61 protein-coding genes (2 of these 61 only partly in view) are annotated in these 57369 nt (G+C 46.5%); 54 read left to right on the top strand and 7 right to left on the bottom strand.

Annotation, left to right across the window (positions count from 1 at the left end; all coding sequences use genetic code 11):
• The 17 genes from rfbG to I2G61_RS16380 all read left to right on the top strand — a co-directional run.
• Positions 1 to 742, top strand: the 3' portion of a protein-coding gene (gene rfbG / locus I2G61_RS04420) for a CDP-glucose 4,6-dehydratase (protein WP_195547986.1). The gene continues 323 nt to the left of window position 1, outside the view; 742 of the gene's 1065 nt are visible here — the last part of the coding sequence; the start codon falls outside the window, past its left edge; the stop codon is at positions 740 to 742.
• A gap of 1 nt (position 743) precedes the next feature.
• The gene (locus I2G61_RS04415; protein WP_097776590.1) at positions 744 to 1655 is read left to right on the top strand and encodes an NAD(P)-dependent oxidoreductase; all 912 of its coding nucleotides are present in this window, start codon (positions 744 to 746) and stop codon (positions 1653 to 1655) included.
• Complete coding sequence (gene rfbC / locus I2G61_RS04410) at positions 1655 to 2224, top strand: dTDP-4-dehydrorhamnose 3,5-epimerase (protein ID WP_097776591.1); 570 nt, start codon at positions 1655 to 1657, stop codon at positions 2222 to 2224. Before I2G61_RS04415 ends, rfbC begins: the two co-directional genes overlap by 1 nt.
• Positions 2221 to 3312, top strand: a complete 1092-nt coding sequence (locus I2G61_RS04405; RefSeq protein WP_195547985.1) for a glycosyltransferase family 2 protein — start codon at positions 2221 to 2223, stop codon at positions 3310 to 3312. Before rfbC ends, I2G61_RS04405 begins: the two co-directional genes overlap by 4 nt.
• A gap of 9 nt (positions 3313 to 3321) precedes the next feature.
• Positions 3322 to 4422, top strand: a complete 1101-nt coding sequence (locus I2G61_RS04400; RefSeq protein WP_195547984.1) for a glycosyltransferase family 1 protein — start codon at positions 3322 to 3324, stop codon at positions 4420 to 4422.
• Entirely contained in the window at positions 4419 to 5363 is a 945-nt protein-coding gene (locus tag I2G61_RS04395; RefSeq protein ID WP_229100673.1) for an ATP-grasp fold amidoligase family protein, read from the top strand. The genes I2G61_RS04400 and I2G61_RS04395 overlap by 4 nt, the downstream gene beginning before the upstream one ends.
• A 62-nt stretch (positions 5364 to 5425) precedes the next feature.
• Positions 5426 to 6385 carry a capsular polysaccharide synthesis protein gene (locus I2G61_RS04390; protein ID WP_195547983.1) on the top strand — a complete coding sequence of 320 codons (960 nt, stop codon included), beginning with the start codon at positions 5426 to 5428 and terminating at the stop codon, positions 6383 to 6385.
• Positions 6372 to 7457, top strand: coding sequence for a glycosyltransferase family 1 protein (locus I2G61_RS04385; protein WP_195547982.1), 1086 nt, complete (start codon positions 6372 to 6374; stop codon positions 7455 to 7457). Before I2G61_RS04390 ends, I2G61_RS04385 begins: the two co-directional genes overlap by 14 nt.
• Positions 7458 to 7462: 5 nt before the next feature.
• Entirely contained in the window at positions 7463 to 8521 is a 1059-nt protein-coding gene (locus I2G61_RS04380) for a glycosyltransferase (RefSeq protein WP_195547981.1), read from the top strand.
• A gap of 117 nt (positions 8522 to 8638) precedes the next feature.
• A complete protein-coding gene (locus tag I2G61_RS04375) occupies positions 8639 to 9838 on the top strand; it encodes an O-antigen ligase (RefSeq protein ID WP_195547980.1) in 1200 nt (399 codons plus the stop codon).
• Positions 9839 to 9849: 11 nt separating this feature from the next.
• Entirely contained in the window at positions 9850 to 11289 is a 1440-nt protein-coding gene (locus I2G61_RS04370; protein WP_195547979.1) for a flippase, read from the top strand.
• Between the two features lie 15 nt (positions 11290 to 11304).
• Entirely contained in the window at positions 11305 to 12324 is a 1020-nt protein-coding gene (locus I2G61_RS04365; RefSeq protein ID WP_195547978.1) for a DUF6625 family protein, read from the top strand.
• A 13-nt stretch (positions 12325 to 12337) separates the two neighbouring features.
• Entirely contained in the window at positions 12338 to 12817 is a 480-nt protein-coding gene (locus I2G61_RS16740) for a VanZ family protein (protein ID WP_195547977.1), read from the top strand.
• Positions 12818 to 13065: 248 nt separating this feature from the next.
• Entirely contained in the window at positions 13066 to 13968 is a 903-nt protein-coding gene (locus I2G61_RS04355) for a sugar phosphate nucleotidyltransferase (RefSeq protein ID WP_195547976.1), read from the top strand.
• Between the two features lie 137 nt (positions 13969 to 14105).
• Positions 14106 to 14303, top strand: a complete 198-nt coding sequence (locus I2G61_RS04350; RefSeq protein ID WP_195547975.1) for a hypothetical protein — start codon at positions 14106 to 14108, stop codon at positions 14301 to 14303.
• A gap of 18 nt (positions 14304 to 14321) precedes the next feature.
• Positions 14322 to 14579 carry a hypothetical protein gene (locus I2G61_RS04345; RefSeq protein ID WP_195547974.1) on the top strand — a complete coding sequence of 86 codons (258 nt, stop codon included), beginning with the start codon at positions 14322 to 14324 and terminating at the stop codon, positions 14577 to 14579.
• Between the two features lie 232 nt (positions 14580 to 14811).
• The gene (locus I2G61_RS16380) at positions 14812 to 14973 is read left to right on the top strand and encodes a hypothetical protein (RefSeq protein ID WP_229100672.1); all 162 of its coding nucleotides are present in this window, start codon (positions 14812 to 14814) and stop codon (positions 14971 to 14973) included.
• Positions 14974 to 15045: 72 nt separating this feature from the next.
• Here I2G61_RS16380 and I2G61_RS04335 read toward each other — a convergent pair whose 3' ends face one another.
• Together I2G61_RS04335 and I2G61_RS04330 are read right to left on the bottom strand one after the other, a co-directional pair.
• Positions 15046 to 15600: an ImmA/IrrE family metallo-endopeptidase gene (locus I2G61_RS04335; RefSeq protein WP_195547972.1), complete on the bottom strand. Its 555-nt coding sequence runs from the start codon at positions 15598 to 15600 to the stop codon at positions 15046 to 15048.
• A 45-nt stretch (positions 15601 to 15645) separates the two neighbouring features.
• Positions 15646 to 16047 (bottom strand): helix-turn-helix transcriptional regulator, encoded by a 402-nt coding sequence (locus I2G61_RS04330; RefSeq protein ID WP_055185268.1) that lies wholly within the window; start codon positions 16045 to 16047, stop codon positions 15646 to 15648.
• A 282-nt stretch (positions 16048 to 16329) separates the two neighbouring features.
• On the opposite strand from I2G61_RS04330, the gene I2G61_RS04325 reads away from it, so the two are divergent.
• From I2G61_RS04325 to I2G61_RS04305, 5 genes are all read left to right on the top strand, one after another.
• Positions 16330 to 16536, top strand: a complete 207-nt coding sequence (locus tag I2G61_RS04325; RefSeq protein WP_097776605.1) for a hypothetical protein — start codon at positions 16330 to 16332, stop codon at positions 16534 to 16536.
• Between the two features lie 434 nt (positions 16537 to 16970).
• Positions 16971 to 17609, top strand: a complete 639-nt coding sequence (locus I2G61_RS04320) for a sigma-70 family RNA polymerase sigma factor (RefSeq protein ID WP_195547971.1) — start codon at positions 16971 to 16973, stop codon at positions 17607 to 17609.
• Between the two features lie 492 nt (positions 17610 to 18101).
• On the top strand, positions 18102 to 18584 hold the full coding sequence (locus tag I2G61_RS04315; RefSeq protein ID WP_195547970.1) for a replication initiator protein A: 483 nt from the start codon (positions 18102 to 18104) through the stop codon (positions 18582 to 18584).
• A gap of 122 nt (positions 18585 to 18706) precedes the next feature.
• Positions 18707 to 20260: an IS66 family transposase gene (locus I2G61_RS04310; protein WP_195547969.1), complete on the top strand. Its 1554-nt coding sequence runs from the start codon at positions 18707 to 18709 to the stop codon at positions 20258 to 20260.
• Between the two features lie 235 nt (positions 20261 to 20495).
• Positions 20496 to 20648 carry a hypothetical protein gene (locus I2G61_RS04305; protein ID WP_195396610.1) on the top strand — a complete coding sequence of 51 codons (153 nt, stop codon included), beginning with the start codon at positions 20496 to 20498 and terminating at the stop codon, positions 20646 to 20648.
• Between the two features lie 194 nt (positions 20649 to 20842).
• On the opposite strand, the gene I2G61_RS16375 is transcribed toward I2G61_RS04305, so the two are convergent.
• On the bottom strand, positions 20843 to 21427 hold the full coding sequence (locus I2G61_RS16375) for a transposase (protein WP_229056838.1): 585 nt from the start codon (positions 21425 to 21427) through the stop codon (positions 20843 to 20845).
• 38 nt (positions 21428 to 21465) lie between these two features.
• Entirely contained in the window at positions 21466 to 21996 is a 531-nt protein-coding gene (locus tag I2G61_RS16370) for a helix-turn-helix domain-containing protein (protein ID WP_229056839.1), read from the bottom strand.
• A gap of 207 nt (positions 21997 to 22203) precedes the next feature.
• Here I2G61_RS16370 and I2G61_RS04295 point away from each other — a divergent pair, with 207 nt between their 5' ends.
• The 12 genes from I2G61_RS04295 (at position 22204) to I2G61_RS04240 (ending at position 32950) form a co-directional block, all read left to right on the top strand.
• The gene (locus I2G61_RS04295) at positions 22204 to 23025 is read left to right on the top strand and encodes a transketolase (protein ID WP_195396612.1); all 822 of its coding nucleotides are present in this window, start codon (positions 22204 to 22206) and stop codon (positions 23023 to 23025) included.
• Positions 23018 to 23947 (top strand): transketolase family protein, encoded by a 930-nt coding sequence (locus tag I2G61_RS04290; protein ID WP_195396613.1) that lies wholly within the window; start codon positions 23018 to 23020, stop codon positions 23945 to 23947. The genes I2G61_RS04295 and I2G61_RS04290 overlap by 8 nt, the downstream gene beginning before the upstream one ends.
• A gap of 163 nt (positions 23948 to 24110) precedes the next feature.
• The gene (locus I2G61_RS04285) at positions 24111 to 25163 is read left to right on the top strand and encodes an ABC transporter ATP-binding protein (protein WP_195396614.1); all 1053 of its coding nucleotides are present in this window, start codon (positions 24111 to 24113) and stop codon (positions 25161 to 25163) included.
• Complete coding sequence (locus tag I2G61_RS04280) at positions 25156 to 26076, top strand: carbohydrate ABC transporter permease (RefSeq protein WP_072684408.1); 921 nt, start codon at positions 25156 to 25158, stop codon at positions 26074 to 26076. Before I2G61_RS04285 ends, I2G61_RS04280 begins: the two co-directional genes overlap by 8 nt.
• 12 nt (positions 26077 to 26088) lie before the next feature.
• Positions 26089 to 26931, top strand: a complete 843-nt coding sequence (locus tag I2G61_RS04275) for a carbohydrate ABC transporter permease (protein ID WP_229056840.1) — start codon at positions 26089 to 26091, stop codon at positions 26929 to 26931.
• Positions 26932 to 26978: 47 nt separating this feature from the next.
• The gene (locus I2G61_RS04270) at positions 26979 to 28316 is read left to right on the top strand and encodes an extracellular solute-binding protein (RefSeq protein ID WP_006059252.1); all 1338 of its coding nucleotides are present in this window, start codon (positions 26979 to 26981) and stop codon (positions 28314 to 28316) included.
• 71 nt (positions 28317 to 28387) lie between these two features.
• Positions 28388 to 28954, top strand: a complete 567-nt coding sequence (locus I2G61_RS04265; RefSeq protein WP_195547968.1) for a hypothetical protein — start codon at positions 28388 to 28390, stop codon at positions 28952 to 28954.
• Positions 28947 to 30218 (top strand): alkaline phosphatase family protein, encoded by a 1272-nt coding sequence (locus tag I2G61_RS04260; protein WP_195396616.1) that lies wholly within the window; start codon positions 28947 to 28949, stop codon positions 30216 to 30218. The genes I2G61_RS04265 and I2G61_RS04260 overlap by 8 nt, the downstream gene beginning before the upstream one ends.
• A 240-nt stretch (positions 30219 to 30458) precedes the next feature.
• Positions 30459 to 30608 carry a hypothetical protein gene (locus I2G61_RS04255; protein ID WP_156788879.1) on the top strand — a complete coding sequence of 50 codons (150 nt, stop codon included), beginning with the start codon at positions 30459 to 30461 and terminating at the stop codon, positions 30606 to 30608.
• 457 nt (positions 30609 to 31065) lie between these two features.
• Positions 31066 to 31266: a hypothetical protein gene (locus I2G61_RS04250; RefSeq protein WP_006059257.1), complete on the top strand. Its 201-nt coding sequence runs from the start codon at positions 31066 to 31068 to the stop codon at positions 31264 to 31266.
• 113 nt (positions 31267 to 31379) lie between these two features.
• Positions 31380 to 32204 (top strand): PfkB family carbohydrate kinase, encoded by an 825-nt coding sequence (locus tag I2G61_RS04245; protein WP_195396617.1) that lies wholly within the window; start codon positions 31380 to 31382, stop codon positions 32202 to 32204.
• On the top strand, positions 32201 to 32950 hold the full coding sequence (locus I2G61_RS04240) for a TIGR04076 family protein (protein WP_195396618.1): 750 nt from the start codon (positions 32201 to 32203) through the stop codon (positions 32948 to 32950). Before I2G61_RS04245 ends, I2G61_RS04240 begins: the two co-directional genes overlap by 4 nt.
• A 443-nt stretch (positions 32951 to 33393) precedes the next feature.
• On the opposite strand, the gene I2G61_RS04235 is transcribed toward I2G61_RS04240, so the two are convergent.
• Positions 33394 to 35094 (bottom strand): proline--tRNA ligase, encoded by a 1701-nt coding sequence (locus I2G61_RS04235; RefSeq protein WP_195396619.1) that lies wholly within the window; start codon positions 35092 to 35094, stop codon positions 33394 to 33396.
• Between the two features lie 140 nt (positions 35095 to 35234).
• Here I2G61_RS04235 and I2G61_RS04230 point away from each other — a divergent pair, with 140 nt between their 5' ends.
• The 10 genes from I2G61_RS04230 (at position 35235) to guaA (ending at position 47461) form a co-directional block, all read left to right on the top strand.
• Complete coding sequence (locus tag I2G61_RS04230; protein ID WP_072684416.1) at positions 35235 to 35468, top strand: FeoA family protein; 234 nt, start codon at positions 35235 to 35237, stop codon at positions 35466 to 35468.
• Positions 35465 to 37477: a ferrous iron transport protein B gene (feoB, locus tag I2G61_RS04225; protein WP_195547967.1), complete on the top strand. Its 2013-nt coding sequence runs from the start codon at positions 35465 to 35467 to the stop codon at positions 37475 to 37477. The genes I2G61_RS04230 and feoB overlap by 4 nt, the downstream gene beginning before the upstream one ends.
• 119 nt (positions 37478 to 37596) lie before the next feature.
• A complete protein-coding gene (gcvT, locus tag I2G61_RS04220; protein WP_195396623.1) occupies positions 37597 to 38679 on the top strand; it encodes a glycine cleavage system aminomethyltransferase GcvT in 1083 nt (360 codons plus the stop codon).
• 166 nt (positions 38680 to 38845) lie between these two features.
• On the top strand, positions 38846 to 39229 hold the full coding sequence (gene gcvH, locus I2G61_RS04215) for a glycine cleavage system protein GcvH (protein WP_195396625.1): 384 nt from the start codon (positions 38846 to 38848) through the stop codon (positions 39227 to 39229).
• Between the two features lie 3 nt (positions 39230 to 39232).
• Positions 39233 to 40555, top strand: a complete 1323-nt coding sequence (gcvPA, locus tag I2G61_RS04210; RefSeq protein ID WP_195396627.1) for an aminomethyl-transferring glycine dehydrogenase subunit GcvPA — start codon at positions 39233 to 39235, stop codon at positions 40553 to 40555.
• Positions 40552 to 41982: an aminomethyl-transferring glycine dehydrogenase subunit GcvPB gene (gcvPB, locus tag I2G61_RS04205; RefSeq protein WP_195396629.1), complete on the top strand. Its 1431-nt coding sequence runs from the start codon at positions 40552 to 40554 to the stop codon at positions 41980 to 41982. Before gcvPA ends, gcvPB begins: the two co-directional genes overlap by 4 nt.
• Before the next feature lie 4 nt (positions 41983 to 41986).
• The gene (locus I2G61_RS04200) at positions 41987 to 42982 is read left to right on the top strand and encodes a lipoate--protein ligase (RefSeq protein ID WP_195396631.1); all 996 of its coding nucleotides are present in this window, start codon (positions 41987 to 41989) and stop codon (positions 42980 to 42982) included.
• The gene (locus I2G61_RS04195) at positions 42973 to 44322 is read left to right on the top strand and encodes an NAD(P)/FAD-dependent oxidoreductase (protein WP_195396633.1); all 1350 of its coding nucleotides are present in this window, start codon (positions 42973 to 42975) and stop codon (positions 44320 to 44322) included. Before I2G61_RS04200 ends, I2G61_RS04195 begins: the two co-directional genes overlap by 10 nt.
• 147 nt (positions 44323 to 44469) lie before the next feature.
• Positions 44470 to 45972: an IMP dehydrogenase gene (locus tag I2G61_RS04190; protein WP_006060786.1), complete on the top strand. Its 1503-nt coding sequence runs from the start codon at positions 44470 to 44472 to the stop codon at positions 45970 to 45972.
• A gap of 181 nt (positions 45973 to 46153) precedes the next feature.
• A complete protein-coding gene (gene guaA, locus I2G61_RS04185) occupies positions 46154 to 47461 on the top strand; it encodes a glutamine-hydrolyzing GMP synthase (protein ID WP_195547966.1) in 1308 nt (435 codons plus the stop codon).
• A 293-nt stretch (positions 47462 to 47754) separates the two neighbouring features.
• Here the strand turns inward: guaA and I2G61_RS04180 are convergent, their stop codons facing one another.
• Positions 47755 to 48243 (bottom strand): helix-turn-helix domain-containing protein, encoded by a 489-nt coding sequence (locus tag I2G61_RS04180; RefSeq protein ID WP_195547965.1) that lies wholly within the window; start codon positions 48241 to 48243, stop codon positions 47755 to 47757.
• A gap of 303 nt (positions 48244 to 48546) precedes the next feature.
• Between I2G61_RS04180 and I2G61_RS04175 the strand changes: the two genes are divergently transcribed.
• From I2G61_RS04175 to I2G61_RS04155, 5 genes are all read left to right on the top strand, one after another.
• Positions 48547 to 48750: a DNA-binding protein gene (locus tag I2G61_RS04175; protein WP_050624082.1), complete on the top strand. Its 204-nt coding sequence runs from the start codon at positions 48547 to 48549 to the stop codon at positions 48748 to 48750.
• Between the two features lie 2 nt (positions 48751 to 48752).
• Entirely contained in the window at positions 48753 to 49835 is a 1083-nt protein-coding gene (locus I2G61_RS04170; RefSeq protein WP_195547964.1) for a site-specific integrase, read from the top strand.
• Between the two features lie 4 nt (positions 49836 to 49839).
• Positions 49840 to 50175: a hypothetical protein gene (locus I2G61_RS04165; RefSeq protein ID WP_195547963.1), complete on the top strand. Its 336-nt coding sequence runs from the start codon at positions 49840 to 49842 to the stop codon at positions 50173 to 50175.
• Entirely contained in the window at positions 50165 to 51340 is a 1176-nt protein-coding gene (locus tag I2G61_RS04160) for a helicase RepA family protein (RefSeq protein ID WP_195547962.1), read from the top strand. The genes I2G61_RS04165 and I2G61_RS04160 overlap by 11 nt, the downstream gene beginning before the upstream one ends.
• Positions 51341 to 51793: 453 nt before the next feature.
• A complete protein-coding gene (locus I2G61_RS04155; RefSeq protein ID WP_195547961.1) occupies positions 51794 to 52039 on the top strand; it encodes a DUF6061 family protein in 246 nt (81 codons plus the stop codon).
• Positions 52040 to 52096: 57 nt separating this feature from the next.
• Here the strand turns inward: I2G61_RS04155 and I2G61_RS04150 are convergent, their stop codons facing one another.
• The gene (locus tag I2G61_RS04150) at positions 52097 to 52402 is read right to left on the bottom strand and encodes a helix-turn-helix domain-containing protein (RefSeq protein WP_370544666.1); all 306 of its coding nucleotides are present in this window, start codon (positions 52400 to 52402) and stop codon (positions 52097 to 52099) included.
• A gap of 116 nt (positions 52403 to 52518) precedes the next feature.
• Between I2G61_RS04150 and I2G61_RS04145 the strand changes: the two genes are divergently transcribed.
• The 5 genes from I2G61_RS04145 to I2G61_RS04125 form a co-directional block, all read left to right on the top strand.
• The gene (locus tag I2G61_RS04145) at positions 52519 to 52983 is read left to right on the top strand and encodes a hypothetical protein (RefSeq protein WP_195547959.1); all 465 of its coding nucleotides are present in this window, start codon (positions 52519 to 52521) and stop codon (positions 52981 to 52983) included.
• 110 nt (positions 52984 to 53093) lie between these two features.
• On the top strand, positions 53094 to 53306 hold the full coding sequence (locus tag I2G61_RS04140) for a helix-turn-helix transcriptional regulator (RefSeq protein ID WP_087189595.1): 213 nt from the start codon (positions 53094 to 53096) through the stop codon (positions 53304 to 53306).
• Complete coding sequence (locus I2G61_RS04135; protein ID WP_229100671.1) at positions 53293 to 54780, top strand: N-6 DNA methylase; 1488 nt, start codon at positions 53293 to 53295, stop codon at positions 54778 to 54780. Before I2G61_RS04140 ends, I2G61_RS04135 begins: the two co-directional genes overlap by 14 nt.
• Entirely contained in the window at positions 54777 to 55697 is a 921-nt protein-coding gene (locus I2G61_RS04130) for a BsuBI/PstI family type II restriction endonuclease (protein ID WP_195547958.1), read from the top strand. The genes I2G61_RS04135 and I2G61_RS04130 overlap by 4 nt, the downstream gene beginning before the upstream one ends.
• 61 nt (positions 55698 to 55758) lie before the next feature.
• A protein-coding gene (locus I2G61_RS04125; protein ID WP_195547957.1) for a hypothetical protein crosses the window boundary here: on the top strand, positions 55759 to 57369 show its 5' portion. The gene runs 756 nt beyond the window's last position; 1611 of the gene's 2367 nt are visible here — the first part of the coding sequence; the start codon lies at positions 55759 to 55761; its stop codon lies off the right edge, out of view.

Raw genomic sequence — 57369 nt, 5'->3', positions numbered from 1 at the left:
AAATGTAATGGGTACAGTGAATATTCTGGAATGTGTGCGCAATAACAGCTGCGTGAAATCTTTTCTGAATGTGACAACTGACAAGGTTTATCTGAATAAAGAATGGGCTTGGGGTTATCGGGAGAATGAAGAGCTTGATGGTTATGATCCGTACTCCAATTCCAAATCTTGTTCTGAACTTGTCACACACTCTTATAAAAATAGCTTCTTTAACGATAATCATGTTGCTATTTCTACTGCTCGTGCAGGAAATGTGATCGGTGGTGGCGATTTTGCGAATGATCGCATTATTCCAGATTGCATCCGTGCTGCAATCAAGCAGGAAGATATTGTAGTAAGAAATCCGTTCTCGACCCGTCCGTATCAGCACGTTCTGGAGCCGCTGTATGCCTATCTGATGATTGCTGCAATGCAGTATCAGGATGCAAAATATGCAGGCTATTATAATGTGGGTCCTGACGATGTTGATTGCTTCCAGACGGGGGCACTGGTTGACTTGTTTGTGAGCAAATGGGGCGATGGCATGAAATGGGTCAATCGGTATGACGGTGGCCCCCATGAAGCAAACTTCTTGAAACTGGATTGTTCCAAGTTAAAGACCACTTTTGGCTGGAAGCCCCATTGGAACCTCGATACGGCGATTGAGATGGTCGTAGAATGGAGTAAGTGTTGGGTAGAAGGCGGAGACATTCGCGTATGTATGGATAACGAAATTGCTGCTTTTTTGTCGGTGGGAGAATAATATGAAAAATGTGATTGTTACAGGTGCCAACGGTTTTATTGGCAAAACTTTGGTGAATGCATTGCTAGAAAAAGGCTATCATGTGGTAGCTTTAGACATTCGATTTGACGAAGTGCTGGCAAATGATGATCGGGTCACTTGTGTAAGCGTGCTGAATAAGGAAGTTTCGGAACTGGCAAAGGAGATCCCCGCGGAGGATTATATGTGCTTCTTCCATCTGGCATGGGCTGGGACTTCTGGCCCGGCGCGTGCAGACTATGCAGTTCAGTTGAATAATGTAAAGCTGGCTTGTGATTATATCAAACTCTGTGCTGAAGTGGGCTGCAAGCGTGTGGTTTATGCTTCCAGTATCAATGAGATGGAGACCTATGAGTACCTCCAGTCGGATGATATTGAACCTGCCGGTGGTTATATTTATGGCACAGGCAAACTCGCTGCTCATCTAATGGGTGAGACGGTTGCAAAATTGAATGGTGTAGAGTTTATCCCTGTCATTATCACGAATATCTACGGCGTTGGCGAAAAATCTGCCCGGATGATCTACACTTCTATCAACAAGCTGGTGCACAAGGAACACTGCTCTTTCACTGCAGGCTATCAGACTTACGACTTTATCTATATCACTGATGCAATCAATTCCATTGTTGCAGTGGCTGAAAAGGGCAAGGCATTTAACCGGTACTATATTGGCTCCGGTGAACCCAAGCCTTTGCGGGAGTTTTTACTTGAAATGCGGGATATTGTGGACCCGACAGCAGAAATCGGACTGGGAGATATCCCCTTTAAGGGCGTAGACATTTCCTACAGCCAGTTTGATTTGAAAAAAGTGGAAAGAGATACCGGCTATATCAATCAGATTCCTTTTGCAGATGGTATCAAAATGACGGCGGACTATATCAGAGGTGAAGCATAATGGTACAGAAATTTGATTTTCAGGAACTTGATCTGAAGGGTGCCTATTTGATCAAGCCCTTTTATGCAACGGATAACCGGGGCGGTTTGATCAAGGACTACAATGTGGACACGTTCAAGGCAAATGGGATTGACCATGATCTGAAGGAAGTGTTCTATACAATTTCTAAGCGCGGTGTTATCCGGGCAACCCACTTTCAACTGGTAAAGCAGCAGGCTAAGCTGGTGCGCTGCATTTCGGGCCATGTCTATGACGTTATCGTTGATTTGCGCCCGGATTCTCCTACTTTTGGCCAGTGGCGTGGTTTCCACCTGACAGGCGAAAACACCAATATGCTGCTGGTGCCGCAGTTCTTTGGCCATGGATATCTGGTCATAGAGGATTCTGTGGTCAGCTATAAGTGCGCCGAAGTTTTCTACGGCGAAGGCGACTCTGGTATTATGTATAATGATCCGGATATTGGCATCGAGTGGCCTTTTGAGCTGATTGGGGGAAAAGAAAATCTGATCATCAGCGAGAAGGATTTGAACTTGATGAGTTTTATGGACTACTGTGAGAAAATGCGATGAGAAAGGAAAAAAATATGCCCGCAATTTCAGTTGTAATGCCCGTTTATAACACCAAAGAGTATGTGGGAAAAGCTATTCAGAGCATTTTGGATCAGACTTTTAGTGATTTTGAATTTCTGATTATTGACAACGGTTCTACTGACGGTTCCGGGGATGTAATTGCCCGCTATGCTCAGGCAGATTCTCGAATTCGTGTTATTCACAACGAGAAGAATGTGTTCATTGCAGAGGCAAGAAACCGTGCATTGGAACTGGTTCAGGGCGAATATCTCAACCTCATTGATTCGGATGATTGGGTTCTACCAGATATGCTGGAGACCATGTACAGCAGAGCAAAAGAACACGATGCGCAGTATGTGGTTGCGGGCTACTTTATGGATTATTATGTAAACGGTCGCAATGAAAGCTATGCTGTTTGCCCGGATGACAAAGATTACGAGCAGAAGGAGTTCCGGGAGAATGCCATTCGCTATCTGACCCGCACAATTCTGACGGTACCATGGAACAAGTTGTACAGTATTCCCTACCTTAGAGAACATAATATTAAGTTCCGCAACACCAAGCTTGAAGACCACCATTTTAATATGGATATTTTGATGGATGTGGAACGGGTATCCATGGTCAGCAAGCCTTTCTACCACTACTATCGGTCTCGACAGGGAACCGACTCAGAGCTGGTCTACAACCAGTTCCTTAATCAGAAAAAGCGAGATCATATTGCCCACACACTGGAAGTCTATAAACACTGGGGAATTCAGGATGCTAATACTATGGGACAGTTGGCTGACTATCATATGGGACGTTTGGTACAGTGTGTTATGCAAACTGTTGCCAATCAGCAGATCACAAAGAAAGAAAAATATCAGGAATTACAGAAGATTATTGACGATCCATATACGGAATTTGCAAAAAGAAATGCACTGAATGCATCAAAAAAAATAGCCATTTTGAGTATTCCTATTAGAATGAAAAGCAAGAAATTGTGCTACTTAATGGGCTGGGGAGTTGCAAGATTCAAGGCAAACTTCTCAGAAATTTATTATACAATGCGTGCTTCCGTAGCGCAGGGAGCATTACGTGTTAAGTGAGGCAACCAGATGAAGGTTTTGGTAGTGTTGACCGGTGAACTGTGTTTTGACGGGATTACTAATTCGGTTCTGAACTATTACAGAGCTATGGATCGAAGCGGTATGGAGATAGGTATTGTATCTGCCCGGGGCACCAATGAGGAGATGAGAAAAAACTTTGAGGATATCGGATGTACGGTTTATCCGCTGGAAAATCGGGATTCCTGTCCTGCAAAATACTTTGTGCAGCTAATAGGAATCATCAAACGTGGAAAGTATGACATCCTACATGCACACGGAAATAGTGCAACCTTGGCTATCGAAACCACGGCGGCATATCTGGCTGGCTGCAAGGTGCGCATTATCCACAGCAGGAATTCTTTTTGCGAACACACAAAAGCCGATAAGTTACTCCGTCCATTGATGTATGCCACCTATACCGATGGTTTTTCATGCGGCGAAAAGGCAGGTAAATGGCTTTTTGGCAATCGTCCTTTTACGGTGATGAATAATGGAAAGGAGATTGACCGATTCCTATTCAAGCCAGAGGTTCGGAAAAGTTATCGAGAAAAGCTGGGTGTCTCCGTGGACACGATTCTTTTGGGGCATGTTGGATTGTTCCACAGACAGAAGAATCATCCGTTCCTGATTGATGTTTTTGAAGAAGTCTGTCGGCATTCGGGGCAATATAAGCTTGTACTGATTGGTGAGGGAGAAGATCGAGGCAAAATTGAAGAAATGGTGAGGCAGAAAGGCCTGACGGATAAGGTTATTTTCTTGGGGCGTCAGTCTGATGTGGAAAACTGGATTCAGGCATTGGACATTATGGTATTTCCTTCACTGTTTGAGGGAATGCCCAATGTGGTGTTGGAGTGGCAGCTTGCCGGTCTCCCAGCCTTGATTTCGGATGTCATAACCAAAGAATGCGGTATTATGGATACGGTGTCCTATTTGCCCTTGGAAAACGGCCCAGCATACTGGGCAGATCAGATCCTGCATACCCCCCTCAATGACCGCGAGAATACAAAAGAAGACATCCAAAAGCGTTTTATCGAGGCAGGATTTGATATTAAGGAAAATGCAAAAGTTCTAAAGAATAAGTATATTGAGTTGCTGGAGAAATCAAAATGAAATACAGTGATATTATTAAAGAAATCAAAGAACCACGACGATTGTTTCTAAAAATGCTTCATCGCTATCCGGAAACATTTAAGTGGGTGGATGATGAAGCATATCTGAAATTCGTGTACAGGATCGCGCTCGGAAAAAAACTTAATCTAAATAATCCAAAAACTTTTAATGAAAAGTTACAGTGGCTGAAGCTTCACGATCGTAAGGATATTTATACTACTATGGTGGATAAATATGAAGCAAAAAAATATGTAGCAGAACGTATCGGTGAAGAATATATCATTCCCACATTAGGGGTATGGAATCATTTTGATGAGATAGATTTCAATGCACTGCCAGATCAATTTGTGTTGAAATGCACCCATGATTCAGGGGGGCTTGTTATTTGTACAGATAAAAGCAAATTTGATAGGGAAGTTGCACGAAAAAAAATTGAGCATAGCTTGAAGCGTAATTTTTACTGGTTTGGTAGAGAGTGGCCCTATAAAAATGTTCCAGCAAGAATTATTGCGGAAAAGTATATGAGTGAAGATAAAAATGACACAGAAAGTACTTTTAATGAAATAAACGGTGGACTGCGAGACTATAAATTGTATTGTTTTGATGGAAAAGTTAAACTTTACTTAGTTACAACAGATCGCAGTAAAGGAGCAACAACAGGAGATTATTTTGATGAGCAAAATCGTCATCTCGATTTAATTTGGGGATTTCCCAATGCAAAAACGATACCAGACGTTCCCAATAATATTGAGAAGATGAAAGAGTTGGCAGAAATACTTGCTGCTGGAATTCCGCAGTTGAGAGTGGACTTTTACTGCATACATGATAAGGTGTATTTTGGAGAGTTGACTTTTTTCGATGGAAGTGGATTTGACGAGATAGAGCAGGAGTGTTATCGCGATTTGTTGGGTGACTACATTAAACTTCCTACATTAGTATGAGAGAATAATGCTTAGAAAAAGATTTTACCGCACAGACAGTAAAAAATGAAAGATCGTGCAGTATGAACGTTAAAAAAAGAATTGACGAATTTATATCTATAAAAAACACATTCGGCTGTCCGTTTGCTTTGAAATGTTACTTGTTACGAGTGAAATCATTTGCAAGCTATGAGCAGTTTGTGTTTGATTTCCTAGAAGAAGAGTTTTCAAATCTGATTCAAAAGTATAAAGATATCCCTGATGCAACAATGCCGAAGAGCGAAAGTAGTAATATTTGGACATTGTGGTGGCAGGGATTGGAGCAAGCACCGGAAATTGTAAAAGTTTGCCTAAAAAGTCAGCGAGAAAATATGGTTTCCAAGGGCTTCCAATATACTGTTATTACGAAAGATAACTGGAAGCAATTCATTGATCTGCCAAAACATATTATTGAAAAGATGGAGAATGGGAAAATAACACTGACTCATTTTTCGGACATTATTCGCGCTGAACTTCTTAAACAATACGGTGGAATCTGGATCGATGCTACGGTCTTCTGCAATAAGAAAATAGATTTGAAGCCGGTGACCGAATTGTTTACAGCAAAGTTTTCTCCAACACCCAGATCCTTGACATTGGGTAGATGGACGGGCTTTTTAATTGGGGATAAACAAGGATCGAAGTTGTTTTCTTTTATGTCTGAAGCTTTTTCACAGTATTGGGAGAAATATGACTCTCTTGTGGCGTATCTTCTGATTGACTATATTATTGCTATTGCATGTAAACATTTTCCGGAGATACGAAAAGAATATGAACAAATTCCGGTCAACCAGACCGGATTGTGGCTGATGCTTTACGAAATGAACAAGCCATATGATAAAAATAAATGGAATCAGGCCATCCAAACAGCAGACTTCTGGAAACTGTCTTATAAGGACGAATTTAATGGCGGGTTGCTGAAGGAAAAAACAGAGCAGGGAGAACTGACAAATTGGGGATATTTAGCAAAGGTAGCAAGGTGTGAGCGCAATGGAGAAGACTAAAGTTTTGCATATCGTGGGTGCGCTGAATCTTGGCGGTGCAGAAACCATGATAATGAATATATTTCGGAATATCGATCGCTCCAGATTTCAATTTGATTTCTACCTTTCCGGTAATTCTGGCGGTTTCTATGAAGAAGAAGTCCTGCAGTTGGGTGGACGAATTTTCAATGTGGGACGGCGGAAGAAGCACCCAGTTAATTATTGCACAGAATTGTTTAAACTGATTCGAAAAGAAAAGTACGATGCAATTCAGATTCATGCAACAGATGCTATGGATGGATTGCCTGCATTCATATCTTGGCTAGCTGGATCAAAGAAAATATGTTTGTTTAGTCACAATACAAGAGGTCAAAGCATGCAGAGTCAAAAAATCATGAGAGCAATGTTTATGCCTTTTGTGACGCACCCGCAAGCATGTTCAGATATGGCAGCAGAGTGGATGTTTGGGAAACGGGCAAATGAAGCTGAAATCATACCTTTGCCAATTAATTGTGATTTGTGCGTTTATGATCAAGAATTCAGAGAAAAAGAACGATTAAGACTAGGACTAACTGATAAAAAAATAGTTGGTCATATCGGACGATTTCAGACACAGAAAAATCATGACCAACTGATTGATATTTTTGCAGAATTGATGAGAAAAGATCCGGAGTATCGTTTGATTTTAATTGGTGTGGGAGATCTCGAAGAATCTATTCATAAAAAAGTCGAAAATCTTGGCATAGAAGAATATGTGCTTTTTATGGGACAAGTAGATAAGGCATGTAGAATGTTAAGTATATTTGATGTCTTTTTACTCCCGTCATTATATGAGGGCTTTCCTACTGTATTACTGGAAGCGCAGGCAAATGGGCTTGAATCTGTTGTATCAAATACAATAACTCCATCAATTAAGTTGACAAATCTGGTGCATTTCGTTGATTTGGAAGATTCAGCATCGTATTGGGCTGATCAATTGATAGAGCATACCTGTGAAAGGCATGACACAGAAAAATTTAACACAGTGATAGCAAAGGACTATAGCGCACCGAACGTTGCAGCTAAGTTCAGTAGCATATATCTAGGAGAATGATATATATGAGAGAAAATGCGTTAATTAGCGTAATCGTTCCGATTTATAAAGTGGAGCGATACTTGAATAAATGTCTAGACAGTATTGTTAACCAGACTTATAAAGAATTGGAGATTATTCTAGTTGATGATGGTTCTCCGGATGGTTGCCCTAAGATATGCGATGAATGGGGCCTAAAGGATTCCAGAATTAAAGTTATACATAAAGCGAATGCAGGACTTGGATTGGCGCGAAATAGTGGGTTGGAAGTTGCAACAGGTAAATATGTTGCATTTATTGATTCGGACGATTTTATTGATCTGAATATGATGGAACGACTCTATGAAGAAATGGTCAAGCGAAATGCCGATACTGTTTATTGTGGTTTGTGTAGATATGATGAGGATGGAAATGTAATAAAAGTTCCCATGCTGTATTCGGGCGAGTCGTTTTCGGATGATGAGATTGTTGAAAAAATCCTGTTGAGAATGATTGGCAATAAGCCAGAGAATAATAACGCACCAACTTTCTTTATGTCTGTGTGGCACGGCTTATATTCAATGTCCATTATTAAAGAGCATAATATTCGTTTCCCATCCGAACGAATTTTCATGTCAGAGGATTTGAGTTTTCACATTGACTATTTACAGCATTCTCAACTGGTATATGTTCTTCCGGACTGCCTTTATTTTTATCGTGTAACACAGGGATCGCTGTCTCTTGCTTATGATAATAATAGATTCGACAGAATCAAGTCAATGCATTTACAAACGGTGAAAAAGCTGAACCTATTTCTAGAAGAAAAACAATACCAACAGATTGAAATGGGGAGATTTCTAAATCTTGTAGGAGGGCAGATTTATTCAATTGTTAGAAGAAATGAAAAGAATATGTTGACGAACGTTAGAAAAATAGTATCAGATAAAATGGTACAGGACTGCTTGCACATTTACGATTATAATAAAAATCCGTGTGGAAAGAGAATATTTAATTTTTTAATGGAAAAAGAATGGACCGTATTACTGATTTTTGTAGTTAGAATTAAAAATCTCTTGGCAAAAAGTGCTTGGGGGGAAAAATGCTAATTAAGGATATTTGTAGAAAACTGCGTTTTGATCATAAAGCAACTCCCGATAGTTCTTTTGAAGAGATTGCTTTGTATTGCGAAGAAAAGTGAATTGATTAAAATCGGGAGAAAAAGGATGATTGTAAGTAAATTCACGATAATTTCTATTTGCTTGTATGCGATAACATTTCTTAACATACGTTATTTCTCTGGATATTACATACTTAGAGATGCATGTATCGCTGTGGTTGCAATATATTTGTTTTTGAATATAAAACAAATATACAGAAAATGTAGTAAAGGCATTGTTGTTGCTATTTTACTGTTCATTGGATTGTTAAGTGTTTCGTTTTACTTTAATTATGAGAGTGCAAAGCCTCACAGAAACGATTTAATTGTTTTTTCAATTAGTCTACTTGAGATTTTTATGTGTTTGAGTTTTAATTCAGACAAAAAGAGAATGTCTGAATTAATAGATGTTTTTTACAAACTACAGTTATTCTTTGTACTGCTTAACGATATGTTAGTATTTGCCACACCAGACTTGGTTGTGAAATACAATGAGTGTTATTTGTTGGGAGATAAGTTTACAGTAGGATATCAGCATATATTGTTAATTGGTCTCCTTTTGACCAGGGTGGCAATGAGGGGAAAGAAAATTAATACTAATGTGATAATGAAAATTATTGGTTTAACATTATTGACTTTTTCTGTTGCAACTGTAACGAATAGTGCAACATCATTGGTACTAATACCATTATTCGCACTGTTTGTTATATTGAAAGCAAAAGGGTATGGCTTTATTTACAGTAAAGTTGGATATATGACTATTTTAACACTAAGCACCTTGTTTGTAGTATTCTATGGAGTTGTTTTAAATATTGCACCTATTCAGCTACTTATAACGAAAGTTCTGGGTAGATCACCAACGTTAACTACAAGAACCATGATTTATGCACTTGTTCCTACTTTGCTTGAGGGAAAACTTTTATGGGGATATGGTTATGGAACTTCATATGATTTGATGTTTTCACAGTACTATTTTCCAAATACTCAAAATGGTATTTTGGAATGGATTTGGCAAGGAGGGGCGTTCGCGGCTATTGTTTTAATCATTATAATAGGGAACTTGGTAAAATATGTGAAAGAAAACAGTAAACAATCAGGCAAGTATAAATATTTGTATGCGATAGCATGTGTGTTCGCGGTTATTTCATCAATTGAAATCATCATAAATTTGCAGTATTTGACATTGTTAATCATTGTTTACTACCTTTCAAAAAGTTCTTCTAATGGTGCAGTGGAAATTCTGGAGGAAGATATATTGATTGTATAAGGAGAAAACATATGTCAAAGTCGATTGCAAAAAATGCTGTATTTAATATGGGTTATAATGCGGTTTCAGTGATTTTTCCTTTGGTTACATCCGCATATGTGGCAAGAACTTTAGGAGCATCAGGCGTAGGGGAAGTTTCATCAGCGCAAAATTTAGCTACCTATTTTACAATGATAGCAACTCTCGGTATTCCTTCATATGGTGTTAGAGCTATTGCACAAGCTAGGATACATGAAGAGGAGTGTAATAGAACATTTTCGGAATTGTTTGTTATTAATCTCTTTTCAACGGTTTTTTCACTTGCTTGCTATGCAGTGCTGATTTTGAGTTTAGATAAGACGCTGTTTTCCAACCCGTTGCATGCTATTTTCGCGTCCTTGATTGCGATGAGTATTTTTAATATAGAGTGGCTATATCAAGGATTTGAAGAATATAAATACATCACGATTCGCAGCATTTTAATTAAAATTATTTCTTTTATTCTTATATTTCTGTTTGTAAAAACTGAGGACGATGTAAATTATTATGCGATTGTTATTTGCTTTGGATCTGTTGGAAATTATTTACTGAATTTAAGCCAACTGAAGAAATATGTGAGTATCACATTTAAGGGACTTGATCTGAAACGACATTTTAAACCTATTATTACATTTTTCGCAGCAGTAATAGCAGTGGAGGTATACACGCTGTTAGATGTAACAATGCTGACCTATATGTGTCATCCGGAGAATGTTGGGTATTATTCTAATGCTTCCAAAATAGTAAAGATAGTTGCCAACACCATAACGGCAATTGGGGCAGTATTGCTGCCAAGGCTGAGTCTATATTTTGCAAGTCGTGATGAAAAGCAAATTAAAAAGCTGATTTCCAATTTTTTTGACGTTATTACTATGTTCTCTTTGCCTTGCTGTATCGGAATTTATCTAACAGCAGATGAACTCATCTCGGTACTATTTGGCACAAGTTTTTCGCCTGCAGCAACAACCATAAGGTTTTTGTGTCCGTTGGCTGCATTATTGCCTTTGTCTGGAGGTATTTTTGCACAAATACTGCAGACATCCGGAAAAGAAAAGTATTATTTTATGTGTGTATGTACGGGGGCCGTTATAAATATTGTATTAAATGCATTGTTGATTGGCAGATTACAAGAAAATGGCGCAGCTCTTGCATCGGTATTAACGGAGCTTTGTGTTAATATTGTTATGCTTGCATTCGCTCAAAAGGTAATACGTATTGATTATATATCAAGGGACTTTATAACATCGCTAATGTCTTGTGTGTTGCTTGTTGTATTGGTGAAAATGGTAAATCTATTCGTTCCAATTCACTCTGATTTGTTACTCTTGCTTATTGAAGTAATAGTTGGTGTCGTTGGATATTTAACAGGGCTACTTGTTTTAAAAAACAGTAAATGCTATATGATTTTGAAAAAAATCCATATCATTAAGTAGGGCGGTAAACGAATCATGAAAAAATGTGTATTTATAATTCCTTACTTTGGACAATTTAAAAATTATTTTTCGATTTTCCTTGAGAGCTGTGCTTACAATACGGATTTTGATTGGATTATTTTTACTGATAATGAGGATTCATTTGATTGGCCTAGCAATGTAAAGAAAATCCGGATGACATTTGAAGAAATCAAGAGTAAGATCCAGGATAAATTCGACTTTAAAATTAGGCTTGATGCACCATATAAATTATGCGATTATAAACCAGCCTACGGATATGTATTCGAGGAAATGATAAAAGAATATGACTATTGGGGATACTGCGATTGCGATTTAGTGTTTGGCTCAATGGATGATTTCTTGTCTGGTGTTTTGGAAGCGGGCTATGACAAATTGTTTGCAGGTGGTCATTGTACTATATATAAAAATACCTGTGAAAACAACCGTCGATTTATGACTGCAAGCTCTCAGTATGGAAAATTATATAGGCAGGCATTTACGAGTGAAAGAATTTTTGCGTTCGACGAAATGTACTACGGAGTAAATGTGCACACATTGTTCTTGGAAAATGCGGCTCGCGTATGGACAACAGACTTTGCATTCAATATATCCACAGAATCATATATGTTTAGACGTAAATATTTTAATGAAGAAAGCAATACTTGGATAGAAGAACCTACTAATAGCTATATTGTATTTGACAGGGGCCATCTATATGCTAGTTCAATGAATAAAAAATGGAAATCAGGAGAGGAGTATTTATATGCTCATTTTCAAGGAAGAACGTTTAGCATAGATGATAATACCAAGAAAAATCCAGATGCAAAAATTGTATTTATGCCTGGAAAAATTTTCTACTATAATGGGTATCCGTCCTTTTTGACTCTGCTAGTTTGGAATGTTAAATGCGTTTCGTTTTCGAGACTAAAAGAATATTGCAGAAAGGTCAAACGCCATTTATTTAACCCCCAATTTATCCCCGTTGATCATAATCCATATGAAGAAAAAGCTGTTGGAATTAGCGCAATAAAATAAGATAATAGAAAAAATGAAGGATATAACTTGTATAAAGAAAATCATCATATGGCTGCCGGCTGTTATTATTATTATAATGATTTTTATATTGACGTTTCAATCACCTGAGAAAACTGGAACTTTATCTATGGAGGCACAAGAAGCAGTTGTTTCTACAGTTTCAAATGTAGGGGTGGAACGAAAAAAACTAATCCAGTGTTGGTGGTATGATTTTAATAATTTTCGAAGACTGGCTCATATAGTGGAATACTTTCCGTTGGGAATAGCGGTTGTAATTCCGTTTCGCATTGTGTACAAAAAGAAGCCGGTCCGCCTTAGCTTTCTTGTGTGCGCGTTGGTTTCTCTAATTGATCAGAGTCTGAAGGGAATCTTGCCGACCAGAGAATTTGATGTAAAGGACATGGTTCTGGATTTGATAGGGTATGCTATGGGAATCTTGTTGACAGCAATACTCATCAAAATCTGCTCAAAAAGGAAGATAAGAGATACTTAGCGGGACGCTCTATCGGACGCAGCGAAGAAAGAAAATGTAATTGAAAACGAACACTTCGCTTAGCCGATAACGCGATGCGGAAAAAGTATTTCACAATATTATTGTAGCTTTTTATCGTTTTGATAGAATATTAATTGCTGACCGTTCTCTGCATTTATGGGTTGGCGTAAATATGAATCGTCTGACCGCATGTCGAAAAAGAGACTCCTTTAAGATTTTTATAAATAAAGCTAGGAACTGGAGAGAATATGAAAACAACATTACTTATCATGGCGGCTGGTATTGGCAGTCGCTTCGGAACAGGAATAAAGCAGTTGGAGCCGGTGGATGCTTCTAACCATATCATCATGGACTACTCAATCCATGATGCGATTGAAGCTGGTTTCAATCATGTGGTATTTATTATCCGTAAGGATATCGAGAAGGAGTTCAAGGAGGTCATTGGTGATCGAATTGCCGCTATTTGCTCCTCTCACAATGTAACTGTAGACTACGCATTTCAGAATATCATCGATATCCCGGGAACTCTGCCGGAAGGTCGCACGAAGCCGTGGGGAACCGGTCAGGCCGTGCTTGCTGCTAAAAATGTGATTGATACTCCATTCATTGTGATCAATGCAGATGATTACTATGGCAAAGAAGGTTTCAAAGCCGTACATGAGTATCTGGTGAATGGCGGCAAGTCTTGCATGGCAGGTTTTGTACTGAAGAATACCCTGTCTGATAACGGTGGCGTGACTCGTGGCATCTGCAAGATGGATGAGCAGAACAACCTGACCGAGGTTGTGGAAACAAAGAATATTGTAAAAACTGCAACTGGGGCAGAAGCAGACGGCATGGCTGTGGATGTTGATTCTTTGGTATCCATGAATATGTGGGGCCTGACTCCTGATTTCTTGGACGTGCTGGAGGAAGGCTTCAAAGAGTTCTTTGAGAAAAAAGTTCCGGGCAATCCGCTGAAAGCAGAGTACCTGATCCCCATCTTTATTGGAGAATTATTGGAGCAGGGCAAAATGTCTGTGAAGGTTCTGAAGACCAACGACACCTGGTATGGCATGACCTACCATGAGGACGTTGCAGCAGTAAAGGACAGTTTCAAGAAGATGCTGGAGAACGGCGTGTACCAGGCTGATTTATTTGCAGACTTGTGATATAATGGGAGTGGTAGCTCCCTGCGCTGCTCGTAATAATATCACACACCTCTCCGTGGTGAGCAGCAGGCAACGATCTTATGATCGGCGAAGATGTGAGAAGAGAATATAGTAAAATATGACGGAGGCTGTTAATTATGAAGATTTCTGATCGTTATTCTGTCGAAATTAATGAAATTGAAAACGATATTGATACATTAAAAGCCGGCCAGCTTTATGAAATTCGGAATGCTCCGGGATATTCGAGTGCAAGCACTTTGGGCATTAGAATGGAAAAGAAATTTAAAGAACTCATCCGAAAGATTGAAAATGATGAGTCAGGGATTTTGGAATAAATGTTGTGAGGAGTTGTTATGCTTAAGGAATATACATTGATTGCTCATCATGGTGGCGAGTACAACGCTCAGACTGTGGGCAAAGAATATGTTGTGAATATGATGAACAATCGACGCACACTTCATAAAAACCATAATCCAAAGTGCTATTACTCGTCTGGAATGTATGCGTTTATTCCGTTTAATACTTTGGAAGAGGCAGAGCAATTCCAGAAAGAACATAATGTGGCTTTCTGTAAATGTGGTAATTGCTTTCCGAAGGAAGGCAAAAAGTAATATTCCCCTCACCCCAACACAGTGCTATACTTAAACCACTAAAAAAGGAAAGAGGTTATCACCTATGCCCAGAACCAAAGGTAGCAAGAATAAGCCCAAAACTGTGACTGCTGATTTCGCAACGCAGATTGCAGAAAAGCAGTCCGCAAAGGAAGCTCTCACAGCGGAAATCGCATCCATCACCGCAAACATTGACACTTTGAAGGCTGATCTGAAAGTGAAGAAGGCTGCTTTGAAGAAAGTCGAAAAAGAAGTGGAAATGCTGGAAGCAAAAAAGGCAAAGGCAGATGCCAAAGCTGCAGAAGATGCGAAAAAGGCAGAAGCGGAATCCGTTCTGAAAAAGCTGCTTGCCGAAGGCATGAGTGCCGATGAAATTCTCGCAAAACTGAAATAACAGGAAGAAACCCGTGATGGACAGGCATAACGCACTGTTCATCACGGGTTTTAGGGTTATAAGAACATAAGTTTATCCAGCGGCCACATCAAACTGAAAATGTGCCGGAAGGTTGAACTGTTTGATAAACGCATGGTGCTGGGCGTGATAGTGCCGTAGATCGTATCCCAAATGATGTAGTTCCAGCAACTTCACCAGCACCAGATTGAGATGGATTCCCTTAGCAGCGGCAATCTGCGCGGCATCCAACCCACGTTTCGTCATTTGATAGACTTCGTCACTGTCCAGCATCAGGTGGGATGTGAAAGCGTTGTGCTCATAAAGAAGGATGTGCTTATCCTTAATGGTCAGAAACTTGTTCAGGGTATGCAAGTCCATGAGCAGCTGATGCTCCAGATAATGCCCCAGCGCATAGCCGCACACCATCTGCTTCGTCTGTTTGTCCAGCTGGCGATTGATAAGAATCAATGGCTTATCAAAATAGAGCGAAAGTAAACCCAACATATCTTTAATGCGGGATGTTTCACTGATGTCCAGGCTGCAACTGCGCGCGATCTGTTTGATGTTGCGAGTTCCGGCATTTTGGACAAGTTCGTTGGCGGCTTGGTGAATAAACGCAGAATCCATAATGTGATCTCCTTCCGGGGATGGCATAGTGAATGGAACAGTGGTTTACAGGTTCATTATTCGTTCCTTTTCTCGTTTTTGTTCTCGGTACTTAAAATAGGCTTTGTGCATTTCATACATGATGCCGTCCATATCCTGCGGGGTCAACTCTCCGCTGGCAAATAGCTCAGTAAGCTCAAATGCGAGATGCTGGGCTTCTATTTTGCCCTTTTTTCCGTAGGCTTCGGCGGCACGTTCGATAAATAAAGACTGATCCGGTTGTAAATAGGTCAGAGGTACATGGAATATATCGGCCATCTTTTCAAGCATTTCAATACTGCGAGGGTAGCGGCCATCACGCTCCCATCCGATGATCGTTCTTTTGTTGATACCCAGACATTGTGCCAATTCGTCCTGTGTTAAAGAATGCTTCTTTCGTAGATCGCGAACTTTCTCTCCAAATTTCATGTTTGCAACCTTTCTATGGCGTAGTTATCGTGCTGTAACAATGTGCAACAGGATTTGTAAATATTCAATCTGGAAGATGCAACGAATTTTCACATTTTCCTCTTGACACGGCGACACGACTTGCTTATAATATATGCTATATTCTATCATCTTTTGGATTATTATACCGTAAAAATCGTAAATATGCAAGCCGAAAAAGGTGAAAAAAGAGCGGAAGTTCAAAAGGTGAAATTGAATAGAAGAAAAAGAAACCTAAACCAACACAAAGGAGGCCGTGAGAAGATGAGCAACGGAGAACATGAAATCCGCACCCCAAAGGGGCTGCGGATCGGGAATCGCAGTGTCGTTGATGGAAAGAATATGCTTCAGATCAAGCGTGGTGGCTGTGAAGATTATATTTCTGCTGAATCTCTGGTGGAGTGTATTCACGGCCTTCCCGTGAAGAGTATCGAATTTTTCACAGCAGAGAACCAACGAAAAGAAGCCTGAAGCAGAGTGCTTCATCGGACACTGAAAGCGCAGAGGTGGAATCTTAGGCGGCACCTGGTTAGCCGACCAGCTCTATCAGACGTTCTTTTGGGTCTACAATATAATATCTGTTTGTTAGAGCGATACCGTAGCAATATGTGATATAGGCCGGAACAGAATGAGCGAATGCAGCGCAGTAGTGCGCCTGTGAGTAACTCATCCTGTTCCGGTTTTTTTATTTTTTTTTTTTTTAAAAACACCTTGCGAAATGCCCTTCCAGCAATTCTATATATGAGAGACTAAACATCACACCTTAAAAGTGAATCATGAAATAGCGATGCAGTAGGAGAAGTCTTAGACTTCCCGTTCAAAAAAAAACGGGTAAGTCTGGGACAACTTTTGCTGCATTTTTTGTTTCAGACCGCCCGCAGCCAAAAGGCAGAAAGGTGGACATTATGATGACATTCAAGGATCTGAAAAAGCTTGTTGAACTCCCTTCGTACAAGGAACAGCGTGTTCCAACCGTGAAGGCACTTGAGGTATCTGGTGTGCCAGTGGTTACCGAAAAGGTCTTGGAAAATCATGGCAGCATCAATGTCTACCAGAACGGTTATGTGATCTACCGGGCGCACAAGAGGGTGACAGTTTTTTCTCTCCGCGACTGTGTACATTATAAATATGATGCAGCAGAAGGGGCGGGACATCACATTGAGGAAGCAGAGTTTGACGACTACGAGTGGCACATCCGGCTTGTTCTGGAAGGCGAGGATCGGATTTTTATGAACTATGAGATCATCCAAGGAAAGTGGATGCCATCCCGTGAGGACAGGGAGTATAAAGAAGAAATCCTGGAGGGAGTCGATGAAGCAGTCAGCACACTGGAAAAAATGATAAGTGAGGAAAGAGTGGAAGAATTGCTCTCTACTTTGACTGATTTGCAGAGAAAGGTCGTTCACATCCACCTGTTCCATGGTCTGTCTTTCACAGAGGCGGCAAAACACCTTGGCATGACTCGCCAGAATCTTACCGGAATTTATAACGCAGCAATTTACAAGATACAGAAAAAGCATTTCCGGGCATTGTGCAGCTGCTAACAGATACATAATTAAAAGATGAGCCGTCCAATCAGAAAACACGCTGAATTGGGCGGCTCAAAAACTTTTTGAACTTTTTTCAAAACACCTTGCGAAATGGCCCTTTTCCGATTCTAGGAGTGAGAGGACACAAAAATTCTCCACTCCAATCGGAAGGTTCACAAAATGTTCAAAAAGTTTTTTGAAAACACCTTGCGAAATGACCCTTCTCCGATTCTAAGGATGAGAGGACAACACAAAACCCCTCCACAGGAACCTTGAAAATTGAATAAGCCATCCCAGAGAGATACTTTTGATATTGAATGTGCATCCTGCGTGTCTTGTCAGAGAAAACGCCGCTGAAATATGGGGCAGGAACGGGCTGGGGCAGAATGGCAAAGCTCAAATAACAGCAGATACAATGCGGCGGAGTGTCGAAAGATGCTCCGTCGTAGGAATGTACTGTTATTTATAATAGTGCAAATCCAGAAAGAGGGGAGGTGATGAATCTACATGAAGTACCCGTATTTCAGAGGTCTGGAAGCAGACCGATACAGTTTCTACCGTGTGCCGAAAGCACTCATCAAGGTAGACTTGTTTGAAAAGATGTCCGGCGACGCAAAGCTGCTGTATGCTGTCTTGCTGGATCGGATGAATCTTTCGCTTAAAAATGGCTGGCAGGATGAAAATGGAAATGCCTATATCATCTGTACGATAGATGAGATCATGGATTCGATTCGATGTGCCAGACAAAAAGCGGTCAAACTGCTGGACGAGCTGGAACATGAATATCAGCTTATTGAGCGGCGCAGGCAGGGCTTGGGAAAGCCCTGCCTGCTCTATGTGAAAGACCTCTATGCGGGACTTTCACAATCGAACTACTGGAAGTATGAAAATCAAACTTCTGGTGGTTTGAAAAGCGAACTTCCGGGAGTATGGAAATCAAACGGAAGTAACTCTACTTTACGAATGCCGATTATTTTGACGAAGGATTAATTCTATCTCTGGAGAATCAGGTAAAACAGAATCAGATCCTCTCCGATCGTATTTCTCTCTATCAAGTCAGTGCTTTAAAAAATAAGAATACAATTCAAAGCCTGACACTGAAAACGAAAGATATGAAAGTTCAGCTTTATAATCTGAAAAACAAGGAGCGGGATAAGGAAACTACGATTGAGGATCTCGATCATGAAATCGAAGAGATTTATGAAATTCTTAATGATCAGATCGGAAGTCGGGATACAACGATTGAAGAACAGGATAAAATCATTCAAGAACAGAATGAGGTCATCAATGAGCTTCGCAGACAGTTAAAGAAATATCGATTCGCGGATACGACCAATACGAATAATCCAACCTCAGCGTATCCTTTTGATAATGAAGTTAAAATCCAGGAATCCCAAGCTAAGAAACCAAGAAAACCTCAACCCGTGAACCTGCGCGAAGTTTCAGGTAAAAAGAAAGGCGGACAAAAGGGACACGTTGCCCATCATAATAAAATGAGTACGCATCCTGATATCCTTCTTGACCAGTGGGTTATCAAAGCGCCTTCCGGAGCCCAGGCAGTCAAGGTGCGTGGAAAAGTTCGCTATTATAGAACCCAGGAAATTCATGCAGAGTTCATTACCTCGGTGACAGAAACCCGATATCACCTCAAGAAAACAGGGATTCAATTGGACGAGTCGGTAATGAGGAAGTATGCGATTAACAGTGTCACATATTCGTCATCCTTGAAAGCCCAGGTTCTTTATCTCAATAATAAGGGCGTGATCGCTCTGGATCGACTGTGCACAATCCTCAACGAGTTAAGTCATGGAGCGCTGTCCATCCAGCCGTCTACAGTCGCCTGTTGGATGGCGGAGTTTGACCGCAAAAGTGAAGGATACCGGAAGTGGATTCTGGATGAGATTTTAAAATCATGGGTTGTGCATGTAGATGAAACAGGCTATAAAATCAACGGAGATCAAGCTTGGATCCATGTTCTAAGCACAGAATCCTGTGCGTATTTTATGATGACTAAAAAAAGGAAAGATATAGAAAATGGACCGCTAAAGGTTCTGGAAATGTTTGAGAACGTCTTAATTCATGATCATTACAAGGCCTACTATGATCTTGAGCCTTGTATTCATGCCGAATGTAACGAACACATCTTGAGATCTTTGAAGGGTGGCGTTGATTTTGATGATGTCAAAAAATGCCAGGAGATGATCACTCTGCTTCAGATAGCTCTGCATCGAAAACACGAACTGCAGGCACAGGGAATCCAGCAAATGGCAGAAGAAGAATACAAGGCCATTGAAGAAAAATTTCTGAACATCGCGGAACAAACGGTCAAGGAATACTATGACGAACATCCGGATATCGAAACGAAATATGTTCCGGAGGCGATTAAGACCTTGAAACGGATGAAGGAATACATCAAGGAACATCTTCTGTTCCTACGGGATTTTAGTGTGCCTTTTGATAATAATGAAGCCGAAAGACAGGCAAGAATCTGTAAGATCTTTAAAAAGATCTCAGGTCAGTGCGCAACCCTGGAAACAGGAAAGCATAAGATGGCCATGTTGAGTGTGCTTCAAACGGCAACGAAACAAAAACAGAATACCTTGGAAACCCTCGAGAATATCCTGAATTCAGGATGGCCACAGAGTCAACCGGCAGTTTTAAGCTGATCCGGTTTTCTTTTCCCTCACTTCTCGGTGAATAGTAACCATTGTGCAGTGATGAAGGCAAGAAAACGTCTGTAAAACTGGATGAAATTGTGATATACTGGGAGCGGTAGCTCCCTACGCTGCTCTGATAATCACACACCTCTCCGTGGTGAGCAGGAGGCAACGATCTTATGATCGGCGAAGATGTGGAGAGAAAACTATGTAACAGAAACAAACTAATTGAGGGGGAATAAACATGGCAAATGATTCAATGAAGAAAGAGTTAGTTGCGCATAAGGTTTATTCGGCGTGGCAGTTTATTACATATAGCTCAATTGAAAAGTTAAGTTCCACTTCAGAAAGTGAAAAAAGAAAAGTGGAAATTACTCATACAAATGCGATAAAATAAGGAGAAAATGAAAGAAACTAGCCCGTAAGTCTAGGCTAGTTCGGGTATTTGGTTTATAATGCAAATGGAAAAAGGCATAAAAAAGAGCGCATTAAAAGTGAATGGAAATCGACACTTTTTGAAATGAAAGAGTTACTTCCACTTGATTTTTGACCGTTACAGACTTCTTGCTGCTTGTATTTATGCTTTGAACATTACTTCAATAAGTGAGGCTTGAGGGTGACTTGATCGTGGGGGATCTCAGTCAATCCATAGCTAAGGAATCGATTAGCCATCTCACTATTGAAGAAGCGGAGGACGCTGAACGATGTTTTGTTGTTCAGCTTCTTTTTGTTATAGGAATTGATATGGGATGAGATGAGATTCGCCTTTTCTTGCGAATCCAAGCCGAGAGCGTATAAATCAACCTGCTTAGGACAAATCTCCCGGATGAGTAAATGAACATTTTCAAGTGAGCCCTTTTGCCAGCTGGCCATCGGATCGCAATAAAAGAGTCTTGTTCTTCGGGTTCCATCTTTCCTGATTTCTACAGAATCCGCTAAAACAAACTCGCTGCCTCGATCTGTTTTGAGTACCATCACTTCTTCATTGAACAGCGCCTCTCCCAAGATAGTTTCTAAGTACAGGATCCCTTCCAACATATTTTCAGACGTTTTCTGTTGGTGATAGACGCAGAACAGAAAATCATAGTTCAAGAACTTGAAGGTTTGAAGGAAAGGTCCATTTGAACCATCGTTGTAAACCGTGTCCATTTCAACGATGGAGGCATCGGGATTCATTTCTATAAATTCTATGAAGTCTTTGTGAGTTCTTCCCTTCAAGTAAGATCGGTCTTTTCAGAGAGCTTGATTTCAGGATGGTTTTGTAGAATGGCATAGACCGACTGCCCTTGCGCTAACAAAGGATTGATTAGGAGGCCAAGCTGCTTGATCTGAGAAAGGGTTGCATTGACGCCAATCCTCGTGTTAATAAGGCTATCCCGATACTCGTCATTGGCTTTAGAAGCAGAGTACTTGTATTTGTCATAGTGACAGCGCTGATAGGCTTCACAGCCGTTACAGGCACCCGGAGAGCGATCCCTGCGCTTACAGATAAACTTTATATAGGAAGGGCATTGAGTAGAGCAGGCAGGCGTTTTTTTGTCTTTGCATTTTGGGAATAAAGAACAATCAATCGGATAACTGGTAGAAAAGGATTTGAGGCGGTGCGATTTGATTTCTTTACTAATGGTGCTTTTATCCTTGCTCAGGGTTTTGGCAATGGCGGCTTTCGTGGAACCGTGGGGAATCCCCGTTTCGATAATTTGGCGTTCAGCTAAAGTAAGATGGAGAACCTTGTTGCAAGTCATAGAATTCAGCTCCTTTCGTGTCAAGCAAATAGTGAAAGAGTAACGTCAACTAGAACTTTGTGTAAGAGTGATTTCTACTTGCCCTGCCCTGAAGTGAAACTTAACTTTTTAGTTGAGATTTTTTTATTTTGTGAAATTTACCCGTTTTCTTTTTTACATTCTGTACCAATAATGATAGAATAGGGAAGGCTAAAAGGAGTGAAGGAAATGAATCAAACTGAAATGAAGAAGATTGCTGCCGAAGTGCGCAAAAATATTATCCGCATGACCTGTGCAGCACAGTCAGGCCATCCGGGCGGATCGTTGTCGGCAGTGGAAATTTTAGTTTCCCTGTACTTTAACGAAATGAACATCACAGAAGAGAATGTTGACGACGTCTGCCGCGACAAATTTGTACTGTCCAAAGGACACGCTTCGCCGGTGCTCTATTCCGTATTAAAAGAAAAAGGGTTTATTTCACAGGAAGAGTTAATGACGTTCCGGAAAATCAATTCTCACATTCAGGGACATCCGAACATCAGCATTAAAGGTGTCGACATGTCGACCGGTTCGTTAGGACAGGGCTTATCCTGCGCGGTGGGCATGGCGCTGTCGTATAAAATCCATCATCAGGACTTCCGCGTTTATGCGTTAGTCGGAGATGGAGAAAGCGAAGAAGGTCAGATCTGGGAAGCGGCGATGGCGGCCGCCCATTACAAACTGGACAACCTCGTCGCGATTTTGGACTTTAACGGACTGCAAATTGACGGTAAGATTACCGACGTCATGAATCCAACTCCTTTTGATACAAAATTCAGAGCGTTTGGCTGGAATGTGATCGAGGTTGACGGACACGATTACGATCAGCTTGAAAACGCCTATGCGGCGGCCAGAGAATGCAAGGGTCAACCGACGCTGATTCTGGCACACACGGTGAAGGGCAAGGGCGTTTCCTTCATGGAAAACAAAGCGAACTGGCATGGCGTAGCGCCGAAGCCGGAAGAGGCGGAAGCTGCGATTCAGGAATTGGAGGCACAGATCAATGGCTAAGATTGCAACCCGGGAAGCTTATGGAAAAGCGCTGGCTGAACTGGTCAGTGAAAATGAAAATATTGTCGTGCTGGACGCGGATCTCAGCGGTTCCACAAAATCAGGCATGGCGAAGAAAGTGGCGCCGGATCGCCATTGCAACATGGGCATCGCAGAAGGCAACATGATGGCCGTGGCTGCGGGATTAGCTTCCTGCGGCAACACAGTATTTGCCAGCAGCTTTGCGATGTTTGCGGTCGGCCGTGCGTATGAACAGATCCGCAACAGCATCGGCTACCCGCAGTTAAACGTGAAGATCTGCGCTTCGCACGCCGGAATTTCAGTCGGTGAAGACGGTGCATCTCATCAAACCTTTGAAGATATCGCGCTGATGCGTGGTATTCCGGGGATGAAAGTAATCTGCCCTTGCGATGCAGTGGAAGCGGAAGCCGCGGTGAAAGCCGTTGCGGCAATCAACGGGCCATGCTTTGTCCGGTTAGGCCGCAGCGCTGTAGAAGTCATCCATGACGAGAACTATCACTTCGAAATCGGGAAGGCAGATGTCTTAAAAGAAGGCAAGGACGTCGTCATTCTGGCTACCGGCCTGGAAGTTCAGGAAGCGATGAAAGCCTGCGACAGTCTGAATGAAAAAGGAATTACGCCGACATTGATCAATATCCATACGATCAAGCCGATCGATGCGGAAACGATCGTGAAATACGCGCAAGATGCCAAGCTGATTGTCACCTGCGAGGAACACAGCATCATCGGTGGGTTAGGCAGCGCGGTGGCGGAAGTGCTGAGCGAGCAATGTCCGCGCAAGCTTGTCCGTGTCGGGCAGCGCGACGTGTATGGCGAAAGCGGCAAGCCAGCGGAACTTCTGCACAAATACAAAATGGACAGCGACGCGATTGTGGAAGCGGTTCTCAACAATTTAAAGTAACACACTTATCCTGGTTTGCTTCTTATGCGAGCCAGGATTTTTTTTACGCAATTATCACAATTTTAACAAAGAAAGCATTTTAGTTTTATTTACGAAGGCTGTGAAATGCTTTATAATGTTCATGATGTAAACAATTCAATTAAAATATTTCAGGAGGGGAAACATGCAAGTCCAATTAGTGGATCTGGTTAAGGATTTTGGTCAGACCGTGGCGGTCGATCACGTCAATCTGACGATAAAAGACGGCGCGCTGACAGGGTTGTTAGGTCCGTCCGGCTGCGGCAAATCAACGACGCTGTATATGATTTCCGGTTTGGAACAGCCCACCTCAGGCAAGATCTTGTTCGACGGGGAAGATGTGACCGAGGTGCCGGCAGAGGAGCGCGGCATCGGCTTGGTATTCCAGAACTATGCCTTGTATCCGCATATGACCGTGCAGCAGAATATCATGTTCCCGTTAGTCAACGCAAAAGTAAAAAAAGAGGAAGCGCTGGCGCGGTGTATGGAGATGGCTAAGCTGGTCAAGGTCGACGATCTGCTGAAGCGTAAACCGTCGCAGCTTTCCGGCGGCCAGCAGCAGCGGGTGGCAATCGCCCGGGCGTTGGTCAAGCAGCCGAAGGTTCTGTTGTTGGACGAACCGCTGTCCAATCTCGATGCCCGTCTGCGTTTGGAAATGCGCGAAGAAATCCGCCGCATTCAGAAAGAAACCGGCGTCACGACGATTTTCGTGACCCATGATCAGGAAGAAGCGATGAGCATCACTGATGAAATCGTGTTGATGAAAAAAGGTGTTATCCAGCAGCAATGCTTCCCGCAGCGGATGTATCTGGAACCAGCTAATCAGTTTGTCGCCGGCTTCTTAGGCAATCCGCCGATGAATTTCGTGGAGGTTCAGGCTGAGCAGGGGATGATCCGCTTGAACGAAGCGCAGTATCCGGTACAGGAAGACATCAGCGGAACAATGCTGGCGGGCATCCGTCCGGAATCGTTTACGCTGGGAGAGGAACTGACGGTCGTGGTAGAATCTGTGGAAATCCGCGGTCGCGACCAGCTGATCACCTTTACGCTCAATGCCACTCCGGTTCATGCTTTGATTGACAGCGTGCATTTAGTCAAAGCCGGCGCGCCGATCTCCCTGGCTATTAAGGGTAAGCGCATCTATCTGTTTGACAAGGAAACCGGTCGGCGGCTGAATAAGGAATTTAAGTATGAGTAAGGCTCCTGCGGTAAAAAAGCGCTCCGCGTGGAAGAAATTCTACGAGAGCTATAAAGCCTATCTCTATCTCGCTCCGGCGATTTTAGTCATGCTGGTTTTCGTACTCTATCCGCTGGTGAAAGTGTTCCGGATGGGGTTTTATACAAAGTACAACTATCTGACGGAAGTCGGCAAGGGGTTTGGCCTGAAGGCGTTCGAGCATGTTCTCGGCGATCCTTCCTTCCAGCTGGCGCTCAAGAATACGCTGATCATCTTTGGGGTCGGCCTGCCGATTTCGCTGATCATCGCGCTGGTGATCGCCGTCCTGATCAACTCCAAAGTCAAATTCAAAGGCGTTTTCCAAACGGTGTATTTTCTTCCGTATGTCACCTCGATCATCGCGATCGGCATTGTGTTCCGCTGGCTGTTCCATTCGGAATACGGCTATATCAATTATTTTCTGAGCCTGTTCGGGATTCCGGCAATGAAGTGGCTGTCGGATCCGAAGCTGGCGATCTGGGCCGTTACGATCTTCTATATCTGGAGTGGCCTGGCATTTAAGATCGTGCTGTTTCTGGCAGGTCTGCAGAAAATTGACGAGCAATACTATCAAGCGGCCCGGATCGATGGAGCGAGCAAGCTGCGGACGTTCTTTCACGTCACGCTGCCGCTGTTGTCGCCGACGCTCTGGATGGTCATCATGGTATCGGTGATCTACGCCTTCAAGCTGTATAATGAAATCTTCTCGCTGTTCTCCGGTCAGGCCGGTCCGGCCAACAGCGCGATCACCGTTGTTTATTACATTTATGATATGTTCTATAACCGCAATCAGGTTCATTATGCCTCGGCGGCCGCGATCATTCTGTTCATCATCATTACGGTCGTGACGATGATCCAGAACCAGGTGTCCAAGCGGTTCATCCATTATAACTAGGAAGGGGAGAGCATGATGAAAAAGAAAAACAAGCTGCCAGGTCAACTGGGCACACTGCTCAAATATGCCTTCCTGATCGCCGGCGCGCTGACGATGCTGTTCCCATTTCTCTGGATGATTCTGACGGCGTTCAAAACCCTGGATGAATCGATCCGGATTCCGCCGATCTGGTTCCCGAAGGAATGGATGGCGGTAAACTTCAAAACGGTTTTCGATACCGCTCCTTTCGGGCAGTATTTCATCAACACCTGCATCATCGCGACGATCTCCACGCTGCTGGCGGTTGTGGTCACGGTACTGGCGTCCTTCGCCTTTTCCGTTCTGGAATTCAAGGGGAAGAAATTCTGGTTCTGGCTGTTTCTGTCGACGATGATGGTGCCGACGGAGCTCTTGATCATCCAGAACTATGTCACCGTCTCCCATCTGGGCTGGCTGGATACCTACCAGGGCATTATTATTCCAACCCTGGCCAGCGGGTTTTACATCTATATGCTGCGCGAATATTTTATGCAGGTACCGCCAATCTTATATAAAGCCGCGAAGATCGACGGCTGCAGCGACTGGCGTTATCTGTGGAAGGTCATGGTCCCCATGAGCAAGAATGCGATCGCAACGATCTCGATCCTGCACTTCATCACGACCTGGAATTCCTTCCTGTGGCCGTTAATGGTCACCAACAGTCCGGACAAGCGGGTGCTGACGACCGGCTTGATGTACTTCAACAACGACGCTTCATCCTTCGTGAATCTGCAGATGGCCGGCGCCTGTGTCGTCATTCTGCCGATGGTCGTCTTCTATCTGATCTTCAGAAAGCAGATCATCAACGGCGTCGCCCGCGGTGGTATTAAAGGGTAGCCTTGGGCAGGCCCTTTGATATATAAAATAAAGAGAGGAAAGAAAACATGAAAAAAGGCTTAATTTGCATTCTTTCTCTGATGATGGTTCTCGGCTTAGGCGCTTGCTCGTCCAACGGCGGCAAGACGACGGAACCGGAGAACGGCGGCTCGGACAAGGCCGCTTTAGTCACAGAGATCACCAGCCCGATCAGCATTGAATTCTGGCATAACTGTACCAACATCCAAGAGGAAATCGTCAACCAGCGGGTTGAGGAATTCAACAGCACGATCGGTAAGGAAAAAGGCATCACCGTCACCGCGATCAACCAGGGCTCCAGTGCGGAAGTCAACAACAAGGTTGTCGGCGCGGTCAAGGCAAAGAACGCTCCGGCGGTGGTTCTGTCCCAGCAGACCTATGTGGAAGATCTGCTCGCCTCCGAAGCGGTGGTCGATCTGACGCCGTATATCAACGATGCGGCGGTCGGCATGACGGACTACGACGATATCTATGAATCGTTCAGAACATTCGGCGCCAACTATTCCGTCGAAGGAACGTATTCGCTGCCGTTTACAATGTATACGGAAGTGCTGTACTACAATCAGAAATTCTTTGAAACCAACGGATTAACCGTGCCGACAACCTGGGAGGAGCTGGCTGAAACTTCTGCGAAGATTCAGGCGATCACAGGCAAGCCGGCATTTGGCACCGACTATCCGGCGGATATGTTCATCACGCTGACCAAGCAGTTCGGCGGCGATTACACCAACGTCAAGGGCGAACTGTTATTCAACAGCGAGGCAGCCATCAAGGCGCTGACCTACATGCAGGAAAATATCCAGAACGGCAATTTTCGGTTAGCGGGCGAAGACATGTTCTTCTCCGGTCCGTTTGCCAACGGAATCGTTCCGATGTATATCGGCAGAACCGTGGAAAGCCAGTACATTTCCAGCAAGATCGCGGATCCGGAACAGGTTGTCTGGGCTTCCGCCGCAATTCCGCAGGCTGACGCTGCCAACAAGCAGGTCATTTCCAACGGTTACGTTTTAGCGGCGCTGAACCAATCCGGCAATGCGGAACAGAGCTATGCGGCTTATGAATTCATCAAATTCATGTCAAGCAAGGAATCCAACCTGCCGATGACGCTGAACACGGGGTATCTGCCGATCCGCCAGAGCGTGGTTGACGATGCAGAATACAAAGCATTCGTGGAAGCGGGCACCAACGACACGAAGATCTCCGGTCCGGCTCAGTCCGACGCTTACTTCTTCCTGCCGGCGTTCTCGACGGACGACTACACATCCAGCGCAGTTTATGAAGCGGTGAAGACGATGATGGACGAAGTGCTGGTCAATTTCAAAGATCCGGCAGCGGCCATCGAAGCTTGCCTGAACAGCCTGAAATAACCAACGACAGGGAAGGGGAGTGCCGGTTTGACTTCGCTTCCCTTTCTTTTTATGAAAGGAGGCGCAACGCCATGGATTTAAAAGGTTTGAAAACAAAACACGGATATCAGGCTGAGGAATTGATCTCCGCCCTGCAGAAGCTGATCCGCCGCGCAGAAACGGAACGGGCCGCGACGGTGGCGATGGAATGCTGCATGAGCAGTGAAGCGTTGGAAGACTTTGTCTGGAAACGCTTAAAAGCGATCTGCGTAGAGGATATCGGCATGGGCCAGCCGCAGGCGGCGCCGGTGATCGACAGTCTCGATCATTTCCGCAAGGATTTCGACTATGGCGAATCCGATCGTTGGATGTTCACGGTGCATGCGGTTCGTTATCTTTGTCTGTGCGATAAAAACCGTGATTCCTGTAATCTGAAAAGTCTGATCAAGCGGAAGCTGGAAAGCAATCCGAAGGGGATTGAGCTGCCGGACTTCGTATATGACATGCACACGGAAAAAGGCCGTGCGATGGGACGAGGCTATCTGCATTTCCTGGATGAAGCCAGTCAGGTAATCCCTGAAGTGCAGGTGGAGGAAAACACCTGGAAGCAACAGCTGCGGGCGCTGATGGCAGAGAATCAGGAGGGACATCATGAATAAAAAGACACTTGTCATTTCGATCGACGCGTTGATCAGCGATGATATCCCGCTGTTGGAAACGCTGCCGAATTTAGGCCCCCTTGTAAAAGGCGCGGCGCAGGTGCGCGATATCGAGTGCATCTATCCGACGCTGACCTATCCGTGTCATGTTTCGATCATGACGGGCTGTTATCCGAATAAGCACGGCATCGTTCATAATGAGCGGCTGCAGGTCAATGTGCCGAAGCCGCAGTGGAACTGGTGGTACAAGGATATCCGGGTCAAGACGATGCTGGATTACGCGAAAGCGGCAGGACTGAGCACCGCTACAGTGACCTGGCCGGTCATGGCCGGTTCCGCCGCCGATTACAACATTGCGGAAATCTGGGCGCCGACGATCAACGACGACCCGACAGACATCTGCACTCAGGCTAACAGTCCGGCAGTCGCAGAAATTTTTGAACGCAACAAAAGTCGTTTAAAATGGATGCTGACGCCGGAGTTTGATAACTATGCCGAACATTGCGGCGCGGAAATTATCGAAACGTTCCAGCCGGATCTGATGTTTATCCATTTCTCCTATGTTGATCATCAACGACATCAAAACGGCGTAAAAGGTGAAAAAGTCAATGAAGCACTGAGGTTTGTGGATGATAAGATCGGCACGCTGATCGCTGCGCTCAACCGTCAGAATTTATTGGACAAGACCAACATCGTCATCCTGGGCGATCATGGTCAGATCAATGTATCCCATTTGTTCAATCTGAACAAGTTGTTTTATGATCGGGGATTGATCGATATCGATGAACAGGGGAAGATTACAGACTGGCGGATGTACGCTCAATCCTGCGCTTTCTCTGCGCATATTCATTTAGGCCCGGCGATGGATCGGAATGAAGCGGCGGCGATACTGAAAGAAATTCAACAAACCTATCCGCAGGAAATTGAAAAAGTATGGACGGCTGAGGAAGCCCTGAATCAGTGGCACATGAAGGGAGATTTCGAGTTCGTGGTGGAAGCGGTGACCTCCGTTTCCTTTGGCAAGAACCTGACGGGCGATCTGATCGAGTCCGTTGATAATTTCGACTATAAATTCTCAGTTGCCACGCATGGACATCTGCCGACGAAAGGCGATCAGCCGCCGTTTATTCTAAGCGGTCCGGATATTAAGATGGGCGTCCAGATTCAAGGGGCGAAGCTTGTGGACGAAGCGCCGACAATTATGAAGATTTATGGTATTGTCATGGAAGATATTGACGGTCATCCGCTCGATGTTGTGCGTTAGCCTTTCAGCTTTCATCGAAGATCAGGGTCAATCACTCAGAGAGTAACGAATAGAATGTAAAAAAAGCAATGAGCGGACAGAGCTTGTTTCTAGTGAAAGAAACGCGGTCGAGTCCGTCGATCATTGCTTTTTTTAACCTTTGGATATCTTGTTTTTAAAACTCAAATAAGTTGATTTCATTATTGAGTTATAGACTAGTCTATGCTAGACTTAAATTGCCCGAGGAAAGGATGTGAAGAGATGGGGAAGTCCAAGGGCAAGAGAAAAAGAAGCACGCCCAATGATCAAGACCAAATCAGTCTGATTATTGAAATCGTTAAACTAATAACGGCAATTATCAGTTTAATCGGTGTGCTTCTTCCTTTTCTTAAAGAGATCGGCTTATTTTGAGCCTTTCTCTTTCCCATCTCTATTATATGCAAAAAAGAGATAGAAAACAATCGCAAAATTTTTTAGTCGATTCGTTGGGACTCAGCTTAAAATGAAGTCATTGTTATATGTTGCCATCTATAAATGCCACTAAGAAATTTTGCCAAGTGAAATGGATTAGATTTAGTTCGTTTTATCAAACTCAAATAAGTTAAGATCACTATTGAGTTATAGACTAGTCTATGCTAAACTTAAGTTGCCCGAGGAAGGATGTGAAGAGATGGGAAAATCCAAGGGCAAGAAAAAAAGAACTACGCCCAATAATCAAAACCAAATCAGTTTGATCATTGAAATCATTAAACTAATAACGGCAATTATCAGTTTAATCGGCATAGTTCTTACATTCTTAAGGGAAATTGGCTTATTTTAAGCCATTCCCTTCCCATCTCTATTATATGCAAAAAGGAGGCAGAAAACAATGGAAAAAAAGACTTTTAATCAAGCGGCTTATGTTAATGAATATAAGAAAAAGTTCTATAAACAGTATGCGTTTCGTTTCAGTTTGAAAAAAGATCAAGCGATTATTGATCACTTGGAAAAGCAAGCAGATAAAACAAATTATATTAAATCACTCATTCAACGTGATATCGAAAAATCAGAAAAGGAAAGTTCATTATAAACTAAATATATTTCGCTGGATAGACTAGTTTTCTCTCAATCTCTGCGATTGAGGCGGACGTTTGTTCTGAGGGCATGCTATAATAACGCTGTGAATTAAAGGGAGAGTTGGAAATGGAAAAAGAAATTCTACTGGTTAACGATTTGTGCGGCGTTGGGAAAGTCGCCTTGTCCGTTATGATTCCGCTGTTGTCAGCACAGGGACATATCGTGCATAATCTGCCGACCGCGCTGGTGTCCAATACGCTGGATTACGGTGTTTTTGATATTCAGGATACGACGGACTTTATGGAGAATACACTGAATACCTGGGATCAGCTGAACTTTCATTTCGATTGTATCTGCACGGGATTTCTCGTTTCAGAAAAACAGGTAGAATTATTAAAACGATTGTTTGTCCGTCATCCGGAGGCACTGAAAATTGTCGATCCGATTCTGGGCGATGAAGGGCATCTGTATCCGGGTGTGGATCCTTCCGCCGTCGAACTGCGCAGAGAATTAGCTGCTTCGGCCCAGGTGATCGTTCCTAATTTAACGGAAGCAGCACTGTTATGCTCGCATCCTGACTGGGGGATCAGCGTTACCCGGAAACAGAAGGATCAGCTGCTGGACGAATTGACAGCGTTAGGCTGCAGCTCGGCCGTGATCACCAGCGTCGTCTTTGCGGAAGATGGCGGTCATTATGTTTGTGGCCGTGATGAACAAGGCGTCAGCTTCGATCTCCCGTTTGAAATGATTGACGTTCGGATTCCCGGTACCGGCGATGTGTTCTCCGCCGTTTTGGCCGGGGCATTGCTGCAAAAGAAAACGCTGCCGGAAGCGTGTCAAAAAGCAATGGATGCCGTTGAAGCGTTAATTCGCCAAAATCAGTACAATTCCGATTTATATCGGGGCCTGCGGATAGAACAGGCCATCACTGAAAACCGGGGGATTCTATGATGAATTCCAGAGCTAAGATTATCATCACGCTGATCGATCGGAAGGGACCCAACGGCTGTCACCGGGGACATCAGATCGGTGATAGTTATGACTTTGACACAGAACGCGGACAATTGTGTCCTATGGCGGCGCATGTCGCGTTTCCTTACATCGATATTCTTCGCTATGGCGGACAGATTCCCGGCAATCCGGAAAACCGCGCGGTGTTCTGCTGCCCGGATGTCGATACGATCAATGTTTACCGGATTGAAAAACTGGTGAGTCAGGATACAGAACGACTGGAGCTCACGCCTTTGACTGTCAAGGATGCAGATACCGTCCTGGCGATGGCCGGCAAGGAATCCGTTGCCCGCTATATGCGCTTTTCGACGTTGAAATCTCGTTCGGAGGCCGTGGACTTAATCCTGCAGCTGACCGCGGGAATTAACAATGCCTGGCTTGTGACCAGAAAATCGACGCAGAAACCAGTGGGCGTGCTGGCATTAAAGCAAACGGAGAAGCCCGAAGTGCGGGATGTGACTTTGTTTCTGGATGAACCAGCCTGGGGCTACGGATTGGGGCAGGAATTGCTGAGCTGGGCAACGGATTTTGCCAGTCAAACTTTGAATATTTCTGTACTGCAGGCTTATATTGCCATGGAGAACACGGCCTGTCAGCGCCTTTTAAGCCGTTTGAATTATAAATTGGAAAAACGCTTCGATTTTGAGGATCAAAGCGTTCTGGTTTATCACAGAATAATCAATTAAAGCTGCGTTCGTTTCGGGACTTGACCTAAACGGAAAGGGGTCTTCCGACGGAAGAACAGAAGACTGCCGAAAAGAGCGGTAACGACTTCCAACAACGATTTCATAAGCGATGTTCCTCCTTTGTCTTTATTCTATGCTTATCCTGGCGGATCTACCATGGACAGGCATGACAAAATCCTCACAATTTTGTAAGGTTTGTGATTCCTTGATTCCTGGAAGCGCAGCCGGCCTGGAGAAGCTGGAAAAGCGGAGGAGATCAAGTCGGCCAGGTTCTGCCGATTATGAGCTTAGACTAAAAACTAACAGTCATGCCAATGAAGCTTGGAAGCGAGATCCAACATCCAGAATAAAAGCGAATGACGCTATTCATGCCAATAAAAAAGTGATTTCTGACATTGAATCCAGAAGATCACTTTTTATTTTACCGTGATTGTCCTTTTGACTTACTCGCCCTGATGAATGAGCTCTAAAACCTTAGCGACTACGTTGTCAATGCTGATGTCTTCCGCTTTTTCCGCCTTGCGCAGCTTCATTTCAACAAGACCGTCGCCGATTTTCTTGCCGACGGTCAGCCGGATTGGCGTACCGATCAGATCCATATCCTTGAACTTAACGCCCGGCCGTTCATCCCGGTCGTCCAGCATGACATCGACGCCGGCTGCCTGCAGCTGGGCATACAGCTGTTCTGCGGCAGCCATCTGCTGCTCATCCTTTTTGGCAATGACAACGATCGCTACCGGATACGGCGCGATATTGATCGGCCAGCATAAGCCATGCTCATCGCTGTGCTGTTCAGCCAGCGCGGCCATGCAGCGGCCGATGCCGATGCCATACGAACCCATCCAGACCGGATTCAGTTTGTTTTCCTGATCGAGATATTCCAGATCCATCGCCTGAGCATATTTCGTTCCCAATTTAAACGTATTCCCGATTTCAATGCCTTTTTTAAAGACGATCTTGCCGCCGCAGATCGGACAGGTATCGCCTTCCATGATCTGCCGGACATCCGCCGTGTAATCCGCTTTGAAATCTTCCTGATTGACATGGATATAGTGATATCCCGTCTTGTTGGCGCCGGTGATGAAATTCGCCATATGCGAAACTTCCAGATCCATGATTAAAGGACAATGCAGACCGATCGGACCAGCGAAGCCGATTTTGGCGTCGGTCGCTTCGACGACCATCTCAGGTTCTGCTAGCGCGATTTCCAAGCCGCCGACAAGCTTGAGAACCTTGGTTTCATTGACTTCCCGATCGCCCCGGACCATCACCGCAAACGGCTTGCCGTCGATGTTGTAAATCAATGTCTTGACAAATTGATTAGCCGCTTCATGCAAAAACTCGGTGACTTCCTCGATCGTGCGCGCATTCGGTGTTTCCACCAATTCCTTCGGCAGATGCGCTTCCATGCTGTCAGCGCCCTCATCTTTGCACGGCGCAACTTCCAGGTTGGAAGCAAAGCTGCATTGGTCGCACAGAACTAAAACATCCTCGCCGATTTCCGTGACCGCCTGGAATTCCTCGGACAAAAGTCCGCCCATGACGCCGGTATCGGCGCGAACGATCTTGTAATCCATGTGCATCCGGTCAAACGCCCGCTTGTAAGCATCGAACATCTTTTGATAGGCGACGTCCATGCCTGCTTCATCCTTGTCAAAGGAATAAGCGTCCTTCATGATGAACTCGCGGACGCGGATCAAACCATAGCGAGGCCGCGCTTCATCCCGGTACTTCGTCTGAAACTGATATAAATTGAACGGCATGTCCTTGTATGAGCGGATTTTCATGCCCGCCGCAACGGCGAACAGTTCCTCGTGTGTCGGACCGAGTACATAGCTCTTGTTAAACCGGTCCTTCAGCGAGAACATGCTGGAACCGAAGTTATCCCGCCGGCCGGATGCGACGTAAACTTCTTCCGGGATCAACGCCGGCATCAACAATTCCTGGCTTCCCGCCTGATCCATTTCTTCACGGACGATGTTTTCAATTTTTTTCAGCACTTTATACCCAAGGGGAAGGTACATATAGACTCCTGCCGAGCTTTTTTTGATCATGCCCGCGCGAACCAGCAGATTACCGCTGACGGAATCTTCATCCTTTACGTTCTCACGCAGAGTCGTAAAGAAACTTTGACTTAATCTCATAACGCTTCTCTCCTATTCTTTGAAATTAACCTTTCTGATTATACCACAATCTGCCTGTTATACCAGAGTGAGGATGTCGAAATTTGCGCGGAAGGAAGGACTTTTTATAAGCATAGTCTGTAAGGAAAGGAGAGTCAGCGATGAAACTAACACAATTGCCATCCGGCCTCAGCGCAGTCATCACGCGCATTGACCTGCCGCCGGCGCTGGCGGACCGGCTGGAAGCTCTGGGTTTGCGGGTGGGCGAGGACATTGAATTTGTCCGCAGTGCGCCGCTGCAGGATCCGGCGGAATACAGCGTCGGGGGCAGCCTGATCGCGCTGCGCCGGCCGGATGCCGCGCGGATCCATGTCGCTTTGAAGAAAACCGAATGAAGACCGTAGCCTTTGTCGGCAATCCCAACGCCGGGAAAACTGCCTGGATCAACGCGCTGTCGGATGCTGGGTTTGAAGTTGGCAACTGGCCGGGCGTTACGGTGGAGCGCAAGCAGGCACAGGTTGAATGGGATAAGGAAGCGATCACCCTGATCGATCTGCCGGGTATTTATGATTTACAGAAAACCAACAACGAGGAACAAATCACCCAGGACTTTCTGGAATCCCAGCCAATCGACTGTCTGATCAACGTCCTGGACGCGACGCATTTACAGCGGGCGCTGCGGCTGACGCTGAAATTAAGGATGCTGCAGATTCCGATGATTCTGATTTTTAACTTTTACGACGAGGTGCTGAAAAATGGAATTGAGATTGACGCGGCAAAGCTGAGCCGTCGTTTGGCCTGTCCGATTCTTTGCGCCAGCGCGTTTGACAAGCAAGCCGGCCGCCAGGTGAAGGACACCGTTCTGGCGATGCTGTATCAGCCCTTTGACGGCTACCGGCCGCTGCTGCCAAAACCGTTGGAACAGGCGTGGGTCGATGAAGTCAACGCGCTGCAGCTGGCAGAACCCTTTGCCTCGCCGCTGGCGTTGAAGAAACAAGCCTATCAAAAGCTCTGTGACCGCCAGCCGCAAGCGATGCATGAGGCGCTGTACCGAGCGGTCGACAGCTTGATGAGCCATGTTCGTCAGGATCCACAGCGGCGGCTGTTAAAAACCAAGCGGATCGACGCGGTGCTGCTGCACCGGATCTGGGGACTGCCGCTGCTTCTGGCGATGAGCTTTGGGATGCTGATGCTTATCTATAATGGCAGCGCGCCGTATGTGGCTTGGCTGAATCAATTAACTCTCTGGATGCAGCACGGCTGCCGGCTCTTATTGGCCTCAATGCCGGCCTGGGTGCAATCGTTGGTCTGCGATGGGTTGTTGGCAGGGATCGGCAGTGTGCTCAGCTTTTTACCGTTAATGGCATTTTTGTATTTCTTCCTCGGCTTGCTGGAAGAAAGCGGCTATATGGCCCGGATCGCGTTTTTAATGGACCGGCTGATGCGGCCGTTTGGCTGCAGCGGCAAAGCGTTTGTTTCCTTGTTGTTAGGCTTGGGATGCAATGTTCCGGCCGTGATGGCGACGCGCGTGATTGAAGAGGAAAGCAGCCGCCGGCGGACAGCGCTGGTCGTTCCATTAATCAGCTGCGGCGCGCGCTTGCCGATTTATCTGTTGTTTTCGGCGGCGTTTTTTCCCGGACAGGGTGGGTTGGTCGTGTTTACGCTGTATGGATTAAGCCTGGTCAGCGCGTTGGTGTTATCGCTGGTGCTGTCGCTGCCGGAGCATCGCAAACAGCCGTGGATGGTGCTGGAGCTGCCGGTATATCGCCGCCCATCGCTGCCGGTGGTGTTCAACAAGGTCCGCCAGGAAGTCAAAAATTACACCCGTAAAGCGCTGACTGTCGTGATGCTGGCAATGACAGTGCTGTGGGGACTGACCTATTTTCCGACCGGGGAGATCGCCACGTCCTACGCCGCGCAGTTTGGCAAGGCGGCGTCCGTGATTTACGAACCGCTGGGTTTCGGCACGCAATGGCCATTGGTTGCCAGCCTGCCTGGATCCATCGCGGCCAAGGAAACAGTCGTCGGTTTTCTGGCTTCGGTGTTAAGCGAAACAACGGAAACGCCGCCGGATTTTGCCGAGGAATCCCGGAACCTGATTTCAGGTCTGGGCGAAGCGGTGAAAAACAGTGTCGTGCACCTAGCGGATTTCAGCCAGGAAGGGCAGGATGCCGGTTTGATCAGCGAACTGGGCGCGCTCTTTCCAGATCCGTTAGGCAAGCTGCGGGCCTATTGCTTCCTTGTCTATTGTCTGTTTTCGATTCCCTGCATCATGACGCTCAACGCCCTGCGGCAGGAATATGGAACGAAGCTGATGCTGAAATCCATCGCGATCATGCTGGCGCTGCCGTATGTGGTCAGTCTGCTTTTATTCCAATTAGGACGCTTGCTGTTCTGGCTGTAATCGGTTGGATAGGAAAAAGAACAGAGTTATCTTGTGAAGTGCAGAACTTTATGGAAAAGCGCTTTCATTTTCGCTATAATAAAGCTACAAGAGGAACCTGAAAAGGAAAGGAAACGAAGATGACAGAAAAAACATCGTTATACGACTTTCATCAAAGCCACCAGGGCAAGCTCGTTGAATTTGCCGACACCTGGCTGCCCGTCCAGTATCCAACCGGCATCCTGAAAGAACATCAGGCGGTCCGTGAACAAGCGGGACTGTTCGATGTGTCGCACATGGGCGAATTTCTCGTCGAAGGTCCTGAAGCGGCCGCTTTTCTCGATCATTTGCTGACCAACAAGATCGCCAATCTGAAACATGGACAGATGCGCTACAGCTGCCTGTGTTATGAAGACGGCGGCACGGTCGACGATCTGATTGTCTACCGGTTTGACGACGAGCATTTTTTATGTGTTGTCAATGCTTCCAACAAGCAGAAAGATTGGGAGTGGTTTAATCAGAACTGCCGTCTCGACGTCCGGCTGCGCAATGTTTCATCGCTCATTTCGCAAGTTGCGCTGCAGGGCCCCAAAGCAATTGAGATCCTGGGCAAGATTGCCGATCTGACTTCACTGCCGGCAAAATCGTATTGGTTTACCGATCAGATCGCGGTCGCTGGCAAGGCCTGTCTGGTTTCGCGCAACGGCTATACCGGCGAGGACGGCGTCGAAATTTACATGCGCAATGAAGACGCGATGGCGATCGTCGAGGCGATCATGACTGCCGGAACGCCGCTGGGATTGATCCCGTGCGGACTGGGCGCGCGCGACACGCTGCGCTTAGAAGCGGCGATGCCACTGTATGGGCATGAGCTGGACGCTGAGACCTCACCGTTAGAGGCGGGTCTGAACTTCGCGGTGAAACTGGATAAAGCTGATTTTATCGGCAAGCAGGGAATTCAGGAAAAAGGTCTGACGAAGGTCCGGATCGGTCTGGAACTGCTCGACCGCGGCATTGCCCGCGAGCATTACGAGGTTCGCCAGGATGGAGCAGTCATCGGTCACATCACCAGCGGGACGATGGCGCCGACGCTGGGCAAAGCGATCGCGATGGCCTATGTCGACGTCGATCACGCTCAGGATGGCGCTGAGGTCGAGGTTGTTCATGGAAACCGAAGCATGAAGGCGCTGATCACGCCGATGCCGTTTTACAAACGGAAATAACGCGGATCAAAGGACGGAAAAGGGCGAAGGAAAACGTTCGTGAAGCGCAGAAACATGGCCTCAGCTTCCGCTTGAACGAGGAAACCTGCAGTCCTTGCTGGAATGGAAAAAACCGGCGGGACTGGGACAATAAAAATAAAATAAGAAATGAAGGAGGACACACAAAATGTCAGTCGTAAAAGAAGGTCTGCTTTACAGCAAGTCGCATGAATGGGTTGAAACGCTGCCAGACGGCACAGTAAAAATCGGAATTTCCGATTACGCGCAGGACAGTCTGGGTGATATCGTATTTGTCGACATGCATCCCGCCGGCGAGGAAGTCGAAGCGGAAGGCGCGTTAGCCGATGTCGAATCCGTCAAAGCCGTCAGTGAAATTTATTCGCCGGTCGCCGGAACGATCAAAGAAACGAATGAGGAATTGATCGACGCTCCGGAAAAGCTGAACGAGGACTGTTACGGCAACTGGATCTGCGTGATGGAGAACGTCAGCGGATTAGACGATCTGTTAAGCCCGGAAGCCTACAGCGAATATCTGACGACGCTGGAGTAGCCCATGAGCGATTACATTGCATCCAGCCCGGAAGAATTGCAGGCGATGCTCGATTCGCTGGGGCTGAAAGATTTAGACGCTTTAACCGGGCATCTGCCCGAAGCGGTGCTTTTAAAGGAAGACGGCTGGGATCTGCCGGAGGGCATGAGTGAATTTGAAGTGTTGGCGAAGCTGAAGAAAATGGCCTCGCACAACCGGATTTATGAAGATCTCTACCGCGGGGCGGGCGCTTACCGCCATTACATCCCGAGTCTCGTCAACGCGCTGTCCAGCCGCGGCGAGTTTCTGACGGCGTATACGCCGTATCAGGCGGAAATGAGTCAGGGACTGCTGCAGTCCATTTTTGAATATCAGACAATGATCTGCGAGCTGACGGGCATGGACGTCAGCAACGCCAGTGTGTATGACGGCGCGACGGCCGCGGCTGAAGCCTTGCTGATGTGCCGGGATCCGAAGCATCGCCGCGTGCTGGTGCCAGCGTCGGTGCATCCGCAGATCCTGCAGGTAATCCGGACGTACGGCGAGGCCTACGGTATGACAATCACTGTCTTAGAGTGTCCGCACGGCGTGCTGGAAGAAAGTGTGCTGCGGGAAGCGCTGAGCGAGGATACGGCCTGTCTGCTTTTGCAGCAGCCGAACTATTTCGGTTTAATTGAAGACGCAGAAACGCTGTTTGCAGCGGCGGCGGAGAAAAAGGTAAAAGGGATTCTGCACATCAATCCGATCGCGGCGGCACTGCTGCCGTCAGCGAAGGAAGCCGGCGCTGTGATCGCGGTCGGCGAAGGCCAGCCGTTAGGCATGCCGCTGAACTTCGGCGGGCCGTATCTGGGCTTTATGGCCAGCGTATCGGCGATGATGCGCAAGCTGCCCGGCCGGATTGTCGGCCAGAGTACCGATCACGAAGGCCGGCGGGCTTACGTCCTGACCCTGCAGGCCCGTGAACAGCACATCCGCCGGGAAAAGGCCAGCAGCTCGATCTGTTCCAATCAGGCGTTATGCGCGCTGAGAGCGGCGATCTACTGCAGCGCGATGGGCACGGAAGGCATCGAACAGGTCGCCTCGCACTGTGTCAGCAACGCCCATTATTTAGCGCAGGAGCTATGTGAAAAAACAAAGCTCAAACTGAAATATGCCGGCGAATTCTTCCATGAATTCGTAACGGTCAGCGACGTGCCGAGCGGCGTGCTGCTCAAACATCTGGAAGATCACGGCATCCTGGGCGGACTGCCGCTGAGCGATCACGAAATTCTGTGGTGCGCGACAGAAGTGAACAATAAGGAAAATATGGATCATCTGGTCGAACTGATCGGGGAGGTGGCCGCATGAGCCAGCTGATTTTTGAACGCGGAACCCAGGGACATCGGGGCGTGGCGCTGCCAAAGCTTCAGGTTCCTGCGTATACTTTAAAAACAAAACTGCGCGCTGAGAAACCGCAGCTGCCTTCGGTCAGCGAACTGGAGGTCGTGCGCCATTACACCGAATGCTCCCAGCGTGTCAAGGGCGTCGATCACGTCTTTTATCCATTAGGCTCCTGCACGATGAAATACAATCCGAAAGTCAACGAAGACGCGGCCAACCTGGAGGGCTTTACGGCGATCCATCCGCTGGCGCCGGAAGAGGACGTGCAGGGCTGTCTGGAAGTTGTCGCAACGCTGGAAAAATATCTGACGCAGATCACCGGCATGGATGCGTTCTGCTTCCAGCCGGCCGCAGGCGCGCATGGCGAATTCAGCGGCCTGATGACGATCCGCAACTATTTGAAACGCCATCATGAAGATCAGCGCACCGTCGTGTTCGTGCCGGATTCCGCTCATGGAACCAATCCGGCCAGCGCGGTGATGGCGGGCTTTACGGTCAAGCAGATTCCAAGCAACGCGGAAGGCAACGTCGATGTGGAAGCGTTGCGGGCGATGGCGGATGAAACGACCGCGGCGCTGATGCTGACGAATCCCAACACATTGGGCCTGTTTGAAAAAGATATTTTGGAAATCACAAAAATCATTCACGACGCCGGCGGTCTGGTTTATTACGACGGCGCGAATCTGAACGCGATCATGGGCATTGCGCGTCCGGGCGATATGGGCTTTGACGTTGTCCATCTGAATCTGCATAAGACGTTCTCCACGCCGCATGGCGGGGGCGGGCCGGGCAGCGGGCCGATTGGCGTCAAGCGCCATTTGATTCCCTATCTGCCGTCGCCGCGGATCGAAAACGGCCGGATTCATGAGGACTGTCCGGAAAGTTTAGGCCGGATGAAGATGTTCTACGGCAATTTCGGCGTCATGGTCCGGGCTTTAACCTATGTCATGATCTTAGGCAAGGAAGGTCTGCGCCGGACAAGCCAGGTCGCGGTGCTCAACGCTCGCTATCTGGAACATGAACTGAGCCGGAACTACGATATGGCGATTGACCAGCCGTGCATGCATGAATTCGTCATGACGCTGAAACGTCAGCATAACGACCTGGGCGTCAGTGCGATGGATATCGCCAAGGGGATGATCGACCGCGGCATCCATCCGCCGACGATGTATTTCCCGCTGATCGTGGAAGAAGCGCTGATGGTGGAACCGACGGAAACCGAACCGAAGGCGGTGCTCGATGAAGCAGTGCGCGTGCTGAGTGAGCTGCTTGACTTGGCGGCCAGTGATCCGCAGGCACTGCAGGCATGTCCAACGACGACGCCAGTCGGCCGGATCGACGAGGTTCAGGCGGCCCGGCATCCGATTCTGCGCTGGCAAAAGGGAAACAAATAGCACAATGCTGTATTTTACAGAGGGTCAGACTTTTGACCCTTACTTTAATTTAGCGATGGAGAAGTGGCTGTGCGATCATCTCGACGGCCGGCGGATTCTCTATCTGTGGCAAAACGAGCATACCGTTGTCATTGGCAAAAACCAGAATCCGCTGAAGGAATGTCGGCTGGCGGCGCTGAAGCAGGACGGCGGCTTGTTAGCCCGGCGCTGTTCCGGCGGCGGGGCGGTCTATCACGATTTGGGCAACCTGAACTTTACGATGTTGGTTCCCAACGATCAGTTTGATCTGCATCGACAATGCTCCGTGCTTTTGCAGGCTGTGCGTCAGTTCGGGGTGGACGCGCAGTTTTCAGGCCGCAACGATCTGACGGCGCAGGGCCGGAAATTTTCCGGCAACGCCTTTTATCACGGGCCCCACGGCAGCTTTCATCACGGCACGCTGCTCGTCGATACGGACAGCGAGAAAGTGGCCAGATACCTGAAGGTATCCGCCGCGAAGCTGAAAGGCAACGGCGTCGATTCCGTCCGTCAGCGCGTCATCAATTTAAAGGAATGCGCGCCAATGATGACGATCAGCCGGCTGAAAACCGCACTGCGGGAAGCGATGGAACAGGTTTATGGAGAACTGGGAACGATGTGGGAATGGACACCGGCGCAGATTGCGGAAATCAAAGCGCTGGCCCAGTTTTACCGCAGCGACGCCTGGCTGTTCCCAGAGAAATTCCAGGCTGATTTATGTTTGGAGAAACGTTTCGCCTGGGGTGAGATCCAGGCGCAGCTGCAGCTGCAGTCCCAGCGTATCTGCGCCTGCCGGCTGTATACCGACGCGATGGATGCGGCGGCGATCACGGAGCTGGAAGCCTTGCTTCATGATTGTCCGCTGACGTCCCAGGCGCTGCAGGAACGCGCTTTATCCGCAAGTCCGCACCATCCGCTGATCCCGGAATGCATTGCGTGGATCAGCCAAGAAATAGAAGGGCAGGAAGCAAAATGGGATTAAAAACCGAGCTTGTGATTCTCGGCGCCGGCCCGGCCGGCTATGAAGCGGCAATTCACGCCGCCCAATGCGGCATGCAGGTCGTGCTGATCGAAAAAGACCAGGTCGGCGGCACATGTCTTAACCGCGGGTGTATTCCGACTAAAAGCCTGTTATACCAGGCGCATCAGCTGCGGATTGCGGCGCAGTACGCCAAGATCGAGATCGACGGCGAAGCACTGCGGCTGCAGAAGGAAGACACCGTGGGGAAGCTGCAGAAGGGAATTGCCCAGCTGATCAAAGGCAATTCAATCCAGTTTCTTCATGGCGAAGCGAAAATAACCGGCCCGCAGACGGTCAGTGTGAATGATGAGATCATTGAAGCTGAACATATTTTGATCGCGACCGGCTCCCGGACTTCAGTTCCGCCGATTCCGGGAATTGAACTGGCGATGACCTCGGATCAGGTGCTGCAGTGGGATCGTCCGCTGCCGCAGCAGGCTGTGATTATCGGGGCCGGCGTGATCGGCCTGGAATTTGCGGATTTATTATTGGATCTGGGGGTTGGGGTAACGCTGTTGGAAGCCGCCCCGCGGCCGTTGATTCAGGCGGATCGGGAAATTGCGCAGAATCTTCAAATGATCCTCAAGCGCCGGGGCGCGCAGCTGCATTGCGGCATTACGATTACCCAGATTCATGAAAATGCCGTAGACTATGTAGAAAAGGAAAAACCGATGCGCGCGGAAGGGGAATGGATCATCGCCGCAACCGGACGCAAACCGGTGTTATGCGATTGCGCGCCGGCACTGGCGCAGGAGCGCGGCCGTTTGATCACGGATGCCTGCGGCCGGACGTCGGTTCCTACGATTTATGCTGCTGGGGATGTGACCAGCCGGATTCAGCTTGCGCATCTGGCCAGCGCGCAGGCGATCAATGCGGTGGATACAATGCTGGGCCGGACGCCGCAGTTTGATTTAAACTGCGTGCCGTCATGTCTGTACACCCATCCGGAAGCGGCGTGGGTCGGCTTGTCGGAGGAGGAAGCGCAGGCGCAGGGGTTATCGGTCATCGTGGGCAAGACCAGCACCTTAAGCAATTCCAAATCCATGATCGAACAGGCGCCGCGCGGTTTTGTCAAGCTGATCGCCGATGCGGCCACCCGTCAGTTAGTGGGCGGGGTGATTGCCGGAGCGCATGCCAGCGACTGGATCGGCACAGTGGCTCAGGCCGTCAGTCAGCATTTGACGATCGACGACTGCCAGCGCGTGATCATGGCTCATCCAACCTGGAGCGAAGCGCTGCACGAAGCACTGATGGACTTTGATCAGCATGCCATTCATACCTTATATAAACGTACAAAATAACGAAAAGGCGGGCTTTCTTTTATTGGAGGTCCGCCTTTTATCGTAAGAATTGTAAAATTTTTCAAAACGGATCATTTAATCCTTTACTTTGGGGCACAATTTCATTATAATCATGGATAATACAAAAAGGGAAAAGGAGCGAATACTATGGCATATTACTATGATCAACCGTCTCATACCTTCAGCGAATACCTGTTGGTTCCGGGCTATTCTTCCAGCGAGTGCATCCCGACGTCTGTCAGCCTGAAGACGCCGTTAGTCAAGTTCAAGAAAGGTGAAAAACCGGCGATCGAAATGAACATCCCGATGGTCAGCGCGATCATGCAGGCGGTGTCTGATGACCGGATGGCGGTGGCGCTGGCAAAGGAAGGCGGCGTTTCGTTCATCTTTGGATCACAGTCGATTGAAAGTCAGGCGGCGATGGTTGCCCGCGTGAAAAATCACAAGGCCGGCTTTGTCGTCAGCGATTCCAACATTACGCCGGATATGACGCTGGCGCAGGTTCTTGAACTGGTCGAGGAAACAGGACATTCCACGATGCCGGTCACTGAGGACGGAACTGCCAACGGACGCTTAGTCGGCATGGTTACCAGCCGCGATTACCGGGTTTCCCGGATGGCGCCGGAAACCAAGGTTGCGGACTTCATGACGCCGTATGATAAATTGATTGTCGGTCATGAGAGCGACACCTTGTCGGACTGCAACGATCTGATCTGGGAACACAAGCTGAACCAGCTGCCGATCATCGACGAGAATCAGCACCTGTTGTATCTTGTTTTCCGTAAGGATTATGCCACACATAAAGAAAATCCGGATGAGCTCCTGGATTGCCACAAACGGTATATCGTCGGCGCGGGCATCAACACGCGCGACTATGCGGAACGTGTTCCGGCGTTAGTGGAAGCGGGCGTCGACGTGCTGTGCATCGATTCCTCGGAAGGCTTCAGCGAATGGCAGAAGCGCACGATTTCCTGGATTCGTGCGAAATACGGCGACTCCGTTAAGGTTGGCGCAGGCAACGTCGTCGACCGCGAGGGATTCCGGTTCTTAGCGGAGAGCGGCGCGGATTTCATTAAAGTCGGCATCGGCGGCGGTTCTATCTGCATCACTCGTGAAACCAAAGGCATCGGCCGCGGTCAGGCGACAGCGGTCATCGAAGTTGCGAAAGCCCGTGACGAATATTTTGAAGAGACCGGAATTTACATTCCGATCTGCTCGGACGGCGGCATCGTTTACGATTATCATATTACCTTAGCGTTAGCGATGGGCGCGGATTTCGTCATGCTGGGACGGTATTTCAGCCGTTTTGAAGAATCGCCGACGACGAAGCTGATGGTCAATGGCACCTATGTCAAAGAGTATTGGGGCGAAGGCAGCAACCGTGCCCGCAACTGGCAGCGCTACGATTTGGGCGGCGCTCAGAAGCTGAGCTTTGAGGAAGGTGTCGATTCCTATGTTCCGTATGCCGGAACGTTAAAGGAAAACGTCACGCTGACGTTGTATAAGGTGAAATCGACCATGTGCAACTGCGGTGCGCTCTCGATTCCTGAGCTGCAGCAGAACGCCCGGCTGACCCTGGTTTCCGCAACCTCGATTGTCGAAGGCGGCGCGCACGACGTCATCGTCAAAGACAAGAGCTCGATGAAATAAGCTTTTCCCTTACCCTGAGTGAAAGATCGGAAACTTCCGGTCTTTTTCTAAAGGGGGAAGGGGATCAAGATAAGTTGGCAAAATTCAAAAGTTGGTAAGAAAGGCAATCGGCGATTGCAAAGAAACCCGAATTTTGTTACATTAGGACTGGAATAAAAAGGAAGTTGAAGGAGGAACAGCGATGAAACAGGATATGATTTTAATTTTAGATTTAGGCAGTGATGAAAATACCGTACTGGCGCGGATGATCCGTGATCTGGGCGTCTACAGCGAGATTAAACCGCATGATATCACGGAAGAAGAACTGGCGAAGCTGGATAATGTCAAGGGGATCATCCTTAACGGCGGCCCGCTGAACATCGTCGACGGCAAGGCGATTGAAGTTCGTGATTTTATCTATGATGCAGGCGTCCCGGTGCTGGCAGTGAATTATGCGGCGGCCAAGGGCAAGCATTGCCTTGATCAGTGGCCGGCAGAGGAAGACGCGATGCGAGCGGTCGTGAATTCCTTCTTGTTTGACACTTGCCATGCGGAAGCGAATTGGAATATGAAAAACTTCGTTGCCGACCAGATCGAATTGATCCGGCGTCAGGTCGGGGATAAAAAGGTGCTGCTTGCGTTGTCCGGGGGCGTTGATTCTTCGGTCGTCGCAGCCTTGTTGATCAAAGCGATCGGCAAGCAGCTGGTGTGCGTGCATGTCAATCATGGCCTGATGCGCAAGGGTGAATCGGAAAGTGTAATTGAAGTGTTCCGCAATCAGATGGATGCGAACTTGATTTATGTGGATGCGAGCGAGCGGTTCTTAACGAAACTGGAAGGGGTAGCGGATCCGGAACAGAAACGTAAAATTATTGGCGCTGAGTTCATCCGTGTGTTCGAGGAAGAAGCGCGCAAGCTGGAAGGGATTGACTTTTTGGCGCAGGGCACGATCTATCCGGATATCGTGGAATCGGGCACGAAGACCGCGAAGGTCGTCAAGTCGCATCACAATGTCGGCGGCCTGCCGGAAGACATGAATTTCGAGTTAGTTGAACCGTTGTATTATCTGTTCAAGGATGAAGTCCGGGCATGCGGTCTGGAACTGGGCTTACCGCATGACATGGTCTTCCGTCAGCCATTCCCGGGGCCGGGACTGGGCGTCCGCTGCCTGGGCGCAATCACAAGAGAACGGCTGGAAGCGGTGCGGGAATCGGATGCGATCCTGCGCGAGGAGTTTGCGAAGGCGGGACTGGATAAGAAAGTTTGGCAGTATTTCACGATTGTTCCGGATTTCAAATCGGTGGGCGTCAAGAACAATGCGCGCTGCTTTGAGTATCCGGTGATCATCCGCGCCGTCAACACGATCGACGCGATGACCGCTTCGATTGAACAGATCGACTGGCCGGTGCTGACAAAGGTCACGGATCGAATTCTAAAGGAAGTTAAGAACGTGAACCGAGTCTGTTATGATTTGTCGCCGAAGCCATGTGCGACGATTGAGTGGGAATAAGCAAAAAGTGGATATGAGGGCCCGCAAACCCTTGAAAACACTGACTTTTTGACTTTTAAATTCCCCATTTGGTAGCAGATTGATAGCACTCGTCAAATCCTGATTTATTGAGTTTGAAAAGAAAAATCGGGTGGCTTGCGAGTAGCCTAAAAATCCTCATCTTTTTATTCATAAGTAAAAGGTCTAACTGATTTTTGCTGATCAGTTAGACCTTTTTAATTTTGCTCTCATTTATCTGAATTTTCTGATTTTGCGCAACAAATGGCCTCTCCCGTGGCCTACAAGTGAGAGGGTCAGATCAGACTCTCCGGCGGAACCTTGGCGTGAATCTGGCTGCTGTCGTACTCCGGGTAGTGGTAACGCCAGCGGTCGTACTCCTCATGGGAGATCTCACCGGCCTCTAGTTTGGCTGCCTGTTCCCGCCAGGCCCAGAGCATTTCATGCAGCCGGGCAGCATCCTTGTTTTTGCGGAAATCTACCTGCAAGGCAAGCTCACCATCCTGCTCCGTGATCTTCAGACCGTAGTTGTCCTCCAGGGTAAACAGGGTGTGCATGAGCCCCACATAGGAGTCTATGTCCGGGACAGAAAGGGCGTGGGGAGAGACATCCAGTACCTGGGCCAGGGCAGCAGTCAGATCGGCCTTAGGGGTTCTTGATCCTGTTTCGTACTGCGCCAGGCGCACATCGGCAGACTTCTCCGGGAAGCCCAGCGCCATACCAAGATATTTCTGCGTCATCCCCCGTAGGAGACGGAAAAAGTGAATCCGTTCGCCAATCGCCATACATCCAGCTCCCATCTATGGTTGTTCTTATATGCAACATAGCATATTTGCTTAGTTTTGTCAAGACAATCTAAGCAAATTTATTTAACAATATTTCTTTTACAAGGCTTGAACTAAGCTTATATGTATAGTATCATAAGGACACTAAGCGGATAAGCTTAGATGATATAGCGTATCAAATGAGCCGCCAGATTTTTGGTTGCGAAACGGAGAAAAAGTGGCGGACATAAGCAAGGAGGCATTTATGAAACACAACACTTGCAGGCAGCAGTCACCAACAACGAAGAAAGGAAGGGATTTACCATGGCAAATCAGATTTTTATGCGTGTGGACGAAGTGGCCGAAGAGCTGGGGGTGTCCGTACCCTACGCCTATAAGCTCATCCGGCAGATGAACGAGGAACTGGCGAAAACCGGCTGCATCACGATTTCCGGCCGGATTGACCGCAAGTTCTTCCACGAGAAGTTTTATGGCACGAGAACCGAGACGGCGAGAAAGGGGGAGTAATTATGGCGGCGTTCAAGAACAAGGACAACGGCACCTGGTATGTGCAGTTCCGCTACACCGACTGGAAGGGAGAGCGTCAGCAGAAGCTCAAAAGGGGCTTTGCTACCAAGCGAGAGGCGCTGGAATGGGAACGGGAGTTCCTGATGGAGAAGCAGGCCGATGTGAACATGACCTTTGAGAGCTTCGTTGCTCTCTATGAGAGGGACATTAAGCCCAAGTTGAAGCTCAACACCTGGCTCACCAAGGAGAGCATCATCAAAAAGAAGATCCTGCCCTATTTTGCCAAGCGGAAGCTGTCGGAGATCACGGCCAAGGACATTATGCGCTGGCAGAACGAGATCCGGGAAATGCGGGACTGCCACGGCAAACCGCTGTCCAAGACCTATTTGAAAACGGTCCACAATCAGCTTAGCGCCATCTTTAACCACGCTGCCCGATTTTACGGCCTAAACCTCAACCCGGCCCGGCAGGCGGGCAACATGGGGGCAGAGGAACGGAAGGAGATGCTGTTCTGGACCCGAGAAGAGTACGCCAAGTTTTCCGAAGCCATGATGGACAAGCCGCTGTCCTTCTACGCCTTTGAAGTTCTGTACTGGTGCGGTGTCCGGGAGGGCGAGCTGCTGGCCCTGACCCCGGCGGATTTCGACTTTGAGAAGCGCACCCTCACCATCAACAAGTCTTACCAGCGGCTTAACAAGCAGGATGTTATCACCACCCCCAAGACGCCCAAGAGTAACCGGGTGATCCAGATGCCCCAGTTCCTCTGTGACGAGCTCCAGGACTACCTCAAGCAGCTCTACGGCGTGGAGCCGGATAGCCGAATGTTCCCTATCAGCAAAAGCTATCTTCACCGGGAAATGGACCGTGGCTGTAAGCAAACAGGGGTGAAAAGGATTCGCATACACGATTTGAGACATAGCCACATCAGTTTGTTGATCGACATGGGCTTTACCGCTCTGGCTATTGCGGAGCGCGTAGGACACGAGAGCATCGACATCACCTACCGTTATGCTCACCTGTTCCCCACCCGCCAGGTGGAAATGGCTGACAAGCTGGATTCACTGAAGAATGAGAAAGGAGTATAAGAAAATGTCCAAGAAGAACTATGACAACCACAACCGCTGGAGAAACAAGACGGTGGCCTTCCGGGTGTCGGCGGAGGAAGATCTCCATCTGGAAACCCTGGTGAAACTCACCGGTCTGACCAAGCAGGATTACATCATCCGGAGACTGCTGGAACGGGATGTGGTTGTCCAGGGCAATCCCAGAGTCTACAAGGCGCTGCGGGACCAGCTGGCCACTGTGCTGGACGAGCTCCGGCGGATCGAAGCCGGGCAGGGCGTGAACGATGATCTGCTGGACACCATCCAGATGATCGCCGCCATTATGAACGGAATGCAGGAGGATTTTGCCTATGACCGATGAGAAAAAGAAAATGACCGCCCATGGTTCATCTGTTGGCGCAGATGATGGGCAGTCAATCTCTCAAAATTCCAAGACCACTATACCAGACCCGGACGAAAAAAGCAATTCCCCGGAAAGAGATTTGGAGGAACTTTACCGGAAAATGCGCCGCATGAGCGACCCGGCCTACCTCCATACTGTTACCCTGGACGAGCTGATGGACAATGTGTTTGAGGGTAAGTCTGCGGTGATTGAGAACCTGCTCTACACGGGAGCGTACATCCTTGCCGGAGCGCCCAAAATCGGTAAGTCCTTCCTGGTGGCGCAGATCGCCCACCATGTCAGTACCGGGCAGGACTTGTGGGGCTACAAGACCCATCAGGGAACTGTTCTCTACCTGGCGTTGGAGGATGACGAGCGCCGTTTACAGCGCCGAATGTTCCGAATGTTCGGAGTGGAGGGGACAAGCTCCCTCCACTTCGCCACAAGCGCCAAGATGCTTGGCAGTGGTCTGGATGAACAGCTGGAAAAGTTTGTCTGGGAACACAGCGATACCAAGCTGGTTATCGTAGATACTCTACAAAAAGTCCGTGAGGTGGTGAATGATAGTTACAGCTACTCCAGCGACTATGAGGTAATCGGCAAGCTGAAGCAATTTGCTGATCGGTATGGCGTCTGCGTCCTGATTGTCCACCACACCAGAAAGCAGCCTGCCGGAGATAGCTTTGAGATGATCTCGGGGACCACGGGCTTGCTGGGCTGTGCGGATGGTGCGCTGCTGATGCAGAAGGAGAAGCGAACAGATAGCAAGGCCACCCTGGAGGTGGTAGGCAGAGACCAGCCGGATCAGCGGCTGTATCTCAGCAAAGACCAGGAAAGCCTGGTTTGGGGGCTTGACCATGCAGAGAATGAGCTTTGGAAACAACCTCCAGACCCGGTACTGGAAGCTGTGGCAAAGATCGTATATGCCGAGAACCGAGAATGGGAAGGCAGTCCCACCGAGCTGGCCCAGGCGATTCAAACGGATATGGCGGTGAACCGGCTTACCAAGCATCTGAATGTAAATGCCAGCCGCCTGCTGGAAGAACATCAGGTAAAGTATGAGAACAAAAGCAAACACGCCGGACGGCGCATCCGACTGACCTATATGATGGTAGAAGCCCCCGCGTTTGAAGTAATCGAGTAAAGCGCGACGCTCGCAACGGTCGCGACGGTGTTTTGAGGGGTACTCCCAGCACCGTTGCGACCGTCGCCACCGTTGCGGGAGGGAAAAAGTGGGGTGGTATTTTGCCACCCCGTCGTCCAGGAGGGCACCCCATTTTAGGACACCCTAAAAGTACCAGAAAATGTCGCGACTTACGCACCCCTATGCCCCGAAACGGGGCGCCGGGTACAGACAAAAAGCGTTCGGAGAACGCGCAGCCACAGAATGAAATTCTGTGTTCAAACGGGGCTTGGGGGCGCTGCCCTCAACAAGCAGACGGCAGGAAATGTGAGTGTGTATTAACACTCGCATTGCTTGCCAGTCTTGTGTGTGGCTATCCACACGCATTGCTTGCAAGTATCTAAAACAACCGAAACGGCCCTTGTGCCGCTGCGGAAAATCGACCAAAATTTAAGCATTGGGAGGCAACGAGTATTGAGAAAGATTGTATCCTGTGAGTTTAACATGGATACCGCCTGCGTGGAGCTGCGTCTGGAGGATGGGACGCTGTTCTCTATCGACTGTACCGCCGTAGAGAACGAGGTGGCAAACAGCATGTACCAGCGGTCAGAACTGGACTGGCTGATCTACAACGATCCGCTGGCCTATGCCGAACTGATTTTGAATGGGGCCCCTGAATTATATCTAAAAGCAGTAACACAGAAAACTCCGTTAGATTGATGGCAAAGAAAATCCGCCAGAAGCAGCACTCTAAAGGGTGCGCCTCTGACGGATTTTTTACATCTTATCAATCAAAGCAAATACAACAGCCTGCTGTTCTTCACTTAGTCTTGACCAGCGTTCCAGAAGCTCTTTCTGCGCCTCAGTCAAGGAAACAGGTGCATCTTCTTCTGCAAACAGTTGAGATAGCGTAATGCCAAAGGCTATGCAGATTTTCTCAAGGGATGGAATGGTCGGAACCATGTTCTTGCGATACCATGAGGAGATCGTGGATTGCGGCAAACCGGAGCGTTCTGCAAGCTGATACTCTGTCCAGCCCCGCTCCTCTCGATACGCGGTTATAACCGAGAGAATATCCTTCACCTGCATCACTCCTTTGCTTGCGTTCTTCGTAAATTATACTTTGATAAATCGTTGTGATTTAATCATTTATATCGTATAATTTTAACGATAAACGCAACTAAAAAGGAGGGAGAAATTTGGGAGAAAAAAGCTGTTTCTTTATCGGACACCGAGAGGCATCAGAAGAGATTTATCCGGCATTGTATGCGGCTGTGGAGCAGCACATTTTGGAATATGGCGTTACAGAATTTATCGTTGGCCACTACGGCGGATTTGACCGTCTTGCAGTGTCAGCAGTCAAAGAAGCAAAGCGTTTCTACCCAGAAGTGAAGCTCACTTTGCTATTGCCATATCATCCGGCAGAGCGGCCCATCCCAACACCCGATGGATTTGACGGAACATTCTATCCACCGGGGATGGAAAGCGTCCCGCGCAAGATTGCAATCGTGAGAGCAAACCGCTATGTTGTGGATCATGTGGACTATCTCATCGCCTATGTTTGGCATCCTGCCAGCAATGCGCGGGAGTTGGTGAAATACTCACAAAAGAGGCAACAGAAAAGTGGTATCCAAATAACCTTATTGACACACGCAGCTACATAATTTTACATGCTATTCGACTTGAAGTTGACTCATGTTTTCGTGAGGCTATCTTGAGGTATCGTGTGTTTTATGATATAATTACTTATCCGCACATGAATGGAGAAGTAGCAATGCCGGTATCTTATGATAAACTTTGGAAAATTCTCATCGACAAAAAGATGAAACGCTCGGACTTAAAGGATGCTGCGGGCATTAGCTTTAATGTCTTAGCAAAGATGGGAAAAAATGAATTTGTATCAATGGAGAGCCTGTATAAAATTTGTGTGGCTTTAAACTGCGGCATCGATGAAATTATGGAGTTTACGAATCATGAGCATGCTTGACTTTGCAATTAAAGCAACGACAGAATATATTGACCACATGCCGAAAAGCCAGCGCAAAAAATATGGCCAGTTTTTTACAAGTAAAGAAACTGCTGCTTTTATGGCTGAATTGTTTGAGATTCCCGATAAGCGCCAGACACTTTCTATCCTTGATCCTGGTGCTGGTTCTGGCATTCTCTCAGTTGCACTATTGGAACGCTTGCAAGCTTTCTCGGCAATAAAAGAGATTAGATTGGTTTGCTATGAGAATGACCCAAATGTAATGGAGCTATTGCGGGCCAATCTGGATGTAGTGCGTAGTCAATCCAAACAGAAAATATCCTACGAAATCGTTTCTGATAACTACATTTTAAGTCAAGCGACTGACTATAATTTGATGTTAGGGGCGAATTTGGAGCCTGAAAAATTTGATTTTGTAATCGGAAATCCTCCATATATGAAAATAGCAAAAGATGCCCCAGAAGCCTTAGCCATGCCAGATGTATGTTATGGCGCTCCCAATCTCTATTTTCTCTTTGCTTCTATGAGTATGTTTAACTTGAGAGATGGCGGAGAAATGGTTTATATTATTCCGCGTTCCTGGACCTCTGGCGCATATTTCAAGAGATTTCGTCAGAAGTTTTTAAGCGAAGGTATTTTGGAGCATATCCACTTATTTGTTAGTCGTGATAAAGTCTTTGAAAAAGAAAGTGTACTGCAGGAAACTATCATTATTAAGCTGAGAAAAACGCGCTCAAAGCCAAAAACTGTTACTGTTACTACGACCCAAAGCAATGCGGACTTTTCAAAAAAGACCATTTTTGAAGCTCCATATTCTGCTGTTATCAACGGACCAGATTCCTATGTATATCTGGTAACAAATGCTGACGAAGTAGAGACACTTAATAGTTTGAACAAGTGGGAAAATACCCTGCCAAGCATTGGCCTAAAAATGAAAACTGGACTTACAGTTGACTTCCGAAACAGAGAAGCACTGAGAGATGTTGCTGAAGAACAGGCTGTTCCATTGTTCTATTCTCAGCACATACAAAATGGCAAAGTGGTTTTTCCTGTAGGGAAGGAACACGAGTATCTGGTTACTGAGCAGCGGGGGCTATTACAGCCAAATAAGAACTATCTTTTTGTCAAACGATTTACAGCAAAAGAAGAACATAGGCGGCTTCAATGTGGTGTTTACTTGGCAAAAAAGCATCCTGAGTATTCCCAGATCAGCACACAAAACAAGATAAATTTTATTGATGGGATGCGTGATCTTTCGGAGTGTGTTGTGTACGGTCTCTATGTCTTATTTAACTCCACCTTGTATGACTGCTATTATAGGATTTTAAATGGTTCAACGCAGGTCAATTCGACTGAGGTAAACTCTATGCCGGTTCCTTCCATGGATGTCATTGAGGCCATGGGAAAAGAGCTGATTGCTGCACACGATATGTCGGAACCGGCTTGTGACAGAATTTTGAGGGGTTATGTATGAGTAAAATAGAAGAAGCAAAAGAGATATTAAATGCCTTGCAAGTCCCGGCAAAGCAGCAAAATGCTATGTGCTGTTGTGTTTTGCTTGCCATGGCAGGACTTGTTGAGGAAACTCTGTGGCAAGATGCGACCAACGAATGGATTCGTATTCACGATGTAATTGCTTTTGCGAATAACAATTATGGGACTACTTATGCAGAAAATAGTCGTGAAACCTTCAGAAAACAGGCTATGCACCATTTCAGAAATGCGGCTTTCATCGAGGATAATGGCAAGGCCACCAATAGCCCAAATTACCGCTATCGGTTGACAGATGAAATGCTAAAGTTGGTACAGAGTTTTGGTACAGATCAGTGGGAAACCAAGCTTACTTCTTTTCAAACTAATCACGACACACTTGTTCAGCTATATGCTTCTAAGCGTGTCAGACGCAAAATGCCTGTGAAGATCAACGGTGAGGATTTCACTTTTTCTCCAGGAGATCACAATCAACTTCAAAAGGCAATTATTGAGGAATTTGCACCACGTTTTGCTCCAAATTCGGAATGTCTCTATGTTGGCGATACCATTGAAAAGGATTTGGTAAAGAACGAGGACAAGCTTTGTAAACTGGGGTTTACTATTACATTGCATGATAAGATGCCAGATGTGGTCCTCTACTCAGAGGAGAAGAACTGGCTGTATTTTATAGAGTCGGTAACATCTGTTGGGCCGATGGAGCCCAAACGCATCAAAGAGATTGAAGAAATGACCACCGGCGTAACCGCAGGAAAAATCTATGTTACCGCTTTTCTGAATTTCAAGACATTTAAGAAATTTTCTGAGACACTCGCTTGGGAAACGGAAGTATGGATTGCAGATATGCCGGATCACATGATTCATTTGAATGGTGACAAGTTTTTAGGGCCCAGGAAATAGTTGGTTCCGCAAAAAATTCATAGATATAGATTCTAGAGTAAAGACGGGTTAGAGAGTTGTTATGGATAAAGTTGTAAAAACAGGGCTAAAAATTGACCTACATATTCATTCTGCTGCATCAGCGCATAAGGATGGAGTGAAAGTCAAGAATAACACCCTGGAAAATATAGGAATATTGATTGAAAAATTAAATGACAATGAAGTGAATTTATGCTCCATTACAGATCATGATACTTTTTCATACGAAATGTACCAGGGATTAAAAGCAGCAGAATCTATGGATAACTCAATACAAAAGGTGCTTCCAGGTGTTGAGTTCTCGGTTTGCTTCGCAAGTGAAGGCAAAGAAAGTGTTATTCATGTTGTTACGATCTTTACTGATGAGGATGGGGTCAAGGTTCAAAAACTAGAGAGTATTTTGAAAAATAATAGGCCAAATTACAATGATGCGTATAGAGAAGAAGAATTCTTGGCGCTTCTTAGAGAAGTTGACATGAATACAATTTTAATTGCTCACCAGAAAAACACATTAACAAGCCGCAATCCCAGAAAGAATGACGCCAATAGCCTGGGGAACCAACGATTTTTAGAATTTGTTTACACAGACTATTTTGAAGCGTTTGAGTTTAAAAATAGAAGAAACGAGGTTCTGAACAAGACATTTTTGTTTCAGCAAGATATGGAACAAAATATTCGCTTTGTAACAGGGACTGATTGTCATGATTGGTCGGTGTATCCCTCTGAGACTCCTGAAAGTCTGCTAACTGATGCGTTTCCTTATACTTTTGCTAAGTGTCTTCCTACTTTCAAAGGATTGGTTATGGCAATCACTGACCACAACCGATTGAAATGCGTTAATAGTTTTTTTAATGTTGACAAAAAAACACTTGAAGAAATCAAATTTGAGCATGATGGCGAGACGTTCGCTATACCATTATCCAAGGGAATAAATGCAATTATTGGAGATAATTCTATTGGTAAGTCGTTGCTGTTGCATGCACTCACAGGCTACAAGAAAAAGGCACAATCATTACCAGCGAAAGTGAAAGACGGATATAAAAGATATCTGAAAGACAATGGAATATTAATAAAAAAACAACTTCAACCTGAAGATATTTTTTGCTTTGACATGCAGGGCGAAGTTCGTTCCAAGTTTGAAGAAAATAAATTAAATGCTTCTGAATTTTTGAAAGAATATTTTCCTCCGGATGTAAATCCTCTTCCCTATAGGAGTGTCTTGAATGCGGAAACAGAACGCATGTGTCAATACCTGTCACGCAAGTTCGAAATGGATAAGCGATTAGAAGAGCTTTTATCATTCCCGATTGTCATAGATGATAGTACAGCAGAAAGTATGACCTTCGTGAATAATACAAGAAGCGCTAAACAAACATCCGAGAAAGAAACCGAAATATCTGGAAAATTAGAGGCAATTATTGTAGCTGTAAATGAGATCTCACAGATGGTTACAATTAAAGATGATCAGGATGAATTAGCAGGTATTTTAAAACGCTTGCAGAACATGAAGGGACGATATGATTATCTGGTAGATACAGTTGATAAAGAAAATACAAGAATAGAAACTGTTCATAAAATCCTGACTTTAATTTCAACTAGACACCGCAAAACGGTTAGTGATCGTCAAAAAAAGCAATCATCTTTTACTGAGCGT

Origin of the sequence: Holdemania sp. 1001095H_141210_F2, from assembly GCF_015558105.1 — a bacterium.
Lineage (GTDB): Bacteria > Bacillota_I > Bacilli_A > Erysipelotrichales > Erysipelotrichaceae > Holdemania.
This window is presented reverse-complemented; position numbering and strand designations above follow the sequence as displayed.

Bases quoted from the DNA above. Each gene is read 5' to 3' on its own strand.
- I2G61_RS04395 (WP_229100673.1), top strand. From the start codon at position 4,419: ATGAAATACAGTGATATTATTAAAGAAATCAAAGAACCACGACGATTG.
- I2G61_RS04380 (WP_195547981.1), top strand. From the start codon at position 7,463: ATGAGAGAAAATGCGTTAATTAGCGTAATCGTTCCGATTTATAAAGTG.
- I2G61_RS04385 (WP_195547982.1), top strand. From the start codon at position 6,372: ATGGAGAAGACTAAAGTTTTGCATATCGTGGGTGCGCTGAATCTTGGC.
- I2G61_RS04190 (WP_006060786.1), top strand. From the start codon at position 44,470: ATGGCATATTACTATGATCAACCGTCTCATACCTTCAGCGAATACCTG.
- I2G61_RS04245 (WP_195396617.1), top strand. From the start codon at position 31,380: ATGGAAAAAGAAATTCTACTGGTTAACGATTTGTGCGGCGTTGGGAAA.
- I2G61_RS04405 (WP_195547985.1), top strand. From the start codon at position 2,221: ATGAGAAAGGAAAAAAATATGCCCGCAATTTCAGTTGTAATGCCCGTT.
- I2G61_RS04295 (WP_195396612.1), top strand. From the start codon at position 22,204: ATGAATCAAACTGAAATGAAGAAGATTGCTGCCGAAGTGCGCAAAAAT.
- guaA (WP_195547966.1), top strand. From the start codon at position 46,154: ATGAAACAGGATATGATTTTAATTTTAGATTTAGGCAGTGATGAAAAT.
- I2G61_RS04415 (WP_097776590.1), top strand. From the start codon at position 744: ATGAAAAATGTGATTGTTACAGGTGCCAACGGTTTTATTGGCAAAACT.
- I2G61_RS04265 (WP_195547968.1), top strand. From the start codon at position 28,388: ATGGATTTAAAAGGTTTGAAAACAAAACACGGATATCAGGCTGAGGAA.
- I2G61_RS04330 (WP_055185268.1), bottom strand. From the start codon at position 16,047: ATGAAATTTGGAGAGAAAGTTCGCGATCTACGAAAGAAGCATTCTTTA.
- I2G61_RS04320 (WP_195547971.1), top strand. From the start codon at position 16,971: ATGATGACATTCAAGGATCTGAAAAAGCTTGTTGAACTCCCTTCGTAC.
- I2G61_RS04285 (WP_195396614.1), top strand. From the start codon at position 24,111: ATGCAAGTCCAATTAGTGGATCTGGTTAAGGATTTTGGTCAGACCGTG.
- I2G61_RS04365 (WP_195547978.1), top strand. From the start codon at position 11,305: ATGAAAAAATGTGTATTTATAATTCCTTACTTTGGACAATTTAAAAAT.
- I2G61_RS04370 (WP_195547979.1), top strand. From the start codon at position 9,850: ATGTCAAAGTCGATTGCAAAAAATGCTGTATTTAATATGGGTTATAAT.
- I2G61_RS04305 (WP_195396610.1), top strand. From the start codon at position 20,496: ATGGCAAATGATTCAATGAAGAAAGAGTTAGTTGCGCATAAGGTTTAT.
- I2G61_RS04240 (WP_195396618.1), top strand. From the start codon at position 32,201: ATGATGAATTCCAGAGCTAAGATTATCATCACGCTGATCGATCGGAAG.
- I2G61_RS04390 (WP_195547983.1), top strand. From the start codon at position 5,426: ATGAACGTTAAAAAAAGAATTGACGAATTTATATCTATAAAAAACACA.
- I2G61_RS04345 (WP_195547974.1), top strand. From the start codon at position 14,322: ATGCTTAAGGAATATACATTGATTGCTCATCATGGTGGCGAGTACAAC.
- I2G61_RS04140 (WP_087189595.1), top strand. From the start codon at position 53,094: ATGCCGGTATCTTATGATAAACTTTGGAAAATTCTCATCGACAAAAAG.
- I2G61_RS16370 (WP_229056839.1), bottom strand. From the start codon at position 21,996: ATGACTTGCAACAAGGTTCTCCATCTTACTTTAGCTGAACGCCAAATT.
- I2G61_RS16740 (WP_195547977.1), top strand. From the start codon at position 12,338: ATGAAGGATATAACTTGTATAAAGAAAATCATCATATGGCTGCCGGCT.
- I2G61_RS04170 (WP_195547964.1), top strand. From the start codon at position 48,753: ATGGCGGCGTTCAAGAACAAGGACAACGGCACCTGGTATGTGCAGTTC.
- gcvT (WP_195396623.1), top strand. From the start codon at position 37,597: ATGACAGAAAAAACATCGTTATACGACTTTCATCAAAGCCACCAGGGC.
- I2G61_RS04315 (WP_195547970.1), top strand. From the start codon at position 18,102: ATGAAGTACCCGTATTTCAGAGGTCTGGAAGCAGACCGATACAGTTTC.
- I2G61_RS04375 (WP_195547980.1), top strand. From the start codon at position 8,639: ATGATTGTAAGTAAATTCACGATAATTTCTATTTGCTTGTATGCGATA.
- I2G61_RS04160 (WP_195547962.1), top strand. From the start codon at position 50,165: ATGACCGATGAGAAAAAGAAAATGACCGCCCATGGTTCATCTGTTGGC.
- I2G61_RS04275 (WP_229056840.1), top strand. From the start codon at position 26,089: ATGATGAAAAAGAAAAACAAGCTGCCAGGTCAACTGGGCACACTGCTC.
- I2G61_RS04200 (WP_195396631.1), top strand. From the start codon at position 41,987: ATGCTGTATTTTACAGAGGGTCAGACTTTTGACCCTTACTTTAATTTA.
- I2G61_RS04175 (WP_050624082.1), top strand. From the start codon at position 48,547: ATGGCAAATCAGATTTTTATGCGTGTGGACGAAGTGGCCGAAGAGCTG.
- I2G61_RS16375 (WP_229056838.1), bottom strand. From the start codon at position 21,427: ATGAATCCCGATGCCTCCATCGTTGAAATGGACACGGTTTACAACGAT.
- I2G61_RS04165 (WP_195547963.1), top strand. From the start codon at position 49,840: ATGTCCAAGAAGAACTATGACAACCACAACCGCTGGAGAAACAAGACG.
- I2G61_RS04230 (WP_072684416.1), top strand. From the start codon at position 35,235: ATGAAACTAACACAATTGCCATCCGGCCTCAGCGCAGTCATCACGCGC.
- I2G61_RS04135 (WP_229100671.1), top strand. From the start codon at position 53,293: ATGAGCATGCTTGACTTTGCAATTAAAGCAACGACAGAATATATTGAC.
- I2G61_RS04325 (WP_097776605.1), top strand. From the start codon at position 16,330: ATGAGCAACGGAGAACATGAAATCCGCACCCCAAAGGGGCTGCGGATC.
- I2G61_RS04235 (WP_195396619.1), bottom strand. From the start codon at position 35,094: ATGAGATTAAGTCAAAGTTTCTTTACGACTCTGCGTGAGAACGTAAAG.
- rfbC (WP_097776591.1), top strand. From the start codon at position 1,655: ATGGTACAGAAATTTGATTTTCAGGAACTTGATCTGAAGGGTGCCTAT.
- I2G61_RS04130 (WP_195547958.1), top strand. From the start codon at position 54,777: ATGAGTAAAATAGAAGAAGCAAAAGAGATATTAAATGCCTTGCAAGTC.
- I2G61_RS04270 (WP_006059252.1), top strand. From the start codon at position 26,979: ATGAAAAAAGGCTTAATTTGCATTCTTTCTCTGATGATGGTTCTCGGC.
- I2G61_RS04195 (WP_195396633.1), top strand. From the start codon at position 42,973: ATGGGATTAAAAACCGAGCTTGTGATTCTCGGCGCCGGCCCGGCCGGC.
- gcvPB (WP_195396629.1), top strand. From the start codon at position 40,552: ATGAGCCAGCTGATTTTTGAACGCGGAACCCAGGGACATCGGGGCGTG.
- I2G61_RS04180 (WP_195547965.1), bottom strand. From the start codon at position 48,243: ATGGCGATTGGCGAACGGATTCACTTTTTCCGTCTCCTACGGGGGATG.
- I2G61_RS04335 (WP_195547972.1), bottom strand. From the start codon at position 15,600: ATGGATTCTGCGTTTATTCACCAAGCCGCCAACGAACTTGTCCAAAAT.
- I2G61_RS04255 (WP_156788879.1), top strand. From the start codon at position 30,459: ATGGGGAAGTCCAAGGGCAAGAGAAAAAGAAGCACGCCCAATGATCAA.
- I2G61_RS04310 (WP_195547969.1), top strand. From the start codon at position 18,707: ATGAAAGTTCAGCTTTATAATCTGAAAAACAAGGAGCGGGATAAGGAA.
- I2G61_RS04280 (WP_072684408.1), top strand. From the start codon at position 25,156: ATGAGTAAGGCTCCTGCGGTAAAAAAGCGCTCCGCGTGGAAGAAATTC.
- I2G61_RS04250 (WP_006059257.1), top strand. From the start codon at position 31,066: ATGGAAAAAAAGACTTTTAATCAAGCGGCTTATGTTAATGAATATAAG.
- feoB (WP_195547967.1), top strand. From the start codon at position 35,465: ATGAAGACCGTAGCCTTTGTCGGCAATCCCAACGCCGGGAAAACTGCC.
- gcvPA (WP_195396627.1), top strand. From the start codon at position 39,233: ATGAGCGATTACATTGCATCCAGCCCGGAAGAATTGCAGGCGATGCTC.
- gcvH (WP_195396625.1), top strand. From the start codon at position 38,846: ATGTCAGTCGTAAAAGAAGGTCTGCTTTACAGCAAGTCGCATGAATGG.
- I2G61_RS04355 (WP_195547976.1), top strand. From the start codon at position 13,066: ATGAAAACAACATTACTTATCATGGCGGCTGGTATTGGCAGTCGCTTC.
- I2G61_RS04350 (WP_195547975.1), top strand. From the start codon at position 14,106: ATGAAGATTTCTGATCGTTATTCTGTCGAAATTAATGAAATTGAAAAC.
- I2G61_RS04260 (WP_195396616.1), top strand. From the start codon at position 28,947: ATGAATAAAAAGACACTTGTCATTTCGATCGACGCGTTGATCAGCGAT.
- I2G61_RS04400 (WP_195547984.1), top strand. From the start codon at position 3,322: ATGAAGGTTTTGGTAGTGTTGACCGGTGAACTGTGTTTTGACGGGATT.
- I2G61_RS04290 (WP_195396613.1), top strand. From the start codon at position 23,018: ATGGCTAAGATTGCAACCCGGGAAGCTTATGGAAAAGCGCTGGCTGAA.